The organism is Chishuiella changwenlii, assembly GCF_900142565.1.
Classification (GTDB): Bacteria; Bacteroidota; Bacteroidia; order Flavobacteriales; family Weeksellaceae; genus Empedobacter; species Empedobacter changwenlii.
On record NZ_FRBH01000016.1, the window covers coordinates 1 to 41,999 of the forward strand.

Sequence of the window (41,999 nt, forward strand, 5' to 3'; positions counted from 1 at the left end):
ATGCCTTGGTCGTATTCTGTGAATACGTCTTTGTATTTTATTCACGAGAAACAAAGAAATGCGAAAGAGATTCTTTTACCAACAGCAAAAATTACGGACAATGAAAAATCAGTTGTGGTATTAGTAATAGGAGAATCTGCAAGAAGCGAGAATTTCTCTTTATATGGTTATAAAAAAGATACGAATCCATTGCTTTCTAAAGTAGAAAATCTCCATCATTTTAAAGCCAATTCTTGCGCAACTTATACAACCGCAGGAGTAAAGTGTATATTGGAACATACGAATAGCAACGAACTTTACGAGATTTTACCGAATTATTTATATCGTAATAATGTAGAAGTAATTTGGCGTACGACGAATTGGGGAGAGCCACCTGTTCATATTAAGAAGTATGAAACCAGAGATTATCTACGTCCAAAATGTGAGGGAGAAGATTGTGATTATGATGGTGTACTATTAAGTGGTTTAAAAGAAGAAATAAAGGCAAGTAATAAAAATAAGATATTGGTTATTTTACACACGAGTACAAGTCATGGCCCTACTTACAGTAAGAAATATCCACCAAGATTTGAGAAATTTAAACCTGTTTGTAACAGTGTGGACTTAGGGAAATGCACACAAACAGAATTAATGAATGCGTATGACAACACAATAGTTTACACAGATTACATCTTAAATAGCATTATAACAGATTTAACAGATTTGAAAGAATACAATAGTACCATGCTTTTTGTGTCTGATCATGGAGAATCTTTAGGAGAAAAGAATTTATACATGCATGGTGTTCCGAAAAGTTTAGCACCTAAGCAGCAATATGAGATTCCATTTATAGTTTGGGTATCTGATAGCAACAACCAATTAAAACCAGCTAATAATACAATTCTATCGCAGAATAATGTCTTTCATAGTGTGCTTAATTTTCTATCCATAGATAGTCCTATTTACGATGAAAACATGAATATATTTAAGAAGTAATTAGATAAAATAAAAAATATAAGTCCAAGAATTAAGTTTTAGTTCTTGGATTTTTTTTATCTAAAATTTTTATACTAAAAAATTAGAGTTTGATTACGTTTCTAACGTTGTAGCTTACACTTTACAATCTATTTTTAATTACATATTTATCATTATTTAAAATGATTATAATTTAATAAAAGGTTAATTTTATGATATTATATTTAAAAAAATAATATATTAGATGAAATATTTATATGTTTTAAGTTTAAATATTGAGTGTTTAATAATTTAATAAAAGTATTTTTATGCCGATGTTAGAGAGTTTTGGATTATATCAACCCGAGTTTGAATTTGATTCTTGTGGAGTTGGTTTTGTGGCCAATATGAAAGGAGTAAAAAGTTTTAAAATAGTAAGCGATGCCATTACCATGTTAGAAAATATGGAGCATCGTGGAGCGACAGGATACGAAAGTAATACTGGAGATGGAGCTGGAATTCAAATTCAAATTCCGCACGAATTATTATTTGATGAAGCTTTAACTTACGGAATAGATTTACCAGATCCAGGATTTTATGGCGTAGGAATGTTATTTTTTCCACAAAATAATTTTATTCGAGAAGAATGCAAAGAAATCATTCAGCAATCGGCAGATAAATTAAATTTAAAAATATTAGGTTATAGACCACTTCCAGTAAATAATCTTGATTTAGGAGACTTAGCAAAAAGTGTGGAACCAGTAATGGAAATGCTTTTTATTGAAAGACCTTATGATATAGAAACAGAAAAAGACTTTGAAAAAAAGCTTTTTGTGTTTAAAAATTACATTTCACACCAAGTAACAAGTGTTACGAATAATGATCCAATTGGTTTTTATTCAGCTTCATTTTCATGTAAAAAGGTTATTTATAAAGGACAACTTCGCTCAGTTCAGGTTCGTGATTATTTTAAAGATTTAACAGATCCTAGAACACGATCTGCTTTTGGAATGGTTCATTCTAGGTTTGCAACCAATACATCTCCTACTTGGAGTCTTGCCCAACCATTTCGTTTTATTGCCCATAATGGTGAAATTAATACAATTGGAGGGAACTTAAATTGGTTAAAATCATCGGAAAAGACATTTAAAAGTCAGTTTTTTACTCCTCAAGAAATGGATATGATTCTTCCTTTAACAAAAGCAGGACAATCAGATTCTTCTTATTTAGATAATATGGTAGAAATGCTTTATCATTCTGGACGAACATTACCGCACGTTATGATGATGTTGATTCCTGAGGCTTGGGATGGAAATGAACAAATGGAAAATTACAAGAAAGATTTTTACGAATTCCATGCTTGTATGATGGAACCTTGGGACGGTCCCGCTTCTATTTCTTTTACAGATGGAGAAATGATAGGAGCGACTTTAGATAGAAATGGTTTACGTCCATCAAGATACTGCATAACATCTGACGATATTGTAATCATGGCTTCAGAATCTGGAGCTCTTCCAGTTGATCCTTCAAAAGTAATAGAAAGAGGAAGACTACAACCTGGTAAAATGTTTCTTGTAGACATGAAAAAAGGGAGAGTAATTAGTGATGAAGAACTTAAAAAAGAAATTTGTTCGTCTAAGCCATACAGAGATTGGTTAGATAATATGAACATTAATATAAAAGAATTACCACGACCAAGAATCCGATTTAATAAATTACAAACAGAAGATATTTTTAAATATCAAAAGGCATTTGGTTACACAAGAGAAGATTTAAGTGTTTTAATAAAAGAAATGGCAGCTGGAGGTAAAGAACCCGTTGGTTCTATGGGATTTGATGCTCCTTTAGCTGTTTTAAGCGAAAAACCACAGCACTTAAGTTATTACTTTAAACAATTATTTGCTCAGGTAACTAATCCACCAATAGATCCAATTAGAGAACGATTGGTAATGTCTTTAACAACTATTATCGGAGGAAATGGAAATCTTTTAGAAGAAGATAAAAATTTTGCACACTCTATTAAATTAGAAAATCCGATTTTAAGTAACGAGCAATTAGAAAAACTACGAAGTGTAGATACTGGTAAATTTCAGTCTAAAACAATCTACACTTATTTCAAAACAGATGCAAAAGAAGGAAATTTAAAAAAAGCGATAGATCGAATTTGTCGTTACGCAATAGATGCTGTTGACGATGGTTTTGAAGTCATCGTTCTTTCAGATCGTTCTATTGATTCTCAACATGCTGCAATTCCTTCTTTACTTGCTTGTTCTGCTGTACATCATCATTTAATAAGAAAAGGTGTTCGTAAGAAAATTGGTATTGTAATGGAAGTTGGTGATGTTTGGGAAGTACATCATTTTGCAACACTTTTAGGATATGGTGCAACTGCAATTAATCCTTACTTAGCATTGGCTTCTATTCGTCAAATGTTTGATGAAGGAGAATTTGAGGAAAAAGAAAATTTAGAACAATTAAAATACAATTACAAGAAAGCTGTTGGAGATGGTTTATTAAAAATATTCTCTAAAATGGGAATATCTACATTACAATCCTATCATGGAGCTCAAATTTTTGAAATTATTGGATTAAATAAATTGGTTGTGAATACTTGTTTTTCAGGATCAGTTTCTAGAATAGAAGGAATAGGGTTTGATGAAATTGCAAAAGAGGCATTATCAAAACATTTAAAAGCTTTTGGTAGAGATGATGAAAAATTATTAGATGCTGGAGGAATTTATCAATGGAAAAAAGACAATGAATATCATCAGTATAATCCTCAATCTATTCATTTATTACAACAAGCAACTTGGAATAATAAATATGATATTTTTAAAAAATATTCACGTGTAGTGAATCAAGTTTCAGAGAATGCGACATCATTACGAGGTTTACTCGATTTTAAAAATGATAGAGAACCTATTTCTATTGATGAGGTTGAACCTATTGAAAATATATTAAAACGTTTTGCTACAGGAGCAATGTCTTTCGGCTCTATTTCTTGGGAAGCACATACAACGCTTGCTATTGCAATGAATAGGATTGGTGCAAAAAGTAATACAGGAGAAGGTGGTGAGGATGAGAAAAGATACGAACTAAAAGAAAACGGAGAAAACATGAGATCTGCTGTTAAGCAAGTTGCATCTGGAAGATTTGGTGTCACAGCTCGTTATTTAGCCGAAGCAGATGAAATTCAGATTAAAATGGCACAAGGTGCAAAACCAGGAGAAGGAGGACAGTTATCTGGTGATAAAGTAGATAGTTGGATTGGTAAAATGCGTCATTCAACGCCAGGAGTTGGATTAATTTCTCCGCCTCCACACCACGATATTTATTCTATAGAAGATTTAGCACAACTTATTTTTGATCTTAAAAATGCTAATCGTCATGCTCGTATTTCAGTAAAATTAGTTTCTAAGGCTGGTGTTGGAACAATAGCTTCTGGTGTGGCAAAAGCAAAAGCAGATCATGTTTTAATTTCTGGATATGATGGTGGTACTGGTGCATCGCCTTTAGGTTCTATCCGACACACTGGATTGCCATGGGAATTAGGAATAGTAGAAACACATCAAACATTAATTAAAAATAAATTGCGCCAACGCGTAAGATTACAAGTCGATGGTCAGTTAAAAACAGGACGAGATATCGTAATGGCTACTTTATTGGGCGCAGAAGAATGGGGTATCGGAACATCTGCTTTGGTGGTTGAGGGTTGTATTTTAATGAGAAAATGCCACCTTAATACTTGTCCAGTTGGTGTGGCAACACAAGACGAAAATTTACGTAAAAAGTTTACAGGAAAGGCTGAGCATTTAGTGAATTACTTTACGTTTTTAGCAATGGAAGTACGTGAATTAATGGCGAGTTTAGGTTTTAGAACGATTGATGAAATGGTTGGTCAATCTCAATGTTTAGAGCAAAAATCGAATATCAACTTCTGGAAACATAAACACATCAATTTAGAACCTTTACTGCATAAGGTAAAAACAGATTTACCCATTATTAAAGACGAGGAGCAAGATCACGGAATTGATGATTCTCTTTCATGGGAAATGTTAGCTATAGCAAATGATGCAATTAAAAACAATAGCTCAATAGAATCTTGTTTATCAATTAAAAATACAGACCGTACAGTAGGTACAATTCTTTCACATGAGGTAACTAAAATTTATCAGTCAAAAGGAATGAAAGATGATGCATTGAAGTTTCATTTTAAAGGAACTGCTGGACAAAGTTTTGGTGCTTTTTGTAATAAAGGAATTACACTTTCTTTAGAAGGAGATGCAAACGATTATTTTGGTAAAGGTCTTTCGGGTGCTAAGTTGGCCGTTTTTCCAGATAAAAATTCAATTATTAATGCAAACGAAAATAGTATTATCGGAAATGTAGCACTATATGGAGCTACTTCTGGAAAAGTTTTTATTAACGGAATGGCAGGAGAGCGATTTGCTGTAAGAAACTCTGGAGCAACAGCAGTAGTTGAAGGAATTGGTGACCATGGATGTGAGTATATGACAGGAGGAGTTGTAGTTGTTTTAGGTGATGTCGGAAGAAATTTTGGAGCTGGAATGAGTGGAGGAATTGCTTATGTATGGGATATTAACCAATCTCTAGAGAAGAATTTTAATAGAGATATGGCGAATCTGGAATCCTTAACAGATGATGATAAAGAATTGATATTTCAATTAATAAAAGAGCATTATTTAATTACAACGAGTTCGTTGGCAAAATATCTTTTAGAAGATTGGGAAACAAACTTTAAATTCTTTACAAAAGTTTATCCAAGAGAGTATAAAAAAGCAATTGAAAAACAAATTAAAACAACGAAGTAATGGGAAAGGCAGATGGATTTTTAATGTATAAAAGAGAGGTTCCTACTAAAATAAATGTTGAAGAACGAGTAAAGAACTATAAAGAATTTATAAAAAGACCTACAGAGAAGATTCTAAATGAGCAATCTGCTCGCTGTATGGATTGTGGTATTCCTTTTTGTCAAAGTGGTTGTCCACTTGGAAATGTAATTCCAGAATTTAACGAAGCTGTTTATAAAAAACAGTGGGAAAAAGCGTATGACATCTTAATTTCTACAAATAATTTTCCTGAATTTACAGGGAGAATTTGTCCTGCGCCATGTGAAGGAGCTTGTGTATTAGGAATTAATAATCTTCCTGTAACAATAGAAGAAATAGAAAAAAATATTATAGAAATTGCTTTTGAACAAGGTTTTGCAAAACCTAAAATTCCTTATTTAAGAACAACTAAAAAAATTGCTGTTATTGGTTCTGGTCCAGCAGGATTAGCTGCTGCGTACCAACTCAATCAAAAAGGTCATTATGTAACGGTTTTTGAAAAAGATTCGGAAATAGGAGGCTTACTTCGTTTTGGTATTCCCGATTTTAAATTAGAAAAAAATATCATTGAGAGAAGAAAAGATTGGATGCAAGAGGAAGGTATCAGATTTATAACAAGTTGTAACGTTGGTGTAGATTATTCTGTAGAGGAATTAAATCGAAATTTTGATGCAATTGTATTGGCATTAGGAAGTACAATTCCTAGAGAATTAAGTATTCCAGGTAAAAATGCAGATGGTGTGTATTATGCAATGGATTTTCTTACACAAGCCAATAAAAAAGTAAGTGAAATACCTTTTTCTGAAGAAGAAATTAATGTAAAAGGTAAAAAAGTAATTGTAATTGGAGGTGGAGATACAGCCTCAGATTGTATAGGAACATCTAATCGTCAGGGAGCAGATACAATTTATCAGATTTATTATAAACCAATTTTACCAACACATAGAGACGAAACGATGCCTTGGCCAACTTTCCCTATGACGTTACAAATTACATCTTCTCATGAAGAGGGGTGTGTAAGAAAATGGGCAGTTAATTCGAGAGAGTTTATAAAAGATGAGAATGGTAAATTAATCGGATTAAAACTTGTTGAGGTTGAATGGGCAAAAGATGAAGATAATGGAAATTGGTCGTCGTACATCGAAAAACCAAACTCTGAATTTATTATAGAATGTGATGTTGCATTTATTGCTTTAGGATATAAACATGTGCAACAAAAAGGTTTGGTAGAATATTTAGATGTGAATTTAGATCCGAAAGGAAATCTTATCGGAAATGATACAGAATATAAAACGAATCAACAAAAAGTTTTCTCATGTGGTGATGCACGAAAAGGACAAAGTTTAGTTGTTTGGGCAATTCACGAAGGAAGACAATGTGCAGAAAAAGTACATGAGTTTTTAGGAAATTGAGAATTGAGAATTGAGAATTAAGAATTGAGAATTAAGAATTAAGAATTAAGAATTAAGAATTAAGAATTAACACATTAACACATCAACACATCAACACATCAACACATCAACACTATTTATAAAGTAAAAAAGTATAATGTACAAAATAGCTATTTACACATCCAGTTTGTAATTCCGAATTCATTTCGGAATCACATTACGTACGATATCTAAAAGCTGAAAAATAATCTATAATTTCTCATATTCCAAGAACAATAACAAACTGTTTTATACCATTGTTTTGTTTATAGAATAAATAACCTTTGTGTGCTTCTATAATTGTTTTAGATAGCGTTAATCCAATTCCAGCTCCATTTTTACGAGTGGTATAAAAAGGAAGGAATATTTTTGAAACGATGGTTTCATCAATTAAATTTCCAGAATCGTGAACAATAATTTGTAATCTATTTTCTGATTGTATTGTGCTTATTTCAATTAATCTTTCTGGAGAATTTTCGACAGAATAAATAGCATTTTTTATAAGATTAATAAAAACCTGTTCCAATTGTATTCGATCTACATTAACCGTGATTTCATACGAAACAGAGGAAGTGAAGTTGATATTTTTCTCTATAAATTCATTTCGAAAAGATTGTTGAATGGCTTGAATAATCTCACTTAAATTGTGAATAGATTTTATAGGACTTGGTAACATTGTAAGTTGTCTATATTGGTCTATAAATGTTTGTAAATGCTGACTTCTATTCATAATAGTGTCCAAGCTCAATTTTATATCTTCATAATCTTGCTTGTCTAATTCATCACTTTCAAAATACATTTTTGTTGTATTGGCAAGTGAATAAATTGGCGTCAAAGAATTAATGATTTCATGTGCAATTACTTTCATTATATTCATCCAAGCTTCTTTTTCTGTAACGTCTATTACTCTTTGTATAGAGTCTAGAAAGATAACATCATATTCTTCATTTGTAATTTGAGTTTTAGAATTCTGAATAACATATGTTTGACGTTCTTCACCGTTTATCTGAATATCAATTGTGGTTTTTATTTCTTCAAATTGTCTTTCTTCTAATGCATTTGTAAATTGAGGAATAAACTTTTTTAGGTAATTCCAAGAACTAAGCTGCGGAATATTAAACATATTTTGAAAATGTTTATTCATGAAAATAATCTTACGATCATTTTCTTCTTTTTTCAAAATCAAAAATCCAGAAGATACTGCATTTAATAACTGATGATATAAGATTTCTTTAGAAGAATTAAATGTATGTTCATCTTTTATTTTCTGATATAATTTTACTGTTGAATTCTCTTTTTTAGATTCACTTTGAGAGATGTTTAAACTAAAATCATCATGCAACAAAGCATGAATAATTTTTTGATTTTGAGAAATATTTTTTTGAATAAATAAGATCGTCTCAATAAGAACTATACTTGTAATAATAAGTAAAAGCGTAATAGAAAAAGGATACTTTTTTAAAATAAAAAATGCAATAAAAAACAACAATATTGTTATGATTAAGATTCTTATTACTAGAGAAATATTAAAATTGAGTTTTTTCATACCATTAGTTTGAAATATTATATTTTTCTAATTTTCTGTACAATGAAGCACGAGAAATTCCTAAATCTTCTGCTGTTTTTGTAATATTTCCATCAAAGAAAAGCAAGCGTTCTACTATTTTCTGTTTTTCTATTTCGTTTAAATTATTTGTATTTTTTGAATGAGTTGAAGGAAGAAAATAATCAAACCCCAGATTCTCTAAAGTAATTTCGTCATTCTCTGCTAAAATAATTGCACGTTCTACACGGTTTTGTAATTCACGAATATTTCCGTTCCATTCATAATGCTGTAATTGATTTAGAATTTCTTCATTTATATTCGGAATATCCATTTCGTACTTATTGGCATAAATTTCTATAAAATAATGTAGAAGAGGAATAATGTCTTCTTTTCTTTCGTTTAAATTCGGCATTTTTACAGAAATCGCATTAATACGGTAATACAAATCTTCTCTAAAAAGTCCTTGCTCCACAGCTTTTTCTAAATTCGTGTTAGTAGCAGTAATTAATCTAAAATCTACTTTACGAGATTTACTTTCACCTAATCGAATAATTTCTTTATTCTGAATAACCTGAAGGAGTTTCGCTTGTAGATGTAAGGGAATATTTCCTATTTCATCAAGAAAAATTGTTCCTCCATTTGCAGCTTCAAAACGACCAATTGTATCTTGTTTAGCATCTGTAAAAGCACCTTTTGCATAGCCAAATAATTCACTTTCGAATAAGTTTTCGTTTAGTGCGCCCAAATCGACATGTATAAATTGTTCTGTTTTACGATTAGAATTTTCGTGTATAGATTTAGCTAAAGCAGATTTTCCTGTTCCATTTTCACCCAAAATTAAAACGTTAGCATCTGTCTTAGCGACTTTATCTGTTATTTTGTAAACTTTTTCCATTGAAGAAGAGCGACCAACAAAAAGAGATTTTTCTTTAACTTCTACAATTTGTTTTGCTTTTCTATGTTGTTTAATAGCATCTTTTATTAAATCAATTAATTTTTGATTATCCCATGGTTTTAATAAATAATCAATTGCACCTAATTTTAAACTTTCAACAGCAGTTTCAACACTTCCATAAGATGTCATTAAAATAACTTTTGTCTTAGGTTTTAATAAAAGAATTTCTTTTAACCAGAAAACACCTTCTTTTCCATCTTCATATCCAGTTCTAAAATTCATATCCATTAAAACAACATCTATTTCATTTTCTAATAGAATTTCTGGAATATTTTTAGGGTTAGAACATGTTATAATTGTTTCAAAAAGTCTTTTCAAAAGCAATTTACCAGCGATTAAAATCTCTTCCTGATCGTCAATTATTAGAATTGTAGCCTGTGTTTTTTTCATTTTAGTTTTGTTCGTGTGTACCATTCTGAACAATTTACTGTTCGTTTTCGGACAGTTGATTGTTCATTCTATTTTCTAAAATTACTCTTATCAATTGTTTAGAAAATTATAAAATTTGGGCACGTTTATTACGTATTGATAATTAGCAAAATAGCAATATTTAAACAACTATTTTGGTAAATTTAAGAAATAATGGATACGAAAATCAAGCAAAAAAATAAAAAATACAAACGCATTGGATTATTGATTTTATCTGCTACAATTTTGGGAGGAAGTAGTTTTTATTTAATGAAAAAACCTCGAGTATTAAAAGTAGACAGAAATGAATTAACAGTAAAAGAGGTAACAGAAGAAAACTTTGAAGATTTTGTAATTTTTCAAGGACAATTAGAACCCATCAATTCTATTTTAATTAATGTTGTAGAAGGAGGTTCTGTTCAAGAAATTTTTGTAGAAAACGGAGAAATGTTAACCAAAGGAATGCCAATTGCTCGTTTGTACAATCCCAATACAGAACTCAATTTCTTAACACAAGAAACGGCAATTATAGAGCAAATGAATCAGTTGAATGTAGCCAAACTATCTATAAGAAATCAGGAGTTGGATATGTCGAAAGATTTTGTTGCGATAGAACACGATTACAACCAATCAAAATTAGATTACGAACTCAATAAAAAATTATATGACCGTGAGGTTTTAGCTAAAAACGAATGGGAAACTGCACAAGAAAAATTAAGATTCCAGAAAGAGCGAAAAGGAATTATACAGAAAACTCTAATAAAAGAAAAAGAATCAAATAATATACAATTACGTCAAATAGACGAAGCATTAAATATTATGCGTAAAAGTTTGTCTACTTTAAGACAAAATAAAAAGAATTTTCTAGTGTTAGCGCCAGCAACAGGAAGATTAAGTTCGTTTGAATCGACTTTAGGACAGTCAATAGAAGCAAGTAAAAGTATAGGAAAAATAGATATTCTTAGTGGCTACAAATTAGTTGCAATGGTAGATGAATATTACTTAGATAGAATACAAGTCAATCAATACGGGCAAATTGAAATGAAAGGAAAAATTATCAAAGTAAAAGTGACTAAAATTTCTCCAGAAATAAAAGCAGGGAAATTTAAAACAGAACTAGAGTTTATAGATAAAATTCCATCTAATTTGCAAGAAGGATTGTCCGTTGGTGTAAAACTAATTTTATCAGAAAAGGAAAAGAAATTAGTTATTCCAAAAGGCTCTTTTTATTCAACAACACAAGGTAAATGGATTTTTGTTGTGAATGATAACAAAGCGACAAGAAGAAAAATAGAACTAGGAAGAGAAAACCCAGCGTATTACGAAATAAATTCTGGATTAAAATCTGGTGAAAAAGTAATTATTTCAAATTACGAAGATTATAAAGATGTACAAGAATTAGCAATAAAAAATAACAGCAATGATTAAAATAGAAAACCTTTCGAAAATATTTGTAACAGAAGAAGTTCAAACAAAAGCATTAAATGGAGTTAGTTTAACTATTAATTCAGGAGAGTTTGTTTCTATCATGGGACCATCTGGTTGTGGTAAATCGACATTATTAAACATTATAGGATTATTAGATTCTTTTAACGAGGGTAGTTATTTAATCAATAATCAAGAAATGGCGAATATTACTGAATCTAAAAGAGCAACAGTTAGAAAAGAGAATATTGGATTTATTTTTCAGAATTTTAATTTAATTGATGAGCTTTCGGTTTATGATAATATAGAATTACCAATGATTTATGCAAAAGTTTCTAGTTCCGAAAGAAAAAAACGTGTACAAGAAATTGCAGAAAAACTAAATATCGTACATCGTTTACAACACTTTCCTCAACAACTTTCTGGTGGTCAGCAACAGCGTGTTGCAGTAGCAAGAGCATTGGTTATAAATCCTAAAATTATTTTAGCAGATGAGCCAACAGGAAATTTAGATAGTACAAATGGAAACGAAGTAATGGAATTACTAACAGATTTACATGCGCAAGGAGCAACAATTTTAATGGTGACACACTCTTCTCATGATGCTGCATTTTCTGAAAAAGTTATTACCATGAAAGATGGTGAGATTCTTTCGACAAAAGTGAATCAAAAAGATGTGAATTTCTTTGAAAAAACTGAGATCTAATTTATTATGCTAAAAAATTGGTTTAAAATATATATACATAATGCCATTAAGAATAAATGGTTTACGTTTTTAACGATTATTGGATTGGCAATAGGAATTGCGGGTGTTATTTTTTCGACATTATATTGGAAAGATGAAACAAGTTACGATCAATGGAATCCAGATAAAGATCGCATTTACGAAACGCTATCTGTATTTCCTATCGCTGGAGAAGAATGGCCAACCAGTGTGGAGCCTTTACCACGTTATTTGAAAGAAAAGTCAGATAAAGTAGAAAATTATTGTTGGTTTGAAGGTTGGTATGGTAAAGAAACTTTTTATGTTGATCAAAAAAAGGTTTATATAGAAGGAATTGTTAGTACAGATCAAAATTTTTTCGATTTTATTCCATTCAAATTTATAAAAGGAAATGTAAATGATTTTCGTAAAAACAAATATGGAATTGCATTAGAAGAAAGCGAAGCAATTAAAATTTTTGGTAATGAAAATCCAGTTGGGAAAATCTTAACCAACTATGATGGACGAAAGATGCCAATTTATGGCGTTTTTAAAGGAAATAAATTTAGTGGATTTCAACCTAAAATTGTTATTTCTAATATTTACACTCGTTTTGATGATATTAAAGATAATTGGGGAGCTTATGGTCCTGGATTATTGATAAAGCTTAAAGATTCTAAATATAAATCAGAAATAGAAAAATTAGGAACAGATTTATTTTATGAAAATAGTACCCTAAAAAATGCCAAAGCAGAAGGTATAGCTGTTGAAGAATTTTTAAAAATTTATGAGCCTGTAAAAGTAAAATTTCAAGCTTTAAAAGATTCTAGGTTAAATGCTAAAGTATCAAAACTTCCAGAAGGAATGGGGAATAAGCTGTTTTTGCAAATTAACTTAGGATTATCTTATCTCATTTTAATTTTATCGATGATTAACTATGTTAATTTATCTACAGCACAAGCAATACGAAGAGCAAAAGAAGTTGGTATTAGAAAAATTGTTGGAGCATCTAAGCGTAATATTATTTTACAGTTTATGATAGAAACTATTATAACAACAGTTTTAGCATTTTTTGTAGCATTGGCTTTAGTAGAAGTAGGATTGTCAAGTTATAATCAATTAATTAATAAAAATTTAGAAATTGATATTATTGATTTTATACCCAATTTAATTCTCATTTTTACTATTGTGGTTGTGATTGCTGGAATATTTCCTGCTATTTATGTTTCGAATTTCAAAGAATTAAACGTTTTAAAAGGGAATTTTTCACGAAGTAAAAATGGTATTTGGTTAAGAAATGCTATGCTAGTTTTGCAGTTTTCTATTGCAACATTTTTTATTGTAGGAGGTACATTTATTATTCAGCAAATGAATTATTTATCGAATAAAGATTTAGGCTTTTCTGGAGATCAAATTATTAGTATACGATTTAGAAGACAAGATTTAGGTGAGCGGAAATTTGATTTTTATAAAAGCTTTCAACAAGATTTATTAAAAGTAAAAGGTGTACAAGATGTTAATGCAACAGTATTCACATTTGGTTCTAGTAATGCAGGTTCTAATACAAGTTTTAGAGTAAAAGACAAACAATTAATTACAGAAAATATGGCGATGGATTTTGGTTTTCTTAATATGATGAAAATAAATGTTATCGAAGGAAGAGATTTAAATCCTACCATTTCATCTGATACCATCTCCAATGTTTTGATTAACGAAACGGCTAAAAAATATTTTGGTGAAACATTAAAAATAAATGATGAATTTTATTGGAATGATCAAAAACTAAAATTAGTTGGTGTAACAAAAGATTTTAATTTAGGAGAACCACAATTGAAAATAAAACCTATGATGTTTTTCAATTTTAAAGTTGTAAAATGGTTGAGTGCTAATGTGGATAATATACTTATTAAAGTAGATGCAAAAGACACCCAACAAACAATTGATAATATCGAGAAATTTTGGAAAGCAAAAGTAGACCAAGATTATCCTTTCGAATATGAATTTATTAATAAGCAATTTGCTCGTTCTTATGAAAATTACACAAAGCAAGAACAAATGTTTAAAATTCTAAATGTTATTGTAATCACCATAGCCTTATTCGGATTATTTGCATTGTCATCTTATACGATAGAACGTAAATACAAAGAAATTGCTATACGCAAAGTTTTAGGAGCAGAAACGGGATCGTTATTAAAAATTCTTTCTAAACAATATATTTATTTATCTATAATTGGTTTTACCATTGCAGTTGTACCTAGTTATCTTTTTGTTCAAAAATGGTTAGATAGTTTTGTTTACAGAATAGATATTTCTATTTGGGTTTATGTATTGGCCTTTGTTTTATTATTAACCTTAACGCTTTGTGTTGTTTTATTAAAAGCCTACAATGCAACAAGAATTAATATCCTCAATTATTTAAAATACGAATAAAATGAAATTAAAGTATTTTTTATTCATCTGTGTGCTTTTCTGTATAAATGGAAAAGCACAGCAGTTGTCGTTGGAAGATTGTATAAAAATAGGAAAAGAAAATCAGCCCGATTTTAAAATACAAGCTGTAAAAATAGAGCGTGAAAAAACAGAAAAACGTTCTTTTTCTTCTCAGTTTTTACCAAAGATAGATGCATCTGTTACACATGCTTATAATTTCGGATCATCTATTGATCCATCAACAAACACACGAGAACCATCTAATATTCAGTCGGATAATTTATCTATCAATGCACAAGTTAATTTATTTGATTTCTCGAAATGGAATCAAACAAAAATTCAAAACTTAAGCATTGAGCTAGAAAAAATGGAATTTCAGATAATTGAAAACCAATACGAGTTATTGGTTTTAGATAAATTCATGAAAGCTTTAGCTGTCCAGGAATGGCAATTGGTATTAACTAATCAATTAAAAAATGCAGAAAATCAATTAAATAGAATTTCTAAAGAAGTAGAAGAGGGGAAGCGTCCAAAAAGTGATTGGTATGACATTAATGTAATTTTTCTTCAAGAAAAAAATAACTTAGAAATAGCTAAAAACGATGAGGTTGTAAAGAAAACAGAATTAATACAATTACTAAATCAAATGGATTTAGATGTACAAAGTTTAACGTTAGAACAACCCATTTTATTAACTTCATCAGAAATAAGTACTATTATTAATGATTATCCAACATTAAGAAAGATAGATTTAAATAACGAAAAGCTTAGTAAAGAGTACACACAATTATTATCTAATTTCTTGCCCAGAGTTTCATTAAACTATTCTTATGGGACGTTTTATTCTCAGAAAATAAAAAGTTTAGCCGATACAAATTTTAGTTTTGGTAATCAACTAAAAGATAATAAAAGTCAATATGTTGGAGTCGGTTTTTCAGTTCCGATTTATTCTAGAGGAGATAATAATCAATTGTTACAATTAAATAAAATAGAACAAAACTTAAACAATGAATTAAAACAGAAAGAAGAAAAACGTTTAAATGATTTAGTAGCAATTGAAACTAAAAAATTACAATTACTAGAAAATTTAGATCAATCCTTGAATGAAGTCTTAAAAGCATCCGATCAATCATTAAGCACAACAGAAGCAAAATATATGTTTGATAAAGTCGATGCTTCTGTTTATAAATCCGCTAAAAATCAGGTTTTACAAGCAAATTACAGCGAACTAAATAATACATTAGATAAAATTTATATACAATATCAACTTCAAATATTGAGAGGAGAGTAGTTGAATACATCTTTAGAAGAATATTGTTATTTAATTTTCCCAGATAGGGCGAGCATACTTACTACTCGTGTTAAAAAAAAGATAATTTGAAATAAATAAAAGCCAGCTAAATTAGCTGGCTTTTGTTATTTTTCCGACATGTACCGAATCTTGAATAATAATGACTTAAATTTACTTGCTTAAATTTTTGAAAGATTGAGCGTCATATTAATGGAACAAAAGTGTCCTTACAATGAGAAAATATATAATTCCAACAATAATTAGTACTATTGTTTTTCTTATAATTATAAGACCAGGAGTTTTTAATTTACTTCCTTATACTATACATGAATTTTTGTTTAGAAATATAATAGATGAAAGTCTTTTTATTTATACTTTCGATTCAATTTTCAGTATTATAATATGGATAATTATTTATAAAATTTTAAAATGATTAATATTTTAATACGTTCATTAATAATAAAAGCTATAGACAATAAATGAACTAAAAAATGAGTGAAAAACAACAAATCCTACTTAGAATATTTTCTTCTATATTAATCAGTTTTTTATTATTCATTATCTTTTCTGTTAAAGATGGTTTATTTATTTTTATTATATTATTATCATTTGTAGGATTAATTGATTCATTAAGTATTTTGTTGAAGAGAAAATTTAAAATTTTATTCTTCTCATTAATTTGGTACTTACTTTTAACAAGTTTTTACTATCTACTTATTGATAATGGTTTTAGGATTATTTAAATGTAGTATTCAAAAAAATGTTCATTATAAAAAGTCTCATCAGTTGAAATAATTGTAATAATGAAAAAAAAATTAAACTATATTATATTCCACTTTGTTGAATTTCAAAAAAAAGTAGGTAATAATGATATTTCAATATTTACAACATCAGTATTTTTTACAATAATGCTATGGATGAATATTTTAACAATATTAAATTATATTCTTATTAAGAATTATTATCCTAATAAAAATTATTTAATTCCAATCATTTTATTTTGTGTAGGATTATTCTTAATTATAAATAATTATATCAGAAAAAGGAAGTACGAGAATTATAATTTTGAATCCTCTTTTTTTGGTTATTTGTATTTGTTAATCTATATAATAATTAGTTTTGTATCTTTTGTATTTAGTGTTGAATTATTAAGAGCATAATAGTAATTTTTCTAATAAGTAATTGTTATATAATTATTTATTGTTTTAATAAATTAAAATATGAGATAATGGAAAATATATATAGGCTAATCTTATTATTTATTTTTTTAAGTTCATGTAATAGTACTTGTGCACATAAGAATATTGAGGTTAGTGAATTACTTAGTATTGCAGCTGAAAAAAAATCTATTGATTATTGTAAATTATTAAACTCGGCTTTATCTGGAAATGAAGATTCAATAAAAGAAATTTCTTTATTAGAATTTGACGATGCTGTTGGATACGATCATGGAAGTGTTATTGTCGATTTAATTTTAGAAATAGGGGAAGAGAAATATTTAAGATCAATTTTTATGATAAGTAAAGAAGAAAAATATTTAATTAACTCTTACTTAGATGTTGGTTTGATTTATGGAAATAATCCTAAAGTAGATAAGAAAGATTTAAAAAAGTATCTTTCCTAAAATATATGATTTTTTAAAAAGATAGAGAATAGAAAGTATATATTTTGATTCAACTGTAATATACAAAAAAGAAGATGAAAAATATTTTAAATCCATTTATTAGCATTGGTGAATTTAGATTAAATAGTCATATATCAGATTATTTTGAAGAGTTTAATCTCATCAAAGATGAATATGATAATGTTACTAAATGGACGACTTATTATGTAGAAAATAATGACATTATATTATTTACAGAAGAAGAATACATTATTTCAATAAAATGTAAAGAACAATGTATCATTAATAATGTAAATTTGATAAGTTCTTCTATAAATGTTTTTACACGAATGAATATAGATTTTCAATTTGATGAAGAATTATACATTGATGATTATGAAATGCAAAAAGTATATAATGTTGATTCAATTGGGCTACAATGTTGGACTAATAAAAATGATGTAATTGTTAGTATTCTCATTTCAGGATAAAGCTAATTTTATGAAATACGTAATAATATTTTTATTTTTTTTAGCCTTTTCTTGTACTAAGGATATTGAAAATGTAACTTTTGAAGGAAAAGTAATAGATTACAATAAAAGTAATCCAATAGTTGATGTGAAAGTTATTTTTACATGCTGGAAATATGGGAATAGTCCTGATTCAAGTTATTCAGAAAATGAAACAATTATTGTAAAAACTGATAAAAATGGTAACTATCAAGTGAGTTTTGATAAAGGAGCTTTTATAGAAGTTAAAGTATTTCGTTATGGATATTTAGGTTATAATTATAGTGAAGAAATATTTAATCAAAATAATAAATTAAATATATATTTAAAAAATAAGTAATCTAGCTAACAAACATTTGCTCTTGACTTTAAAAATGACTAAATATTGAATAAGCACCATGGAAAAACTTTTTATATTACATCACGAATATGAATACACTTATAAAAAAGAGATATTTGACGAAGTTAAATTTATTGGAGTTTTCTCTTCAAAACAAAAAGCTGAAGAAGCTAAAAATTTATTAAAAAATAAAAAGGGATTTATCAATTACCCTGAAGACTGTTTTATAATCGGTGAAATAGGAGTAGATACAGTAGAATGGTTAGAAGGATTTATTACTACAGAAGAGGCTGAAAAAGATATAAATCTTTAATTTTTATGAAAACTAAATTTCTTATAATCACGGTTGTACTTACTCTTTTTGGATGTAAGAATTTTCTTGAAGATAAAGTCTTAATGTTAAAAACTATTGAAAGTTCAACCTATAAAATAGAATGGCATACAAAAAGTGGTATTACAAAAGTTTACCCTAATTATATAGATATCACTAATAAAATAGAAAACAAGAAATATCAAATAGTTGATGATTTAAATATATTAGATGTTAACTTAATAGGTAATGATAGTTTATTTATTATTTATAATAAAAATGATAGACTTAATGAAATTAGAAAAACGAATGAAAAGTTAGGTTTAAAAATAGTACCAAAAAACTATTATGTTTATTATACAGGAAAAAGAATGTATTAATAATATTCTAAAAAAAATAACTGTAAAGTGTTATAAGAGAAATAGTCATAAATAATGAAGATTTGATTTAAAACAATGAGAATAATAAGAATTATTTTATTGATATTTATTATTACAATATCGAGTTGTAATGATGATTATAAAAAAGAACATTATATAAACAAAAATCTCAAGTTGTACGAATTAAAATGTAACGACAAAAATATCTTAACTTTTGAAAAATGTAGTTGTAAATCAATACCTAAAAACTATTTTATTCCTATAGTTAATGATTCTGACGGATTTTATGTATTATATATTAAAAACAATGATTATAAAACTTCTATATATACCTTATATACAACTTTTAAAACTTATGGAAGCATAAAAGAAGATGTGAATTTTATAACTATTAATGATAATGTATATTTTCAAGATTCTATTGCACGAAATAAAGACTATAGAGTAATTAGAGGTTATATAAAATAATTTTTATTCTCTTCAGCTTGCGCGAGCATCCTGCTCGTGACTATAAAAATATGAAAAGGCAGCTAAATTAGCTTGCTTTTGTTATTCATTTAAAATTGATGATTATAGGTTCTCAGCAAGAAAAATTTTCAATTCTTCTGTAGAAATGTCTCGTTTAATTATAGTACCATTTTTATCAATAAGAAAATTAGTTGGATAATCGTTGATTTGATTATTCTTAGCAAAATTCCCATTTTCATCTAAAATATTAATCCAAGGTAATTCGTGTTTTTTTATAACATTTTTCCATTGAGGAATATATTTTTTAGCATCTACTGAAATACCAATTATTTCGAAACCTTTAGAATTAAATTCTTTGTGAACATTCTTTAAACCTGGAAAAGTGATTAAACAAGGTTTACATGCATGATACCAAAAATCAATTAGTGTATATTTATTTTCAGAATAATCAATTCTATAAGGATCATTATTTATATCTTTTAAATTATTAATTTCTGGAAATGTATTTCCATTTGCATAAGTTTTAAATTTAATTATTTTGTTTTTTAAAACTTGATAAGGATATGAAGCTTTTATAAAAGGATCGAATTTTTCTAAAAGATTATCATAATTATAAGTTTTATGAATTTCATATTTCTGTACTATTCTCCAGAATGCAATTACAGATTTTGGATTTTTAGAAATGTATTGATTTAATAAATTCATTTCTTGTTGCCAATTTCTTTTGTGCCAACTATTAATTGAATCGTTGACTTCTTTAGGAAAATTAAGCTTATATTTTAAGAACATTTCTCCATGAAAATTATTATATTTCATTTCTTCTTTTAGGAAGTCTTTAAAAAAGGTATTGTATTCCTTTCTTTCGTCTATATCAGAATCTATATCAGAATTCAGTTTAGTTAAGTTTAAATTAAGGTCACGATCCTTTAAATAAAATGTTTTTGATAAAAAAGAAAGGTTTTTTTCCGCTTGATATTTAAATATGTATGGATAATAAAAATTAGTTTTCTCTAGTTTGATATGATTTTTATTAACTGAATTTTGTAAAGAATCCTCTACAGCATTTTCGTAATAGTCTTTTTGAAATACAGGATTTAATATAAGTATAGATTCTTTATTTAAATTATTGATTTTTAATTGTAAATCAATTTTTTGAGCGTTTAGGATAAGACAAGTAAATAAGCTACTTAAAAGTAAAGTTATCTTCATTAATTTTTTTTGATAAATGTAAAAAAATATAAATACTAAACTAACTTGTTTGCGCTTTAGTAATGTTATTTTTACTCTAAAGTTATCTTAAAATATTCTAAATGTGCCAAGGATTGTAGCGACATCCTTTGTGGAGTAAGTATATAGGAAAGCCTGCTTGGGCGTCTATAAAAAAAGCTACCTCAATAGAGATAGCTTTTGATATATGAAAGTGTTGTTTTTTAAACTTCTTCAAAAAATTCTGCAACATAACGCTCTGCATCTAAAGCAGCAGCACATCCAGAACCAGCAGCAGTAATAGCTTGTCTGTAAACAGAATCTTGTACATCACCAGCAGCAAAAACTCCAGGGATATTTGTACTATATGAACGATCTTGAGTAATTAAATAACCAGTTTCGTCCATTACCAATTTACCTTTAAATAAATCTGTATTTGGCTTGTGACCAATAGCGATAAAAACACCATCTACAATTAACTCTTTTTCTTCGTTAGATTGATTGTCGATAATTTTAGCTTTTTCTACCACATTATTTCCTTCTAAACCAATTAATTCGTGGTGATATAAAACCTCTAAATTTGCAGTATGCTCAACTCTATGTTGCATTGCTTTAGAAGCACGCATTTCATCTTTACGAACTAATAAATAAACTTTTTTACAAAGCTTTGCTAAATAAGTTGCTTCTTCTGCAGCAGTATCTCCACCACCAACAACAGCAACGTCTTTACCACGGTAAAAGAAACCATCACAAGTAGCACAAGCAGAGACTCCGCTACCAGCATATTTTTTCTCGTCGTCTAAACCTAAATATTTAGCAGTTGCACCAGTACTAATTACAATAGATTTTGCAACATATTCCGCAATATTTGTTTTTACAGTATGTGTATCACCTTGTTTATCTCCGAAAATTACTTCTGTTACATACTCGTATTTTATTTCTGTACCAAAACGTTCTGCTTGTTTTTGTAAGTCAGCCATTAATTCTGGTCCAGTAATACTTTCTGGATATCCTGGGAAATTCTCAACTTCTGTTGTTGTTGTTAATTGTCCACCTGGCTCCATTCCTGTTAAAATTAACGGACTCATGTTTGCACGTGCAGCATAAATTCCTGCTGTATAACCTGCAGGTCCAGATCCTATAATGATAACATCTCTTACGTTATTTTCCATTGCGAGTTCTTATTTTTTTACAAATTTAGTTCTTATTTTTCTACTATTTATGATGTAATTATTTCAAAAAATTATAGATGCATAATTTTATACACTAATTCTATTAATAATTGACTTGATGTTACACTTCCTGTTGTACCAACACCTTTTCCTTTCATATCATATTCTCTAATAAAAGAGATAATTCTTGTTGCTTTTTTTAAAGGATAATTACCTGCAGCAGTTGTCATTCCTTGTACAAAATAAGGGTTTATTCCTAATACTTTTGCCAAGTTTTGTTTAGATTTATCTGCTGTTACATGTACCTGAATAATATTGGTAAACAAATTGAAAATTGTAGTAATTGAAACCACATAAGGATTGTCTTTCGGATTTTTCTCGAAATATTTAATAATCTTATATGCCTTTTCTATATTCTTAGTTTCTATAGCATTCCTCAACTCGAAAACATTATAATCTTTACTAATTCCAATATTATCTTCTATTAGTTTTGGTGTAATTGTTTTATCATCGTTAGCAATTGTAAACAGCTTCTCTAATTCATTGTTTAATCGAGATAAATCTGCACCAACATATTCCGTCAACAAAAATTTTGCTTTGGGTTCTATTTGGAAATTATTTTCGGTTACTTTTTGTTCTATCCAAGCAGGAAGTTCGCTTTCGTAAATCTTTTTAAACTCAGTATAAAACCCTTTTTCATTTAAGAGTTTATATACTTTTTTTCGTTTATCTAATGTATTTCCTTTGTAATTGATGATTAGTATAGTAGAATCCTGAATCTGATTTACATACATTTCCAGTTGATCTATTGTTCTACTAAGATGTTGTGCTTCTTTTACAATAACAACAGCTTTGTCTGCACCCATAGGGTATTGACGTGCCATTCCGATTAATTGTCCAACTTCTACATCTTGTCCATAAACAATTGTTTGGTTAAACCCTTTTTCTTCTTCGTTTAGAATAGATTTTTCTAATAAATCTGTTACTTGATCAATAAAAAATGGCTCATCGCCAGCCAAGAAGTAAATCGGTTTATAGTTTTTGTTTTTTATATCTTTGATTAAAGATTCTACAGGACTCATACAATGACTGAATTAGTACAATTAAATTTTTCCGAAAAATACCAAATAAGATTGAAACAAGCCCAAGATAAATTATATATATTTTGCTTGATTAGAAAAAAATGGTTTGTCTATACACCAGAAGAATGGGTTAGGCAACATGTACTGAATTATTTAATAACAGATTTGGGGTATTCTACTTCTGCAATTGCCTTAGAAGTTATTGTTCCTATTACTGGAATGAAGAAACGTGCGGATATTGTAATTTATCAAAAAGAAAAACCATTGATAATGGTAGAATGCAAAGCACCACATATTGGGATTACACAAGCTACTTTTGATCAGATCGCACGTTATAATATTATTTTAGGAAGTCAGTTTTTGATGGTGACAAATGGTTTAAATCACTTTTATTGTATGATGGATTTTGAACAAAAACGTTACAATTTTCTAAAAGAACTACCTAAAATTTAATATTTAAGACTAACGTTTAACCTAATTTTACTTTGTTAAACGCTAGTCAAAAACTAATTTTTATTTAATATCTAACTGAAATACAGTTTCTAAATCATCATTAGAATCTAATGTTACATCTAAATCTTTAACTAATCCAGATCCTACACCATACACCCAACCATGGATATGTAATTCTTGTCCTTTTGCCCAAGCATTTTGTACGATAGAAGTTTTTGCTAAATTATAAACTTGTTCTATTGCATTAATTTCTACAAAACGATCAAATTTTTCTTCTTCATTTTCAATAACATCTAATTCAGCTTTATTAAAACGGTAAGAATCTTTTATGTGACGAATCCAGTTATCTATTAAACCTACAGAAGCATTTCCCATTGCAGTTTTTACACCTCCACATCCGTAGTGTCCACAAACAATAACCTCTTTTACTTTTAATACGTTTACTGCGTAATCTAAAACAGACAGCATACTCATATCAGAATGCACAACCATATTCGCAATGTTACGGTGTACAAACACTTCTCCTGGTTGTGCACCAATAATTTCGTTTGCAGGAACACGACTATCTGCACAACCAATCCATAAAAGTGGAGGTTGTTGACCATGTGCTAGTCTGTTAAAAAATTCTGAATCTAAATTTAATTTTGATTCAACCCATGCTTTATTATTATCTAAAATTTGTTTGTAATAATTGTTTGCCATTTTGTTGCTTTTTAATATTTTGTTTGATTTTGTGTTGGTTTATAGTGTGTATAATGCTTTTATCTTTAATGCTTTATATTAAAAATAAAAGTACACCAAAAAGTTAAACACATTCTCTTTGTAATGTGTTTTTTTGAAATTTAATTTTGAGTCCCTTAACAATTCTTATTCCAATTCGGAATAAATGAGATTAAAAATTGATTAAGATAAAAATTGAGGAGGTGGAGTTGTAACTCTACTATTAGTAAAATTATACTTTTTTGCGTGATGAAAATCGATAACTAAAGTTAGTTGGCTATTGTAAAATCTAAATGATTTTATCTGATGATAAAAATGCATTTTCTCGGTAATTTCTTTAGCAGAATTATTATTTTCTTCTTCTGAAGAGGTTTGAGAAAATACTTTTTTTGATTTTTTTTGATGAGAAACTTTACTTTCTAGCTTCATTTGGTAATCCATATAACCAGCAATCCCTTGCATACTAGTGCTAAAAACTAATAAGAAAGTAAAAAAAATGCCGATAATATGTGTTGCTAAGTTGCTGTTCATACCGGAACAAAAATATAGGAATAATTTTAATTCTAAAATGCTTTAAGGCTATTTTAATAAATGTTTATAGTTTTATTAAATAGTCTATGGTTAATTTTATTGATTTTAAATATCAAATCATATTATTTTTATATCAAAAATCATGTTTGCGAATTATTTTAAAGAATAGCTTTGCATAAAAATTCAAGATTTGAAAAAATATATCAATTTATTATTCTTATTTGCGTTTGTTGCAGTAAGTTTTGGACAAGGGAAAAATAACAAGGGAAAATTTTATGTTTATTGGGGATGGAACCATGCTCAGTATACTAAATCTGATATTCAATTTAAAGGAGATGGTTACGATTTTACATTAGATAATGTTGCAGCTCATGACCGTCAAACTGCTTTTGGAATGAAATATTTCAATCCAAGTTCTATGACAATTCCACAATATAATTTTCGTTTAGGATATTTTATTTCTGATAATTGGAATATCTCTTTTGGGATAGATCACATGAAATATGTAATGGATCAAGATCAAACAGTAAAAATGAATGGACACATTAATACAGGTTCTGAATTTGATGGTACATACACAAATGCAGATCAGAAATTAACGGAAGACTTTTTAACTTTTGAACATACAGATGGACTTAACTACGCAAATTTAGAAATTCGTCGTTTTGATAATCTTGTTCATTTACCTATCTCTAAAAATGGAAAAGGAATAGATGTAAATATTACAGAAGGTGTTGGTGCAGGTATTATGTATCCAAAATCTAATGTAAAATTATTAGGAAGAGAGCGTAATGATGAATTCCATTTAGCAGGATTTGCAACAGCAGCAATGGTCGGAATCAACTTTACTTTTTGGGACTACTTCTTTGTACAAGCAGAGCTAAAAGGTGGGTATGCTAACTTAAGTGATATTAGAACTACAGCAGACAAATCTGACAAGGCAAAACAGAATATTGTATTCTCTCAACAAAACCTAGTGTTTGGAGCAATTATCCCTGTTTTTACTCATAAAAATAAGTTAAATTTTTAATTAACATATTCAAAATAAATTATTTAGTTTAATTTTGAGTGTAGATTAAATTTTTTTAAAAAATCAATTAAGGCATCATTTGTTCACATTATTAGTGAATAATTGATGCCTTTTTTATGCTGTTTTGTAACGCTTTCTAAATTAAGAATTACTATTTTTACAACTAGTTTAGAATAAAAGTTTAAGAAATCGATATGAATAAAATTACTCTACTGGTTGCAAGTATTTTGGTAACTACAACAGCAATGGGACAAAAAGTAATGACGCCAGAACTTCTATGGCAAGTAAAAAAAGTTTCTCCGATCGGAGTTACAAAAGATCAAAAGAATTTAATTTATAAGGTAACTTCTACAGATGTTAAAACACAAGAAGATACTTCAAAAACTTATATGATTTCTTTGGCTGGAGGAAAAGCTTCGGAAGTACAAGATTATAAAACTTTGTTAGATGATAAGTCATTAAACAAAGATCAGAAATATAAAGCTGAAACAGATAAAGTAAAATTAGAAAAAGTTTTTGGTTCAGATTATTATCCAGCATTTGACAAATCAAATGTTCAGATTTATGATGCATTAAATTACAGACATTGGGATACTTGGAACGATGGTAATTATGAGCATTTATTTGTTTCAGAAAATAAAGATAATGCAACTAAAGTAGATGTGTTAAAAGATGAACCTTTTGCTGTTTCAGAATTTGTATGGACACCAGATGGGACAAAAGTTTTATATGTTTCTAAAAAGAAATCTGGAACAAACTATGCGTTAAGTACAAATACAGATATTTTTCAGTACGACTTAGTAACTAAGAAAACAACAAACATTACAGAAGGAAAAATGGGTTATGATAATACACCAAGTTTTTCTTCTCAAGGAGATTTTGCTTTCTTAAGTATGGAGCGTGATGGTTATGAAGCAGATAAAAACGATTTAATTGTTCGTAAAGGAGATATAGAAATTAATCTTACAAAGAATTGGGACGGAACTGTACAAGGCTACAAATGGAGCAATGATGGGAAAAAAATCTATTTTAACGCTCCAGTAGGAGGAACTATTCAATTATTTGAAGTTGATGTAAACTTTAAAGCAAAAAAACTACCTACAGTAAAACAAATTACAAAAGGAGATTTTGATATTGCAGATTTAAAAGAGATAGTTGGTAATAAAGCTATTGTAACTAAAACAGATATCAACCATGCAGCAGAAATTTACAGTGTAGATTTAAAATCTGGTGCATTAACTCAATTAACAAATGAGAATAAAGAAATATTTGAATCTATTGCATTGAGTGATGTAAAAGCAAGAAAAATAAAAACAACAGACGGAAAAGAAATGCACGCTTGGGTAGTTTATCCACCAAATTTTGATCCGAATAAAAAATACCCAACTTTATTATATTGTCAAGGAGGACCACAATCTGCATTAACTCAGTTTTATTCTCCTCGTTGGAATTTCCAATTAATGGCAGCGCAAGGATATATTGTTATTGCACCAAATCGTCGTGGAATGCCAGGACATGGAGTAGAATGGAACGAACAAATTTCTAAAGACTGGGGAGGACAAGTAATGCAAGATTATTTGGCTGCTATAGATGATATATCAAAAGAGTCTTATGTAGATAAAGATAGAAGAGGAGCAGTAGGAGCTTCTTACGGAGGATATTCTGTTTATTATTTAGCAGGAATTCACGAAGGTCGTTTTAAATCGTTTATTGCGCATAACGGTGTTTTCGATTTAAAATCGATGTATGGTACAACAGAAGAAATTTTCTTTACAAACTGGGATGCCGGAGGTGCTTGGTGGGAAAAAGATAACAAAGCTGCACAAAAAACATACGCACAATTTGATCCTAGTAGTACAGATTTAGTTAATAAATGGAATACGCCTATGTTAATTTACGTTGGAGGTAGAGATTATCGTGTACCAATGGGACAAGGACAAGAAGCTTATCAAATTTTACAGTTAAAAGGAATAAAATCTAGATTTATCTATTTTCCAGAAGAAAATCACTGGGTTTTAAAGCCTCAAAATTCTGTAATATGGCATTCAGAGTTCTTTAAATGGTTAAAAGAAACATTATAAATAGACTATAAAACACAACTTGAAAAAGTTGTGTTTTTTTATTCGGTTGAACTGTAGTTGATTATAAAAACTAGTTGCGTCATATTTTTATTTAATTTTGTTTAATAGAATAAACGTTGTAAATTCATTGACGCAAGTCAAAACCATATTATAAAATGAGTAAGGAAAATAACAAAATATATATATCAAATAGTCCATTTACAAACGGTCATAAGATAGTAGATTTTGTTTGGAGCGCTCGTCTAGATGAAGACTTCGAGCTATGGATGGATTTCCATTTGGAAACCGATAAGTATGACGAAGAAGAAGAATACAAAGATGATTTAGATGAAATAGATGATATTTCTGAGGAAAATGCAGAAAAACAACTATGGATTAACTACGATCATTGTACAATTTCTAGTACATTCTGGAATAATAAAGGAATTAAAATAGAAAATTTTAAAGATTTAGACTTTAATAACTTAAATAATAAAACAATTTTAGTTGATGAGTTACCAGTTGATTTAGAAAATACGAAAGATTTAGCTTTCGGTATTTCAATGCTTGGTAACGATACAATAGCAAATCACGAGATTACTTTTATAGATACAAAAGAAGTAGGTGTTTTCGATATAAAATGGAAAGGTAAAATTGCCAATACATATTTAGGAGAAACAGATTTTGATTATGATTTTTATGTTTACATGAAAAATATAAGATTTGCAGGAATAAAGATTAACCCTAACCTAGAGAAGAAGCAAGTAGTAGAATTTTTTAAATCAAACTCAATTCATTTTGTTGATTTTGAATTAATTGATGCAAATGAATTTGAATTAGAAAATTATGTAATTAAACTAAAAAAATAAGGTAAAATTAATCTTCATTATTGTTAAGTCGTATTATATTTGCGTTTAGCCTATAGTGTTTTTTAAAACGCGTATTAATATGACAAATGAAATCATTCAAAATTGTGAAGATGAGAAAATACAATTTCTTAACGAAGTACAGAATTTAGGTTACTTAATTGGAATTGACCAATCATCTCATCAAATAAAATTTGTTTCTAATAATATCAACGAGATATTTGATAGAAACCCATCAGAATTAATTTCTTTAAAATTAGATGAGGTTTATAACTTCGCTCTAAACTTATCCGCAATTTATAGTTTAGAAAGTGGCGAATTTTTAAGAGAGTCTATCACCATTAATGGTAGAGATTTTCATAAAACTATTTACACCGTAAACAATTTTATTTACATAGAGCTAGAAGAGTTAATTATTTCAGAAAATAGAATGTTTTACTACAATACTTCTGAACAAATTCTTTTCTCTAAATCTAAGAATGATATTTGGGAAGCCCTTTTATCTGCGGTACAAAAGATGATCGGCTATGATCGTGTAATGTTATACCAATTCTTGGAAGATGATAGTGGAATCGTCATTAAAGAAAAAGTAAATAATAAATTAGATTCTTATAATGGACTTCGTTTTCCTGAATTTGATATTCCTCAACAAGCCAGAAAATTATATTTAAAAAAGAAAAGTAGACTTGTTGCAGATGTTGATTCACCAAGAGTAAAAATTATTTCTCAGACCAATTCTCCTATAGACTTAACATATACTTCGATTAGAGCATTATCTCCCGTTCACATAGAATATGTTAAAAATTCTGGAGCAAAAGCCAGTTTTTCAATTTCTATTGTGATAGATAATGAACTATGGGGATTAATTACTTGTCAAAATTCTACTGCTAAGAATATTCCGTACCAAATAAGATTACAATGCGAGCTATTATCGAGACTAGCGAGAATAACTTACGTTAATTTTAAATCGACAGAACAAATTGAATTTCAGAATAAGTTTAGTGAAACAGCTATAAAACTTAAAGAAAATTTATTAGTAGAAGAAAATTTAAAAGATTCGATTTCTAAAAATCTAAAACCAATTTTTAAATTAACAGAAGCCGACGGAATGGCTTTTATTTATAAAGATACGGTTATAAAAGATGGTGAAACTCCACCAGACGATGAGATTATACGTATTAAGAATTGGGCAAAGAAAAATAATATAAAAAACTTCTATCATTCAAATTCTTTCAAAAAAACATTCGGAGAAGAATTAAATCTTTCATCTTCGTCAACAGGTGTAATGTTTAGTTTTTTAGATCAATTCAATAAAAATTTTATTATTTGGTTTAAGAAAGAAGAAAACTTAAAATTAAATTGGGCAGGAGAGCCACAAAAATATCTTAAAGAAAAGTTAGATGATAAGGGAAATCCAATCTCTTATTTTTCACCAAGAAACTCATTTAAATTTTGGCAAGAAGAGGTTGTAGATCGTTCTTTTATCTGGAAAGAGAATGAAATTTATGTAGCAAAAGAAGTTATAAAACTTGTAATAGAAACGCTTCATGTACAATCTTTTAAAATTCACAGTTTATACGAACAATTAAAAGAGATTAACGAAGAACTGGATGCTTTTTCTTACACAGTTTCTCACGATTTACGTACGCCTTTGACGGTTATGAAATTAAATTGTCAGATGCTAGAAAGAAAACTAAATGAGAACCCAGAAAATTCTAGTCAAGTAAAAAGTGTAATCAAAGAAATTGATAAGATTACAGAAATGATGGAAGAGATTTTAGCATTAAGTAAAGCAAAAAAATCTGAAATCGAATTAATTGAAATTAACTCGGAAGAGGTGATTAATAAAATTGTAAATGACCTTAAAGTCTATTACAATGCAGAAACTACTGTTATTAATATCGGAAGTATTAGAAATGTTTTTGCCGAGAAAACAATGGCTTATGAAGTCTTTCTAAATATTATTGGTAATGCTATAAAATATTCTTCAAAAGAAACAACGCCAGTAGTAACAATATCTTCTACAGACGATAAGAATTACATCTGTTATAAGATTACAGATAATGGAATTGGTATTAAACAAGAAGACCATGACAAAATGTTTAAATTGTTTAGCAGAATGTCCAATACAGCAGATATAAAAGGAAATGGAGTAGGGCTAACAATTGCTCAAACCATGATGAGAAGAATGGACGGTGAAATTTCTTTTGAAAGTAAAGAGGGAGTGGGAACAACTTTCTCATTAAAATTTAAAAAACCTTAAACAATGTTGACAAATTATTTAAAAGAGAATACAGCAGATTTTCATAATGAAATTGAAAGTAAATTAGAATCAAAAAAATTATTCGAAGGAACTTTTTCAGATGAAAATTATTACAAGATGTTACGAGTTAATCATCTATTTTTAAAAGAATACGAAGATAAAATCAAAAAATTATTAACGGTTAAAGATTTTGGAATTTTACACCAAACAAATTTTGATAAATGCCGATTAATTGAAAAAGATTTATCAGAATTAAACTTAACAGAACTAGAACCTCAAAACGCATCTGAATTAGAGGATAGAGCAGAAGCTTTCGGAGCACTTTATGTTATAGAAGGCTCTATGTTAGGAGGAAATGTAATTGCAAAAACATTAAAAAAATATCCTAGTTTAAAAGATAAAAGTTTTAATTATTTTGGTCATTATGGCGAAAAATTAGGACAAAGTTGGAAAACTTTTTTACGTTACATTAATGAAGAGTTTACGACAGAAAAAGAACAAAGTCAAGTAATTGCTGGAGCAAAAAAAGCATACGAAGATTTAATACGTTTTGCTTAATTGTAATGAAGAATAAATTTCTTGTAAGATTTTTTATAGCATTTATTCTGCTTTTATATTCTACATTTTCGTATTTTATAAATACAGATTTTGATATGTCAATCTTCTTTATCTGTGCACTTATTTACCTTTTTATATTTTTTGATTTCTTTTTTCAAATTTATAAATCGATTAAAGTGAAGTATACAGATAAAGTTAGAAATTATCTGTGTATTTTTTATGCTTTAGTATTGATAATTGTTTTTATAAAACCTAGAGGAATTATCGATTTTGAAGAGTTAGGAAGTAAAATTATTCTTACAGGTTTTTATGAAGGCGTAGCTAGCTGCACAACAACATTAAAACTTAAAGAAAACAATACATATAGATTAAATAGTATTTGTTTTGGTAGTGATACTAAGATAGGGAAATATGTAATACGTAACGATTCTATTTTCTTCGATAAAAAAGATGATATACCATACAGTTTTGGTGTTATTGATGGTAATAGTTTGGATTTGTATTATAAAGAATCTTCTGAAAAATATAATTATTTTAGTTTAATGATAATTAAAAATTAATAAGACACCATTAGGTGTTTTTTTATTAAAAATATCTCATTTAATAAAAATATATTTTTATGTTTGTTGCAATTAAAAATAATTAACACAAGATGAAATTAATTGTAACAACTTCTCTATTTATAATAGGAAGTTTATTTCTGCAAGCACAAAATTGCGACTGTAAAGCTAATTTTTTATGGTTAAAAAAAACATTCGAAGAGAATGATGCAGGTTTTGCTCACATATTAAAAAATAAAGGAGAAAGTGTTTATCTACTACACAATCTACAAACAGAAAAAAAAGTTGAAAAAATAACGGACTACGACCTTTGTCAACAAGAATTAACTAATTGGGTTTATTTTTTTAGAAAAGATCACTTTAGAGTTATTACGACACAAAAAGGACTTCAAAAACAAAAAGAATTAAAGACTTATAGCCCTTTAGTCGAAAAAAGCATTCAATTAAAATCTTTTAAATCTTATTTATCTTCTAAAAAGACAGATGATATAGAAGGAATTTGGAAAACAGGTAAGAATACAATTGCTGTAAAGAAAATTGGAAATGATTTTATAGGAACAGTAATAGAAGCAGCTTCAACTTCAACATTTAAGGTTAACGAAGTTGTTTTTAAAGTAAATAGCGATTTAAGTAAAGGAACTTATTACTTACAAAATTATAAACCGGTAGATACAGATGCTATTCATTATTTTGGTCAAAATTTATTACAAGTAGGTAACAGCTTTTTCGAAAGAACTTTTCCTGTATATCCGTATTCAGAAAAGACGAAAGAGTATTTAAAGCTGAAAACAGATAACAAACCATTTGGTTATAAAAGAGATGAGAATACAGTATACATACATATTCCTAGTTTTCATCAAAATAAAAAAGATATAGATAGTATCTTTCAAGCATTAAACAAAGAAATTACTTCTACGCCCAATCTTATTATAGATGTAAGAGATGCACAAGGAGGTCAGGACAGAAACTTTTTAGCAATTACACCATACTTATATACAAATCCTGTAAGAAGTGTTTTAGCAGAATTTTATTCAACGGAGAAGAATAATCAATTTATAAAAGATGCTGCAAGTGATCCTGATTTAGATGAGGATTCGAAAAAGTTTTATGATGGAATGATTAAGAAATTAGAAAATAATTTAGGCAAATATGTCAATATCTTTTCAGAGGAAAATGTATCTATTCTAAAAAAGGATAGAGTTTTTCCTTACCCAAAAAATGTTGGAATTATTATTCACGAAAATAACTTTAGTACAACAGAAGAATTTATCTTAACAGCTAAACAAAGCCGAAAAGTAAAGTTTTTTGGTCGAAAAACAGGTGGTGCGTTAGATGTTTCGAATATGATAGAAACAGAATCACCAACGGGAGATTTCATTCTTTCTTATTGTATTTCTCGTTCTTTCCGTATACCAGAAAACACGGTAGATGATATGGGAATTCATCCAGACTTTTATTTAGATAAAACTGTTCCAGAAGATGAATGGGTAGATAAAGTAACCGAAATTATGAATTATTGGAAATAAATTTAAAACGCTCAACTTTGAGCGTTTTTTTATTGAATAACATCTATTATTGACTTTCCTACATAACATAAAATTACAATCATTAGGAGAACTAATAAGAATCCACTATTTTAGCGTTTCGTAAAATTGAAGACAAATAAAAAATGAGAAAAATTTTATTATCCACACTTTTAGTGGTTATGCTTTTTCCTTTTAAAGTAAAGGCGGACGAGGGAATGTGGTTCTTGATGTTCATAGAACGATTGAATCAGAGAGATATGCAGAAAGAAGGTTTGCAATTAACTTCAGAAGAAATTTATAGCATTAATAATAATTCTTTAAAAGATGCAATTGTTCAGTTTGGTGGAGGTTGTACAGCCGAAATGGTTTCTGGACAAGGATTAGTTTTAACAAATCACCACTGTGGTTATGGTTCTATTGCAGAATTATCTGCACCTGAGCATGATTATTTAAAAGATGGTTTTTGGGCAAAAGATAAAAAAGAAGAATTAAAACCTAAAAGTTTAAAAGTTCGCTTTTTTGTTCGTATGGACGATGTTTCTAAACGAATTTTAGGAGTTGTAAACGATAAAATGTCTGAGGCTGATCGTGAAAAAGCGATTAACCAAGAGATTGCAAAAATTGAAAAAGAAAATAACGAAAACGGAAAATACGTTGTTTCTGTTCGTTCATTTTTTCAAGGAAACGAATATTACTATTTCGTATACCAAGATTATGAAGATGTACGTTTAGTAGGTACACCTCCAAGTTCTATTGGAAAATTTGGTGGAGATACAGATAACTGGGAATGGCCACGTCATACAGGAGATTTCTCTATGTTCCGTGTTTATGCAGATAAAGATGGAAATCCAGCACCATATTCAACAGAAAATGTTCCATTAAAACCAAAACATCATTTACCAGTTTCATTAAAAGGTTATCAACCAAATGATTTTGCTATGATTTTAGGTTACCCTGGTCGTACTAATCGTTGGATGCCTGCACAAGGAGTTGCTCAAAATGTAGAATTTGCTTATCCTGCTTGGGTAGAGGCTTCTAAGGTAACTATGGATCAGATGAAAAAATACATGGAGAAAAGTCAAAAAGTAAATATTGACTATGCTTCTAAGTATGCTGGTGTTGCAAATTACTGGAAAAACCGTGATGGAATGATTGAGGCTTTAAAACTTCATGGAACTGTTGCTAAAAAAACAAAAGAAGAAGAGAAGTTTAATAAGTGGGCAAACAAGTCTAAAAATAAAGCTGAATACGGAAATGTTGTATCAAGTTTAAATGACTATTATGCGAAAACAAATTTAGATGCTCGTCATAATAATTACATCAATATTTTATTACGTTATTCTACTTTAGCTAGTGCGCCATATTCTATAGGTAAAGCTTTAGAGGTTTATGCTGATGCTAATGATGCAAAACGTAACGAGTTACGTCCACGTATTCAGAATGCAATAAATACATATTACGAAAAAATGTATTTACCATTAGAGAAAGATTTATTAACGGCTCAACTTAATTTATATACTACAAAAGCAAAAGAAGCTGGTTTAGCTCCTTATGTTGCAGAGTTAGCACAGAAAAACAATAACAACTTTACAGCATTTGTAAATGATGCAGTTGAAAGAAGTTTCTTTGCAGATCAAAAACAAGTTGAGAATTTCTTAATTTCTCCAGATGTAGAAGTACTTAAAAAAGATCCATTGTATGTTTTATCGAATGCATTGGTAGAAAGAGCTTCTAAAGAAACAGAAGAGCAAAAAGCTTCAGCAGATGTTTATGCTAAAAACTTCCGTTTATTAGTAAAAGGATTACGCGAATCTAAAATTGGAAATATCCTTTACCCAGACGCTAATTCAACTTTACGTTTAACTTATGGTTCAGTAAAACCTTTACCAAAAAGTACAAATCCAAAACGTCAACCAGATGTAGCTTCTAACTATTTCACAACATTAGAAGGAACTGTTGCAAAACATATTGCTGGTGACGAAGAATTCGAAAATCCACAACGTTTGTTAGATTTAGCAAAAGCTAAAGATTACGGACAATATGCAGATAAAGACGGATATTTACATATCAACTTCTTATCTAATAATGATATTACAGGAGGTAACTCTGGTTCTCCAGTAATGAATGGAAAAGGAGAATTAATCGGTATTGCTTTCGATGGAAATATTGAAGCAATGGCTGGTGATGTTATTTTCGACGAAAAATTACAACGTACAATTTCTGTTGACATTCGTTACGTGTTATGGGTTGTCGACCGTTTCGCCGGAGCAACTAATATTATTGATGAAATGACAATTGTTAAGTAATAATCAGCTTATAAGTTGATACTTATTAAAAAGACTATTTTATATTAATGTATAGTATAAAATAGTCTTTCTTTTTTCGCAAAAATTTAAAAAAGTAAAGATGACAGAGAAAGATAAAATGTTAAAGGGGCTTGTTTATAATGCAAACCATGACGAGGAGTTAATTAATGAAAGAATTGCTTGTAAAGAGTTATGCGAACAATACAACAAAACAAGTTATTCGGATTTTGACAAAAAAAGAGAACTTATAAAAGAAATTGTAAAAACAGCAAAAGGAACTTTTTTAGTAGAGCAACCTTTTTATTGTGATTATGGATATAATATAGAAATTGGAGAAAATTTCTATTCTAACCATAACTTAGTAATATTAGATGGCGCTCCTGTTATTTTTGGTGATAATGTTTTTATAGGACCTAATTGTGGTTTTTACACTGCTGGTCATGCTATTAATGCAAAAGAGAGAAGTGAAGGATTAGAATTTACAAAACCAATTACGGTAGGAAACGATGTTTGGTTAGGAGGGAATGTTGTTGTAATGCCAGGTGTAACAATAGGAGATAGCTCAATTATTGGTGCAGGAAGTGTTGTTACGAAAGATATACCTAGTGGTGTTATAGCAGTTGGTAATCCTTGTAAAGTCTTGAGAGAAATAGATGATGAAGATAAATAACCGAATATTATATTAGAATCATTTGCTTATAAAAAATCCCAAAAAGATAATCTTTTTGGGATTTTTTATAATGAAGTTTTTTTTAACTTTCAACAACTTTAATTTAATTATCCTTTTTAATACATTTTACCAAGGAATTTCACCTGTTTCAGGATTAGTTTCTTCACAGAAAAATTTTCCTGTTACACCATCATTTTCAATTAATACATATTTTATAATTCTTTTTGCAGCATCTTCAACAGTACCTGTACCTAAATTATTATTAAAATCTGTTTTAGTAAAACCTGGACTTACAGCATTAATTCGGAAATTAGTGTTCTGAAATTCATATGCTAAATTTACTGTGTACATGTTAAGAGCTGATTTGGAAGATAGATAAACAGCACCTTTAAAGTGATAATATTTGTAATTAGGATCACTGTGTAAAGTAATAGAACCTTGACTAGAACTTACCATAACAATTCTTGGTTCGTCCGATTTTTTTAATAAATCTAAAAAAGCCTGTGTAACTCTTATTACACCATATACATTGATATCATATACTTCCTTAAAAACATCTACACTTGTATCTGCAGCAGTTTGTGGAATAAAGTTACCCTCTACATCAAATTTACCACCAGAAATCCCAGAATTATTAATTAACACATCTAATACTTCAGTTGATTTACCTATTGCTTCACGAGCATTTTTTACTGAATTCTCATCTGTTACATCAATCTGTATTGTTTCTACATTTTCTAGTCCTTCGGCCTTTAATTGTTCTACAGCTTTTTGTCCGTTTTGTAAATTACGGCTTCCAAGGTAAACATAGAATCCTTGTTGTAATAATTGTCTTGCAGTTTCAAAACCAATACTTTTATTGGCTCCTGTTATAAATACTGTTTTCATTTTTCTTTATTTTATTTTGATAAAGCAAAGTTGTATCAAAATAAAATGGAGTTATTTACCATTTGGTAAAAAATGAAATTTATCTAATATTCTTTCTAATTCTACTTAAAGATTGTTGAGTAATACCTAAATAAGAAGCGATGTAAGCTAATGGAACTCGATTTGCAAGTGTGGGAAATTTTTCTAAAAAAGTTAAATAACGTGTTGTTGCATCTTCCGAAACTAAAGAACTTCTTCTGTCTAACTTTTCTACTAAAGCTTTCTGAAAAATTTTATCAGTAATAGTATCCCAACCAACAATTGTATTAGAAAGATCATTCCAATCTTTCTGAGAAAAGACAATCAGTTTACAATTCGTAATGGCTTGTATATATTCTGTCATTGGTTCTCCTTTGTAAGGATTGGTCATTAGATGATTTTCATCTACAAAGTATTTAGTAATTTCTTCTCCTTTGTTATTGTAATAAGAAATACGTAAAATACCTTCTAAAGTAAAAACAACATGATTAAACATTTTTCCAGGTTCAATAAAATATTCATCCTTTTTTAGTTGTAGTTCAGTTGTTCTATTTTTAATTAGCTCAATTTGCTGTTGGTTTAAATTACCAAAAAGCAATAAGTAATTTATCAGTTCTTCCATTATACAAAATTAGTAAAGCTAATTTTGTGAAAATTTACCAAATGGTAAAAAATATTGTTTAATAAGGGAACTATTTAACATTTAGCGAATTCTCTTTTTTAAATAACTTTATTATTATTCCATTAACAATCATTAAATTATAAAATGTATTTTGTCTAACAACATTATAATTTTATCCTGTTTTATAATCTCTTGATAAGAAGTAAATAATAAACTAACACCAGAAATAACCATAGCTATATATCCAATCTTTTTAAATAAATTTTCACTAAACAAAGGAAGTATATACCTTACACTTATAGAAGAAACTATTGTAGCAAGACTTATAGAAAGACCTATATACAAGGCTGTTTTAGAATATAAACCAAGTGATATATAAATAATAAGCTTTATAAGATGTAGAAAGACTTCGTTTGCAGCACGTGTGGCAACAATTTCTTCTTTTGTTAAACCATATTTTAAATAAAATCTATTAAACAATAATCCAACAGCACCTGTAATTCCAGAAAAGAAACCCGCAAAGAATCCTATAATTGCTAATATAGATTTAGGATACATTTTACTCGAGTTCTCATCGTTTTTAGAAGATTTAAAAAGTTGAGGAATATTACCAATTAAAAACAAAGCAATAATAAATTGTAAATATGTTGGATTGATATATTTAATTAAAAAAGCACCTAACAAAACAGATGGAATTGAGAAAGGAACAAACCAAAGAAATATTTTCCAATTTATATGTTTTTTAAAAACGGCTATTCTCGATACTGAGCTTGTAAATGTTCCTATCGTTAGCGAAAAAGGAACAACAGATGTAGGTAATAGTAAATTAAGGATAGGTATAAGTATAAGACTTGCACCTCCTCCACAAATAGCACTTAACCAAAATGCTAAAATAGTTCCAGTAAATAATAATATTAAGTTTAAAATCATTTTCTTCTAATTTGATGACAAAGTTGTATCATGATTTAGAAGAAATTTTGAACTTAACTTCGATATGGATAGTTCGTTACTTTTTAGTATTTTTAATTGACAAGTGTATATATAATCTTATTAATCAAAAATTTTGAAACCCGAAAGGAGAATCAAAAACTAAAATTCTAAATTTCTTCTAAATTGCAGTTGTAATTTGTAAGCGTTAAAGACATCATACGAGCATGAAAATATTAATAATAGAAGATGAGGTAGAACTTGCTAAAAGCATGGAAGAATATCTTTCAGAAGAAAATTATTTGTGCGAAATAGCATTTTCTTTTAAAGAAGCAATGGATAAAATATTTACGTTTAATTACGATTGTATTCTTTTAGATATTACACTTCCTGATGGGAATGGACTTAAGATTCTCGAAGAATTGAAAAAGGAAAATAAGCAAGATGGTGTTATTATTATTTCTGCAAAAAACTCGATAGACGACAAAATTAAAGGACTGCATATTGGGGCAGATGATTATTTAACAAAGCCTTTTCATTTATCAGAACTTACCGCTCGTATTTATTCTTTGATAAGAAGAAAGCAATTCAATAATTCGAATATAATTATTCAAGACGAATTAGAAATAGATTTGCTTGCAAAGACTGTCTCATTCAATAATAAATTAATAGAACTAACAAAAAAAGAATTTGATTTACTGATTTATTTTATCGGAAATAAAAATAGAGTATTATCTAAAAGTACTTTAGCAGAACACCTTTCAGGAGATTTTGCAGATATGCTAGATAATCATGATTTTGTATATGCACATGTAAAAAATCTGAAGAAGAAATTAATAGATGCTGGATGTAAAAAATATATAAAAACAGTATACGGAACAGGATATAAATGGCAAGCATGAAAAACTTATTACAAAAATCCATTCGTCAACTTACAATATTTGCTTTTGTAGTTTTTGCACTTAGTGTTCCGTCATATTTTTTATTAGTAGACTGGATATGGCTAAAAGAGTTAGACGAAAATAATAAACTTATTGCGCAAAGAATAGAAAATGAATTTAATGAGCAAAAAATAAGTGAGGAAACTTTAGCAGCAAACATTAAATTCTGGAATGAAATACAACCTGTAAGTAGAATAGAATATGCTACAAAACCTTTAGAAAAAGATAGTTTATATACAGCTACTAGACAAAATATATATGAGAGTAAAGAATCTATAGAACGTTTTAGAGGTTTAAAAACACCCATTAAAATCAACAATCATAATTACGTATTAGTTGTAGAAACAAATGTTGAGGAAACGGAAGAAACAGTAGGTTATATTGCAATGGTTACTTTATTGTTTTTCTTAATTTTAGTAATAGGTTTTTGGGTATTAAATAGAAGACTTTCTAAAAAATTGTGGGCACCTTTTCAAGATACTTTATCTAAACTGAAAGCCTTTAACTTAAGTAGTCAAAATAAAATTTCTTTCTTAGAAACTGATACAACAGAGTTTGTTGAATTAAATGAAACCCTAGATAAACTATTAGAAAATAGTATTAGGATGTATAAAAATCAGAAAGAATTTACAGAAAATGCTTCTCATGAATTACAAACGCCATTGGCAGTACTAAAAAATAAATTAGATATTCTTTTACAAAGTAAAGATTTAACAGAAAAGCAGTATCATATTGCAGAGGAAATGAATAAGGCTTTGATAAGAAGTTCTCGAATAAATAAGAATCTTTTATTACTTTCTAAAATAGAAAATAGTCAATTTGATAGTTCCGAAACTGTTGATTTTGGTCATTTAGTTCTTCAAACAATGGAGAATTTAGAAGAACACTTTAAAGAAAAAGATATAAGTCTAATCTCAAATATAGAGTCAGAGGTTAAGGTTAAAAGTAATAGTGTTTTAACAGAAGTATTAATTAATAATTTGATTATTAATGCTATTCGACATACGTCTTATGGAGGAGCAATAACAGTAGAATTATCGAAATCAAGTTTTAGTGTCAGAAACTCTGGAATAGAAATGCTTAATCCTGATTTATTATTTAAAAGATTTTCTAGGATGTCTGTAGATAATAGTGGAAGTGGTCTTGGTTTGTCTATTGTGAAGGAAATAACGAAATTTCAAAATTGGAAAGTTTCTTATAGTTTTGAAAATAACGAACATATTTTTACAATTGTTTTTTAAGGGATTTATAAAATTCTAAATTTCTTCTAAATTGGTTTTGACATTTGCTATTCAATAAATAGTAAAACATGTATACCAATACTAAAATTATTAATAAGGTTAATAATAATTTTTTAAGATTAAATTTATTTTTATTCCTGGCGCCTGTATTTTTATTAATAGTGATCTTTTTATTTCTGCTAAGTAATAATGCTTTAAATATTGAAAACTATATAGGAATACAAAAAGGAAGCTTCTTTTATATTAATCATGTATTAGGACAGTTTCCAATGATTCAATATAATTTGACACAATTTGGAGATGCCTTTGTATTTCTTTCTCTTTTAACAATTTTAATCATTCATGCACCCAAAATTTGGGAAGCTTTAATTTGTGCTTCTTTGGTATCAATTGTTTTTTGTAGCCTTTTCAAAAAACTATTTTCAGTACCACGACCAGCTGAGGTGCTTAATCATAATAGTTTTGTTATTGTTGGAAAAACATTGTTAGGTCATAATAGTTTGCCATCTGGTCATTCTATGACCGTTTTTACGATTCTTACTATTTTATTATTTGCATTTATGCCAGCTGAAAAATATAAAAAAATAATTTGGACAATCTCTGTTCTAATGATTGGCTTAGTGTTAGTTTTTACTAGAGTAGGCGTAGGTGCTCATTATCCTTTAGATGTTATGGTTGGAAGTATAATTGGTTATATTTCGGGGCTTTTAGGCATATTTATTTGTAGAAAATATAGTTTGTGTCAATGGATTGGTAACAAGAAAATCTATCCCTTTTT

Annotated in this window: 36 protein-coding genes; 26 read left to right on the top strand and 10 right to left on the bottom strand. The window is 28.4% G+C overall.

Annotated features, from left to right (window positions below; translation table 11 throughout):
• From BUA86_RS15385 to BUA86_RS15395, 3 genes are all read left to right on the top strand, one after another.
• A partial coding sequence (locus BUA86_RS15385; RefSeq protein WP_072934045.1) for a sulfatase-like hydrolase/transferase occupies window positions 1-975 on the top strand: 975 nt, incomplete at its 5' end.
• Between the two features lie 293 nt (window positions 976-1,268).
• Window positions 1,269-5,765: a glutamate synthase large subunit gene (gltB, locus tag BUA86_RS15390; RefSeq protein ID WP_072934046.1), complete on the top strand. Its 4,497-nt coding sequence runs from the start codon at window positions 1,269-1,271 to the stop codon at window positions 5,763-5,765.
• Window positions 5,765-7,195: a glutamate synthase subunit beta gene (locus BUA86_RS15395; RefSeq protein WP_072934047.1), complete on the top strand. Its 1,431-nt coding sequence runs from the start codon at window positions 5,765-5,767 to the stop codon at window positions 7,193-7,195. Before gltB ends, BUA86_RS15395 begins: the two co-directional genes overlap by 1 nt.
• A 238-nt stretch (window positions 7,196-7,433) precedes the next feature.
• On the opposite strand, the gene BUA86_RS15400 is transcribed toward BUA86_RS15395, so the two are convergent.
• Window positions 7,434-8,759 (bottom strand): sensor histidine kinase, encoded by a 1,326-nt coding sequence (locus tag BUA86_RS15400; RefSeq protein WP_072934048.1) that lies wholly within the window; start codon window positions 8,757-8,759, stop codon window positions 7,434-7,436.
• A gap of 4 nt (window positions 8,760-8,763) precedes the next feature.
• Entirely contained in the window at window positions 8,764-10,104 is a 1,341-nt protein-coding gene (locus BUA86_RS15405; RefSeq protein ID WP_072934049.1) for a sigma-54-dependent transcriptional regulator, read from the bottom strand.
• 192 nt (window positions 10,105-10,296) lie between these two features.
• On the opposite strand from BUA86_RS15405, the gene BUA86_RS15410 reads away from it, so the two are divergent.
• The 10 genes from BUA86_RS15410 to BUA86_RS15460 all read left to right on the top strand — a co-directional run bounded on the left by BUA86_RS15410 (window position 10,297) and on the right by BUA86_RS15460 (window position 19,581).
• Window positions 10,297-11,550, top strand: coding sequence for an efflux RND transporter periplasmic adaptor subunit (locus BUA86_RS15410; protein WP_072934050.1), 1,254 nt, complete (start codon window positions 10,297-10,299; stop codon window positions 11,548-11,550).
• On the top strand, window positions 11,543-12,253 hold the full coding sequence (locus BUA86_RS15415) for an ABC transporter ATP-binding protein (protein ID WP_072934051.1): 711 nt from the start codon (window positions 11,543-11,545) through the stop codon (window positions 12,251-12,253). The genes BUA86_RS15410 and BUA86_RS15415 overlap by 8 nt, the downstream gene beginning before the upstream one ends.
• 6 nt (window positions 12,254-12,259) lie before the next feature.
• The gene (locus BUA86_RS15420) at window positions 12,260-14,680 is read left to right on the top strand and encodes an ABC transporter permease (protein ID WP_072934052.1); all 2,421 of its coding nucleotides are present in this window, start codon (window positions 12,260-12,262) and stop codon (window positions 14,678-14,680) included.
• Window position 14,681: 1 nt separating this feature from the next.
• Window positions 14,682-15,971: a TolC family protein gene (locus BUA86_RS15425; RefSeq protein ID WP_083580405.1), complete on the top strand. Its 1,290-nt coding sequence runs from the start codon at window positions 14,682-14,684 to the stop codon at window positions 15,969-15,971.
• 1,228 nt (window positions 15,972-17,199) lie between these two features.
• Window positions 17,200-17,595 (top strand): hypothetical protein, encoded by a 396-nt coding sequence (locus BUA86_RS15435; protein WP_072934055.1) that lies wholly within the window; start codon window positions 17,200-17,202, stop codon window positions 17,593-17,595.
• A 74-nt stretch (window positions 17,596-17,669) separates the two neighbouring features.
• The gene (locus BUA86_RS15440) at window positions 17,670-18,065 is read left to right on the top strand and encodes a hypothetical protein (protein WP_072934056.1); all 396 of its coding nucleotides are present in this window, start codon (window positions 17,670-17,672) and stop codon (window positions 18,063-18,065) included.
• Between the two features lie 10 nt (window positions 18,066-18,075).
• Complete coding sequence (locus BUA86_RS15445) at window positions 18,076-18,423, top strand: hypothetical protein (RefSeq protein WP_072934057.1); 348 nt, start codon at window positions 18,076-18,078, stop codon at window positions 18,421-18,423.
• Window positions 18,424-18,481: 58 nt separating this feature from the next.
• Window positions 18,482-18,736, top strand: coding sequence for a DUF7336 domain-containing protein (locus tag BUA86_RS15450; RefSeq protein WP_072934058.1), 255 nt, complete (start codon window positions 18,482-18,484; stop codon window positions 18,734-18,736).
• A gap of 5 nt (window positions 18,737-18,741) precedes the next feature.
• Window positions 18,742-19,113 carry a hypothetical protein gene (locus tag BUA86_RS15455; protein WP_143147345.1) on the top strand — a complete coding sequence of 124 codons (372 nt, stop codon included), beginning with the start codon at window positions 18,742-18,744 and terminating at the stop codon, window positions 19,111-19,113.
• A gap of 75 nt (window positions 19,114-19,188) precedes the next feature.
• Window positions 19,189-19,581: a hypothetical protein gene (locus tag BUA86_RS15460; protein WP_072934060.1), complete on the top strand. Its 393-nt coding sequence runs from the start codon at window positions 19,189-19,191 to the stop codon at window positions 19,579-19,581.
• 102 nt (window positions 19,582-19,683) lie between these two features.
• Here the strand turns inward: BUA86_RS15460 and BUA86_RS15465 are convergent, their stop codons facing one another.
• The 3 genes from BUA86_RS15465 to holA form a co-directional block, all read right to left on the bottom strand.
• A complete protein-coding gene (locus tag BUA86_RS15465; RefSeq protein WP_072934061.1) occupies window positions 19,684-20,790 on the bottom strand; it encodes a TlpA family protein disulfide reductase in 1,107 nt (368 codons plus the stop codon).
• Window positions 20,791-21,011: 221 nt separating this feature from the next.
• Window positions 21,012-21,959, bottom strand: coding sequence for a thioredoxin-disulfide reductase (trxB, locus tag BUA86_RS15470; protein WP_072934062.1), 948 nt, complete (start codon window positions 21,957-21,959; stop codon window positions 21,012-21,014).
• Window positions 21,960-22,030: 71 nt separating this feature from the next.
• A complete protein-coding gene (gene holA / locus BUA86_RS15475; RefSeq protein WP_072934063.1) occupies window positions 22,031-23,041 on the bottom strand; it encodes a DNA polymerase III subunit delta in 1,011 nt (336 codons plus the stop codon).
• A 3-nt stretch (window positions 23,042-23,044) separates the two neighbouring features.
• On the opposite strand from holA, the gene BUA86_RS15480 reads away from it, so the two are divergent.
• Window positions 23,045-23,494: a type I restriction enzyme HsdR N-terminal domain-containing protein gene (locus BUA86_RS15480; RefSeq protein WP_072934064.1), complete on the top strand. Its 450-nt coding sequence runs from the start codon at window positions 23,045-23,047 to the stop codon at window positions 23,492-23,494.
• Between the two features lie 60 nt (window positions 23,495-23,554).
• Here BUA86_RS15480 and can read toward each other — a convergent pair whose 3' ends face one another.
• A complete protein-coding gene (gene can / locus BUA86_RS15485; protein WP_072934065.1) occupies window positions 23,555-24,196 on the bottom strand; it encodes a carbonate dehydratase in 642 nt (213 codons plus the stop codon).
• 201 nt (window positions 24,197-24,397) lie between these two features.
• Window positions 24,398-24,745 (bottom strand): hypothetical protein, encoded by a 348-nt coding sequence (locus BUA86_RS15490; RefSeq protein WP_143147347.1) that lies wholly within the window; start codon window positions 24,743-24,745, stop codon window positions 24,398-24,400.
• 190 nt (window positions 24,746-24,935) lie between these two features.
• Between BUA86_RS15490 and BUA86_RS15495 the strand changes: the two genes are divergently transcribed.
• The 9 genes from BUA86_RS15495 (at window position 24,936) to BUA86_RS15535 (ending at window position 36,584) form a co-directional block, all read left to right on the top strand.
• Complete coding sequence (locus BUA86_RS15495; protein WP_229731947.1) at window positions 24,936-25,775, top strand: hypothetical protein; 840 nt, start codon at window positions 24,936-24,938, stop codon at window positions 25,773-25,775.
• A gap of 194 nt (window positions 25,776-25,969) precedes the next feature.
• Window positions 25,970-27,856 carry a S9 family peptidase gene (locus BUA86_RS15500; RefSeq protein WP_072934067.1) on the top strand — a complete coding sequence of 629 codons (1,887 nt, stop codon included), beginning with the start codon at window positions 25,970-25,972 and terminating at the stop codon, window positions 27,854-27,856.
• A gap of 155 nt (window positions 27,857-28,011) precedes the next feature.
• Complete coding sequence (locus BUA86_RS15505; RefSeq protein ID WP_072934068.1) at window positions 28,012-28,704, top strand: hypothetical protein; 693 nt, start codon at window positions 28,012-28,014, stop codon at window positions 28,702-28,704.
• Between the two features lie 79 nt (window positions 28,705-28,783).
• Entirely contained in the window at window positions 28,784-30,964 is a 2,181-nt protein-coding gene (locus tag BUA86_RS15510; protein WP_072934069.1) for an ATP-binding protein, read from the top strand.
• A 3-nt stretch (window positions 30,965-30,967) separates the two neighbouring features.
• Window positions 30,968-31,522, top strand: a complete 555-nt coding sequence (locus BUA86_RS15515) for a biliverdin-producing heme oxygenase (protein WP_072934070.1) — start codon at window positions 30,968-30,970, stop codon at window positions 31,520-31,522.
• A 176-nt stretch (window positions 31,523-31,698) separates the two neighbouring features.
• Window positions 31,699-32,082, top strand: coding sequence for a copper resistance protein NlpE (locus BUA86_RS15520; RefSeq protein WP_143147348.1), 384 nt, complete (start codon window positions 31,699-31,701; stop codon window positions 32,080-32,082).
• 92 nt (window positions 32,083-32,174) lie between these two features.
• Window positions 32,175-33,608 (top strand): S41 family peptidase, encoded by a 1,434-nt coding sequence (locus BUA86_RS15525; RefSeq protein ID WP_072934072.1) that lies wholly within the window; start codon window positions 32,175-32,177, stop codon window positions 33,606-33,608.
• Between the two features lie 143 nt (window positions 33,609-33,751).
• Window positions 33,752-35,914 carry a S46 family peptidase gene (locus BUA86_RS15530; RefSeq protein WP_072934073.1) on the top strand — a complete coding sequence of 721 codons (2,163 nt, stop codon included), beginning with the start codon at window positions 33,752-33,754 and terminating at the stop codon, window positions 35,912-35,914.
• Between the two features lie 100 nt (window positions 35,915-36,014).
• On the top strand, window positions 36,015-36,584 hold the full coding sequence (locus tag BUA86_RS15535; protein WP_072934074.1) for a sugar O-acetyltransferase: 570 nt from the start codon (window positions 36,015-36,017) through the stop codon (window positions 36,582-36,584).
• A 126-nt stretch (window positions 36,585-36,710) separates the two neighbouring features.
• Here the strand turns inward: BUA86_RS15535 and BUA86_RS15540 are convergent, their stop codons facing one another.
• The 3 genes from BUA86_RS15540 to BUA86_RS15550 form a co-directional block, all read right to left on the bottom strand.
• The gene (locus BUA86_RS15540) at window positions 36,711-37,472 is read right to left on the bottom strand and encodes an SDR family oxidoreductase (protein WP_072934075.1); all 762 of its coding nucleotides are present in this window, start codon (window positions 37,470-37,472) and stop codon (window positions 36,711-36,713) included.
• A gap of 79 nt (window positions 37,473-37,551) precedes the next feature.
• On the bottom strand, window positions 37,552-38,112 hold the full coding sequence (locus tag BUA86_RS15545; RefSeq protein ID WP_072934076.1) for a Crp/Fnr family transcriptional regulator: 561 nt from the start codon (window positions 38,110-38,112) through the stop codon (window positions 37,552-37,554).
• A gap of 132 nt (window positions 38,113-38,244) precedes the next feature.
• On the bottom strand, window positions 38,245-39,042 hold the full coding sequence (locus BUA86_RS15550; RefSeq protein WP_083580406.1) for a sulfite exporter TauE/SafE family protein: 798 nt from the start codon (window positions 39,040-39,042) through the stop codon (window positions 38,245-38,247).
• A 224-nt stretch (window positions 39,043-39,266) separates the two neighbouring features.
• Here BUA86_RS15550 and BUA86_RS15555 point away from each other — a divergent pair, with 224 nt between their 5' ends.
• From BUA86_RS15555 to BUA86_RS15565, 3 genes are all read left to right on the top strand, one after another.
• On the top strand, window positions 39,267-39,941 hold the full coding sequence (locus BUA86_RS15555) for a response regulator transcription factor (protein ID WP_072934077.1): 675 nt from the start codon (window positions 39,267-39,269) through the stop codon (window positions 39,939-39,941).
• Window positions 39,938-41,221: a sensor histidine kinase gene (locus BUA86_RS15560; protein ID WP_072934078.1), complete on the top strand. Its 1,284-nt coding sequence runs from the start codon at window positions 39,938-39,940 to the stop codon at window positions 41,219-41,221. Before BUA86_RS15555 ends, BUA86_RS15560 begins: the two co-directional genes overlap by 4 nt.
• A gap of 269 nt (window positions 41,222-41,490) precedes the next feature.
• A partial coding sequence (locus BUA86_RS15565; RefSeq protein ID WP_244891560.1) for a phosphatase PAP2 family protein occupies window positions 41,491-41,999 on the top strand: 509 nt, incomplete at its 3' end.

Bases quoted from the DNA above. Each gene is read 5' to 3' on its own strand.
- BUA86_RS15410 (WP_072934050.1), top strand. From the start codon at position 10,297: ATGGATACGAAAATCAAGCAAAAAAATAAAAAATACAAACGCATTGGA.
- gltB (WP_072934046.1), top strand. From the start codon at position 1,269: ATGTTAGAGAGTTTTGGATTATATCAACCCGAGTTTGAATTTGATTCT.
- BUA86_RS15460 (WP_072934060.1), top strand. From the start codon at position 19,189: ATGAGAATAATAAGAATTATTTTATTGATATTTATTATTACAATATCG.
- BUA86_RS15560 (WP_072934078.1), top strand. From the start codon at position 39,938: ATGAAAAACTTATTACAAAAATCCATTCGTCAACTTACAATATTTGCT.
- BUA86_RS15415 (WP_072934051.1), top strand. From the start codon at position 11,543: ATGATTAAAATAGAAAACCTTTCGAAAATATTTGTAACAGAAGAAGTT.
- BUA86_RS15535 (WP_072934074.1), top strand. From the start codon at position 36,015: ATGACAGAGAAAGATAAAATGTTAAAGGGGCTTGTTTATAATGCAAAC.
- BUA86_RS15505 (WP_072934068.1), top strand. From the start codon at position 28,012: ATGAGTAAGGAAAATAACAAAATATATATATCAAATAGTCCATTTACA.
- BUA86_RS15530 (WP_072934073.1), top strand. From the start codon at position 33,752: ATGAGAAAAATTTTATTATCCACACTTTTAGTGGTTATGCTTTTTCCT.
- BUA86_RS15545 (WP_072934076.1), bottom strand. From the start codon at position 38,112: ATGGAAGAACTGATAAATTACTTATTGCTTTTTGGTAATTTAAACCAA.
- BUA86_RS15540 (WP_072934075.1), bottom strand. From the start codon at position 37,472: ATGAAAACAGTATTTATAACAGGAGCCAATAAAAGTATTGGTTTTGAA.
- BUA86_RS15445 (WP_072934057.1), top strand. From the start codon at position 18,076: ATGAAATACGTAATAATATTTTTATTTTTTTTAGCCTTTTCTTGTACT.
- can (WP_072934065.1), bottom strand. From the start codon at position 24,196: ATGGCAAACAATTATTACAAACAAATTTTAGATAATAATAAAGCATGG.
- BUA86_RS15515 (WP_072934070.1), top strand. From the start codon at position 30,968: ATGTTGACAAATTATTTAAAAGAGAATACAGCAGATTTTCATAATGAA.
- BUA86_RS15455 (WP_143147345.1), top strand. From the start codon at position 18,742: ATGAAAACTAAATTTCTTATAATCACGGTTGTACTTACTCTTTTTGGA.
- BUA86_RS15510 (WP_072934069.1), top strand. From the start codon at position 28,784: ATGACAAATGAAATCATTCAAAATTGTGAAGATGAGAAAATACAATTT.
- BUA86_RS15440 (WP_072934056.1), top strand. From the start codon at position 17,670: ATGAAAAATATTTTAAATCCATTTATTAGCATTGGTGAATTTAGATTA.
- BUA86_RS15525 (WP_072934072.1), top strand. From the start codon at position 32,175: ATGAAATTAATTGTAACAACTTCTCTATTTATAATAGGAAGTTTATTT.
- BUA86_RS15500 (WP_072934067.1), top strand. From the start codon at position 25,970: ATGAATAAAATTACTCTACTGGTTGCAAGTATTTTGGTAACTACAACA.
- BUA86_RS15550 (WP_083580406.1), bottom strand. From the start codon at position 39,042: ATGATTTTAAACTTAATATTATTATTTACTGGAACTATTTTAGCATTT.
- BUA86_RS15465 (WP_072934061.1), bottom strand. From the start codon at position 20,790: ATGAAGATAACTTTACTTTTAAGTAGCTTATTTACTTGTCTTATCCTA.
- BUA86_RS15555 (WP_072934077.1), top strand. From the start codon at position 39,267: ATGAAAATATTAATAATAGAAGATGAGGTAGAACTTGCTAAAAGCATG.
- BUA86_RS15400 (WP_072934048.1), bottom strand. From the start codon at position 8,759: ATGAAAAAACTCAATTTTAATATTTCTCTAGTAATAAGAATCTTAATC.
- BUA86_RS15395 (WP_072934047.1), top strand. From the start codon at position 5,765: ATGGGAAAGGCAGATGGATTTTTAATGTATAAAAGAGAGGTTCCTACT.
- BUA86_RS15435 (WP_072934055.1), top strand. From the start codon at position 17,200: ATGGAAAATATATATAGGCTAATCTTATTATTTATTTTTTTAAGTTCA.
- BUA86_RS15450 (WP_072934058.1), top strand. From the start codon at position 18,482: ATGGAAAAACTTTTTATATTACATCACGAATATGAATACACTTATAAA.
- BUA86_RS15490 (WP_143147347.1), bottom strand. From the start codon at position 24,745: ATGAACAGCAACTTAGCAACACATATTATCGGCATTTTTTTTACTTTC.
- trxB (WP_072934062.1), bottom strand. From the start codon at position 21,959: ATGGAAAATAACGTAAGAGATGTTATCATTATAGGATCTGGACCTGCA.
- holA (WP_072934063.1), bottom strand. From the start codon at position 23,041: ATGAGTCCTGTAGAATCTTTAATCAAAGATATAAAAAACAAAAACTAT.
- BUA86_RS15480 (WP_072934064.1), top strand. From the start codon at position 23,045: ATGACTGAATTAGTACAATTAAATTTTTCCGAAAAATACCAAATAAGA.
- BUA86_RS15405 (WP_072934049.1), bottom strand. From the start codon at position 10,104: ATGAAAAAAACACAGGCTACAATTCTAATAATTGACGATCAGGAAGAG.
- BUA86_RS15425 (WP_083580405.1), top strand. From the start codon at position 14,682: ATGAAATTAAAGTATTTTTTATTCATCTGTGTGCTTTTCTGTATAAAT.
- BUA86_RS15420 (WP_072934052.1), top strand. From the start codon at position 12,260: ATGCTAAAAAATTGGTTTAAAATATATATACATAATGCCATTAAGAAT.